At 71.2% G+C, this 55,374-nt stretch carries 63 protein-coding genes (1 of these 63 only partly in view); 41 read left to right on the forward strand and 22 right to left on the reverse strand.

The annotated features are described in order from the left end of the window. Window positions 1–522 precede the first annotated feature (522 nt). From ABTZ03_RS30745 to ABTZ03_RS30755, 3 genes are all read right to left on the reverse strand, one after another. Window positions 523–1,197, reverse strand: a complete 675-nt coding sequence (locus ABTZ03_RS30745; RefSeq protein ID WP_350516387.1) for a hypothetical protein — start codon at window positions 1,195–1,197, stop codon at window positions 523–525. Between the two features lie 75 nt (window positions 1,198–1,272). Continuing rightward, a complete protein-coding gene (locus tag ABTZ03_RS30750) occupies window positions 1,273–1,812 on the reverse strand; it encodes a hypothetical protein (protein ID WP_350516388.1) in 540 nt (179 codons plus the stop codon). A 104-nt stretch (window positions 1,813–1,916) separates the two neighbouring features. Beyond that, window positions 1,917–2,345, reverse strand: a complete 429-nt coding sequence (locus ABTZ03_RS30755) for a hypothetical protein (RefSeq protein WP_350516389.1) — start codon at window positions 2,343–2,345, stop codon at window positions 1,917–1,919. A gap of 314 nt (window positions 2,346–2,659) precedes the next feature. Between ABTZ03_RS30755 and ABTZ03_RS30760 the strand changes: the two genes are divergently transcribed. Next, window positions 2,660–3,322 carry a hypothetical protein gene (locus ABTZ03_RS30760; RefSeq protein ID WP_350516390.1) on the forward strand — a complete coding sequence of 221 codons (663 nt, stop codon included), beginning with the start codon at window positions 2,660–2,662 and terminating at the stop codon, window positions 3,320–3,322. Between the two features lie 399 nt (window positions 3,323–3,721). Next, the gene (locus ABTZ03_RS30765) at window positions 3,722–4,264 is read left to right on the forward strand and encodes a hypothetical protein (RefSeq protein WP_350516391.1); all 543 of its coding nucleotides are present in this window, start codon (window positions 3,722–3,724) and stop codon (window positions 4,262–4,264) included. A 249-nt stretch (window positions 4,265–4,513) separates the two neighbouring features. Here the strand turns inward: ABTZ03_RS30765 and ABTZ03_RS30770 are convergent, their stop codons facing one another. Continuing rightward, on the reverse strand, window positions 4,514–4,672 hold the full coding sequence (locus ABTZ03_RS30770) for a hypothetical protein (protein ID WP_350516392.1): 159 nt from the start codon (window positions 4,670–4,672) through the stop codon (window positions 4,514–4,516). Window positions 4,673–4,713: 41 nt separating this feature from the next. Between ABTZ03_RS30770 and ABTZ03_RS30775 the strand changes: the two genes are divergently transcribed. Together ABTZ03_RS30775 and ABTZ03_RS30780 are read left to right on the forward strand one after the other, a co-directional pair. Further along, window positions 4,714–5,340, forward strand: coding sequence for an HAD family hydrolase (locus ABTZ03_RS30775; protein WP_350516393.1), 627 nt, complete (start codon window positions 4,714–4,716; stop codon window positions 5,338–5,340). A gap of 389 nt (window positions 5,341–5,729) precedes the next feature. Next, complete coding sequence (locus ABTZ03_RS30780) at window positions 5,730–8,162, forward strand: UvrD-helicase domain-containing protein (protein WP_350516394.1); 2,433 nt, start codon at window positions 5,730–5,732, stop codon at window positions 8,160–8,162. A gap of 342 nt (window positions 8,163–8,504) precedes the next feature. Here the strand turns inward: ABTZ03_RS30780 and ABTZ03_RS30785 are convergent, their stop codons facing one another. From ABTZ03_RS30785 to ABTZ03_RS30845, 13 genes are all read right to left on the reverse strand, one after another. Further along, window positions 8,505–8,909 carry a hypothetical protein gene (locus ABTZ03_RS30785; RefSeq protein WP_350516395.1) on the reverse strand — a complete coding sequence of 135 codons (405 nt, stop codon included), beginning with the start codon at window positions 8,907–8,909 and terminating at the stop codon, window positions 8,505–8,507. Between the two features lie 316 nt (window positions 8,910–9,225). Beyond that, a complete protein-coding gene (locus ABTZ03_RS30790; protein WP_350516396.1) occupies window positions 9,226–9,471 on the reverse strand; it encodes a hypothetical protein in 246 nt (81 codons plus the stop codon). Between the two features lie 32 nt (window positions 9,472–9,503). Next, window positions 9,504–10,694, reverse strand: a complete 1,191-nt coding sequence (locus tag ABTZ03_RS30795; protein ID WP_350516397.1) for a DUF6083 domain-containing protein — start codon at window positions 10,692–10,694, stop codon at window positions 9,504–9,506. A gap of 407 nt (window positions 10,695–11,101) precedes the next feature. Then, on the reverse strand, window positions 11,102–12,418 hold the full coding sequence (gene dnaB, locus ABTZ03_RS30800) for a replicative DNA helicase (RefSeq protein ID WP_350516398.1): 1,317 nt from the start codon (window positions 12,416–12,418) through the stop codon (window positions 11,102–11,104). 103 nt (window positions 12,419–12,521) lie between these two features. After that, entirely contained in the window at window positions 12,522–13,412 is an 891-nt protein-coding gene (locus tag ABTZ03_RS30805; protein ID WP_350516399.1) for a DciA family protein, read from the reverse strand. A 135-nt stretch (window positions 13,413–13,547) separates the two neighbouring features. Continuing rightward, window positions 13,548–14,102 (reverse strand): hypothetical protein, encoded by a 555-nt coding sequence (locus tag ABTZ03_RS30810; RefSeq protein WP_350516400.1) that lies wholly within the window; start codon window positions 14,100–14,102, stop codon window positions 13,548–13,550. Window positions 14,103–14,536: 434 nt separating this feature from the next. After that, a complete protein-coding gene (locus tag ABTZ03_RS30815) occupies window positions 14,537–14,785 on the reverse strand; it encodes a hypothetical protein (RefSeq protein ID WP_350516401.1) in 249 nt (82 codons plus the stop codon). Between the two features lie 113 nt (window positions 14,786–14,898). Next, entirely contained in the window at window positions 14,899–15,762 is an 864-nt protein-coding gene (locus ABTZ03_RS30820) for a DciA family protein (protein WP_350516402.1), read from the reverse strand. Between the two features lie 35 nt (window positions 15,763–15,797). Next, on the reverse strand, window positions 15,798–17,066 hold the full coding sequence (locus ABTZ03_RS30825) for a hypothetical protein (protein WP_350516403.1): 1,269 nt from the start codon (window positions 17,064–17,066) through the stop codon (window positions 15,798–15,800). Between the two features lie 936 nt (window positions 17,067–18,002). Continuing rightward, entirely contained in the window at window positions 18,003–18,851 is an 849-nt protein-coding gene (locus ABTZ03_RS30830; RefSeq protein ID WP_350516404.1) for a DUF1932 domain-containing protein, read from the reverse strand. Continuing rightward, window positions 18,848–20,065 carry an HAD-IA family hydrolase gene (locus tag ABTZ03_RS30835; protein ID WP_350516405.1) on the reverse strand — a complete coding sequence of 406 codons (1,218 nt, stop codon included), beginning with the start codon at window positions 20,063–20,065 and terminating at the stop codon, window positions 18,848–18,850. Before ABTZ03_RS30835 ends, ABTZ03_RS30830 begins: the two co-directional genes overlap by 4 nt. Continuing rightward, a complete protein-coding gene (locus ABTZ03_RS30840; protein ID WP_350516406.1) occupies window positions 20,062–21,075 on the reverse strand; it encodes a P-loop nucleotide/nucleoside kinase family protein in 1,014 nt (337 codons plus the stop codon). The genes ABTZ03_RS30835 and ABTZ03_RS30840 overlap by 4 nt, the downstream gene beginning before the upstream one ends. Window positions 21,076–21,282: 207 nt before the next feature. Next, the gene (locus ABTZ03_RS30845; RefSeq protein ID WP_350516407.1) at window positions 21,283–22,029 is read right to left on the reverse strand and encodes a GntR family transcriptional regulator; all 747 of its coding nucleotides are present in this window, start codon (window positions 22,027–22,029) and stop codon (window positions 21,283–21,285) included. Between the two features lie 406 nt (window positions 22,030–22,435). Between ABTZ03_RS30845 and ABTZ03_RS30850 the strand changes: the two genes are divergently transcribed. From ABTZ03_RS30850 to ABTZ03_RS30970, 25 genes are all read left to right on the forward strand, one after another. Then, on the forward strand, window positions 22,436–22,798 hold the full coding sequence (locus tag ABTZ03_RS30850; protein WP_350516408.1) for a hypothetical protein: 363 nt from the start codon (window positions 22,436–22,438) through the stop codon (window positions 22,796–22,798). Beyond that, window positions 22,795–23,226 (forward strand): hypothetical protein, encoded by a 432-nt coding sequence (locus ABTZ03_RS30855; protein WP_350516409.1) that lies wholly within the window; start codon window positions 22,795–22,797, stop codon window positions 23,224–23,226. Before ABTZ03_RS30850 ends, ABTZ03_RS30855 begins: the two co-directional genes overlap by 4 nt. A gap of 138 nt (window positions 23,227–23,364) precedes the next feature. Beyond that, entirely contained in the window at window positions 23,365–23,790 is a 426-nt protein-coding gene (locus ABTZ03_RS30860) for a hypothetical protein (RefSeq protein WP_350516410.1), read from the forward strand. A gap of 351 nt (window positions 23,791–24,141) precedes the next feature. Then, window positions 24,142–24,654 carry an ATP-binding protein gene (locus ABTZ03_RS30865; RefSeq protein ID WP_350516411.1) on the forward strand — a complete coding sequence of 171 codons (513 nt, stop codon included), beginning with the start codon at window positions 24,142–24,144 and terminating at the stop codon, window positions 24,652–24,654. Window positions 24,655–24,761: 107 nt separating this feature from the next. Then, complete coding sequence (locus ABTZ03_RS30870; protein WP_350516412.1) at window positions 24,762–25,199, forward strand: hypothetical protein; 438 nt, start codon at window positions 24,762–24,764, stop codon at window positions 25,197–25,199. Between the two features lie 29 nt (window positions 25,200–25,228). Further along, window positions 25,229–25,537, forward strand: coding sequence for a WhiB family transcriptional regulator (locus ABTZ03_RS30875; protein WP_350516458.1), 309 nt, complete (start codon window positions 25,229–25,231; stop codon window positions 25,535–25,537). A 1-nt stretch (window position 25,538) separates the two neighbouring features. Next, window positions 25,539–25,793, forward strand: coding sequence for a hypothetical protein (locus ABTZ03_RS30880; protein ID WP_350516413.1), 255 nt, complete (start codon window positions 25,539–25,541; stop codon window positions 25,791–25,793). A 374-nt stretch (window positions 25,794–26,167) separates the two neighbouring features. Next, window positions 26,168–26,341 carry a hypothetical protein gene (locus tag ABTZ03_RS30885; protein ID WP_350516414.1) on the forward strand — a complete coding sequence of 58 codons (174 nt, stop codon included), beginning with the start codon at window positions 26,168–26,170 and terminating at the stop codon, window positions 26,339–26,341. A gap of 197 nt (window positions 26,342–26,538) precedes the next feature. Further along, window positions 26,539–26,676 carry a hypothetical protein gene (locus ABTZ03_RS30890; RefSeq protein ID WP_350516415.1) on the forward strand — a complete coding sequence of 46 codons (138 nt, stop codon included), beginning with the start codon at window positions 26,539–26,541 and terminating at the stop codon, window positions 26,674–26,676. Between the two features lie 33 nt (window positions 26,677–26,709). Beyond that, window positions 26,710–27,261, forward strand: a complete 552-nt coding sequence (locus ABTZ03_RS30895; RefSeq protein ID WP_350516416.1) for a hypothetical protein — start codon at window positions 26,710–26,712, stop codon at window positions 27,259–27,261. Further along, window positions 27,258–27,413: a hypothetical protein gene (locus ABTZ03_RS30900; RefSeq protein WP_350516417.1), complete on the forward strand. Its 156-nt coding sequence runs from the start codon at window positions 27,258–27,260 to the stop codon at window positions 27,411–27,413. The genes ABTZ03_RS30895 and ABTZ03_RS30900 overlap by 4 nt, the downstream gene beginning before the upstream one ends. Beyond that, window positions 27,410–27,934, forward strand: coding sequence for a hypothetical protein (locus ABTZ03_RS30905; protein WP_350516418.1), 525 nt, complete (start codon window positions 27,410–27,412; stop codon window positions 27,932–27,934). The genes ABTZ03_RS30900 and ABTZ03_RS30905 overlap by 4 nt, the downstream gene beginning before the upstream one ends. A gap of 116 nt (window positions 27,935–28,050) precedes the next feature. Beyond that, window positions 28,051–30,303, forward strand: a complete 2,253-nt coding sequence (locus tag ABTZ03_RS30910; protein ID WP_350516419.1) for a P-loop NTPase family protein — start codon at window positions 28,051–28,053, stop codon at window positions 30,301–30,303. 298 nt (window positions 30,304–30,601) lie between these two features. Continuing rightward, window positions 30,602–33,256 carry a hypothetical protein gene (locus tag ABTZ03_RS30915; protein ID WP_350516420.1) on the forward strand — a complete coding sequence of 885 codons (2,655 nt, stop codon included), beginning with the start codon at window positions 30,602–30,604 and terminating at the stop codon, window positions 33,254–33,256. Between the two features lie 199 nt (window positions 33,257–33,455). Then, window positions 33,456–33,692 carry a hypothetical protein gene (locus ABTZ03_RS30920; protein WP_350516421.1) on the forward strand — a complete coding sequence of 79 codons (237 nt, stop codon included), beginning with the start codon at window positions 33,456–33,458 and terminating at the stop codon, window positions 33,690–33,692. A 164-nt stretch (window positions 33,693–33,856) separates the two neighbouring features. Continuing rightward, window positions 33,857–34,237 (forward strand): hypothetical protein, encoded by a 381-nt coding sequence (locus ABTZ03_RS30925; protein WP_350516422.1) that lies wholly within the window; start codon window positions 33,857–33,859, stop codon window positions 34,235–34,237. A 190-nt stretch (window positions 34,238–34,427) separates the two neighbouring features. Beyond that, entirely contained in the window at window positions 34,428–34,826 is a 399-nt protein-coding gene (locus ABTZ03_RS30930; RefSeq protein WP_350516423.1) for a hypothetical protein, read from the forward strand. 165 nt (window positions 34,827–34,991) lie between these two features. Continuing rightward, window positions 34,992–35,396 carry a hypothetical protein gene (locus tag ABTZ03_RS30935; protein WP_350516424.1) on the forward strand — a complete coding sequence of 135 codons (405 nt, stop codon included), beginning with the start codon at window positions 34,992–34,994 and terminating at the stop codon, window positions 35,394–35,396. Window positions 35,397–35,458: 62 nt separating this feature from the next. Further along, window positions 35,459–36,067, forward strand: coding sequence for a hypothetical protein (locus ABTZ03_RS30940; protein WP_350516425.1), 609 nt, complete (start codon window positions 35,459–35,461; stop codon window positions 36,065–36,067). Window positions 36,068–36,081: 14 nt separating this feature from the next. Continuing rightward, window positions 36,082–36,669, forward strand: coding sequence for a hypothetical protein (locus ABTZ03_RS30945; RefSeq protein ID WP_350516426.1), 588 nt, complete (start codon window positions 36,082–36,084; stop codon window positions 36,667–36,669). 83 nt (window positions 36,670–36,752) lie between these two features. Beyond that, a complete protein-coding gene (locus ABTZ03_RS30950; protein WP_350516427.1) occupies window positions 36,753–37,034 on the forward strand; it encodes a hypothetical protein in 282 nt (93 codons plus the stop codon). Further along, complete coding sequence (locus ABTZ03_RS30955; RefSeq protein ID WP_350516428.1) at window positions 37,031–37,486, forward strand: hypothetical protein; 456 nt, start codon at window positions 37,031–37,033, stop codon at window positions 37,484–37,486. The genes ABTZ03_RS30950 and ABTZ03_RS30955 overlap by 4 nt, the downstream gene beginning before the upstream one ends. Before the next feature lie 94 nt (window positions 37,487–37,580). Beyond that, window positions 37,581–38,450: an ASCH domain-containing protein gene (locus ABTZ03_RS30960; RefSeq protein WP_350516429.1), complete on the forward strand. Its 870-nt coding sequence runs from the start codon at window positions 37,581–37,583 to the stop codon at window positions 38,448–38,450. Between the two features lie 91 nt (window positions 38,451–38,541). Continuing rightward, complete coding sequence (locus ABTZ03_RS30965) at window positions 38,542–39,405, forward strand: endonuclease/exonuclease/phosphatase family protein (RefSeq protein WP_350516430.1); 864 nt, start codon at window positions 38,542–38,544, stop codon at window positions 39,403–39,405. 221 nt (window positions 39,406–39,626) lie between these two features. Then, window positions 39,627–40,004 (forward strand): hypothetical protein, encoded by a 378-nt coding sequence (locus ABTZ03_RS30970; RefSeq protein WP_350516431.1) that lies wholly within the window; start codon window positions 39,627–39,629, stop codon window positions 40,002–40,004. A gap of 293 nt (window positions 40,005–40,297) precedes the next feature. On the opposite strand, the gene ABTZ03_RS30975 is transcribed toward ABTZ03_RS30970, so the two are convergent. After that, a complete protein-coding gene (locus tag ABTZ03_RS30975; RefSeq protein ID WP_350516432.1) occupies window positions 40,298–40,810 on the reverse strand; it encodes an SMI1/KNR4 family protein in 513 nt (170 codons plus the stop codon). Window positions 40,811–41,021: 211 nt separating this feature from the next. Between ABTZ03_RS30975 and ABTZ03_RS30980 the strand changes: the two genes are divergently transcribed. The 9 genes from ABTZ03_RS30980 (at window position 41,022) to ABTZ03_RS31020 (ending at window position 46,427) form a co-directional block, all read left to right on the forward strand. Further along, window positions 41,022–41,162: a hypothetical protein gene (locus ABTZ03_RS30980; RefSeq protein ID WP_350516433.1), complete on the forward strand. Its 141-nt coding sequence runs from the start codon at window positions 41,022–41,024 to the stop codon at window positions 41,160–41,162. A 134-nt stretch (window positions 41,163–41,296) separates the two neighbouring features. Further along, on the forward strand, window positions 41,297–41,752 hold the full coding sequence (locus ABTZ03_RS30985) for a Pycsar system effector family protein (RefSeq protein ID WP_350516434.1): 456 nt from the start codon (window positions 41,297–41,299) through the stop codon (window positions 41,750–41,752). 33 nt (window positions 41,753–41,785) lie between these two features. Further along, window positions 41,786–42,331 (forward strand): AAA family ATPase, encoded by a 546-nt coding sequence (locus ABTZ03_RS30990; RefSeq protein WP_350516435.1) that lies wholly within the window; start codon window positions 41,786–41,788, stop codon window positions 42,329–42,331. Window positions 42,332–42,449: 118 nt separating this feature from the next. Continuing rightward, entirely contained in the window at window positions 42,450–42,788 is a 339-nt protein-coding gene (locus tag ABTZ03_RS30995; RefSeq protein ID WP_350516436.1) for a hypothetical protein, read from the forward strand. 40 nt (window positions 42,789–42,828) lie between these two features. Further along, complete coding sequence (locus ABTZ03_RS31000; protein ID WP_350516437.1) at window positions 42,829–43,614, forward strand: hypothetical protein; 786 nt, start codon at window positions 42,829–42,831, stop codon at window positions 43,612–43,614. Between the two features lie 70 nt (window positions 43,615–43,684). Next, the gene (locus tag ABTZ03_RS31005; RefSeq protein ID WP_350516438.1) at window positions 43,685–43,813 is read left to right on the forward strand and encodes a hypothetical protein; all 129 of its coding nucleotides are present in this window, start codon (window positions 43,685–43,687) and stop codon (window positions 43,811–43,813) included. A gap of 548 nt (window positions 43,814–44,361) precedes the next feature. Then, window positions 44,362–45,624, forward strand: a complete 1,263-nt coding sequence (locus ABTZ03_RS31010) for a hypothetical protein (protein WP_350516439.1) — start codon at window positions 44,362–44,364, stop codon at window positions 45,622–45,624. A 78-nt stretch (window positions 45,625–45,702) separates the two neighbouring features. Then, on the forward strand, window positions 45,703–46,113 hold the full coding sequence (locus ABTZ03_RS31015; protein ID WP_350516440.1) for an MVB12 family protein: 411 nt from the start codon (window positions 45,703–45,705) through the stop codon (window positions 46,111–46,113). A gap of 59 nt (window positions 46,114–46,172) precedes the next feature. Further along, a complete protein-coding gene (locus tag ABTZ03_RS31020; RefSeq protein WP_350516441.1) occupies window positions 46,173–46,427 on the forward strand; it encodes a hypothetical protein in 255 nt (84 codons plus the stop codon). Between the two features lie 223 nt (window positions 46,428–46,650). Here the strand turns inward: ABTZ03_RS31020 and ABTZ03_RS31025 are convergent, their stop codons facing one another. From ABTZ03_RS31025 to ABTZ03_RS31040, 4 genes are read right to left on the reverse strand one after another with little or no spacing between them, the layout of a single operon-like run. Beyond that, entirely contained in the window at window positions 46,651–47,028 is a 378-nt protein-coding gene (locus ABTZ03_RS31025) for a hypothetical protein (protein WP_350516442.1), read from the reverse strand. Window positions 47,029–47,066: 38 nt separating this feature from the next. Next, window positions 47,067–49,226: an integrase gene (locus ABTZ03_RS31030; RefSeq protein ID WP_350516443.1), complete on the reverse strand. Its 2,160-nt coding sequence runs from the start codon at window positions 49,224–49,226 to the stop codon at window positions 47,067–47,069. Between the two features lie 59 nt (window positions 49,227–49,285). Beyond that, window positions 49,286–51,043 carry a hypothetical protein gene (locus ABTZ03_RS31035; protein ID WP_350516444.1) on the reverse strand — a complete coding sequence of 586 codons (1,758 nt, stop codon included), beginning with the start codon at window positions 51,041–51,043 and terminating at the stop codon, window positions 49,286–49,288. Then, window positions 51,040–52,755, reverse strand: coding sequence for a site-specific integrase (locus tag ABTZ03_RS31040; protein WP_350516445.1), 1,716 nt, complete (start codon window positions 52,753–52,755; stop codon window positions 51,040–51,042). Before ABTZ03_RS31040 ends, ABTZ03_RS31035 begins: the two co-directional genes overlap by 4 nt. Between ABTZ03_RS31040 and ABTZ03_RS31045 the strand changes: the two genes are divergently transcribed. From ABTZ03_RS31045 to ABTZ03_RS31055, 3 genes are all read left to right on the forward strand, one after another. Beyond that, entirely contained in the window at window positions 52,742–53,014 is a 273-nt protein-coding gene (locus tag ABTZ03_RS31045; protein WP_350516446.1) for a hypothetical protein, read from the forward strand. The two genes, ABTZ03_RS31040 and ABTZ03_RS31045, sit on opposite strands and share 14 nt — an antisense overlap. 186 nt (window positions 53,015–53,200) lie before the next feature. After that, the gene (locus ABTZ03_RS31050) at window positions 53,201–54,400 is read left to right on the forward strand and encodes a ParA family protein (protein WP_350516447.1); all 1,200 of its coding nucleotides are present in this window, start codon (window positions 53,201–53,203) and stop codon (window positions 54,398–54,400) included. Next, on the forward strand, window positions 54,397–55,374 hold the 5' portion of the coding sequence (locus ABTZ03_RS31055) for a ParB/RepB/Spo0J family partition protein (RefSeq protein ID WP_350516448.1). The gene runs 273 nt beyond the window's last position; 978 of the gene's 1,251 nt are visible here — the first part of the coding sequence; the start codon lies at window positions 54,397–54,399; the stop codon falls past the right edge of the window. Before ABTZ03_RS31050 ends, ABTZ03_RS31055 begins: the two co-directional genes overlap by 4 nt.

Genomic DNA, 55,374 nt, shown 5'->3' on the forward strand with positions numbered 1-55,374 from the left:
ATAGTTGCGCTCGCGTCACGGAACACGGTCTACCGGATCAGGCCGCACCGCGGGGGCAACTTCCCAAAATGATCACAACCGAATACGCGCCCTAGGTGTGCATCTGCCGGAGCTCGGTTAGCTGAGGAGCAGGGCGCCGAGCGCGCCCGCGGTGACGCGCAGGGACAGGTGCGGGATCTTCACGCGCGTCATGGTCGCGGGTGGATCGTGCCGGCGGGCGTTTCGGGACGACGATCCACCCGAAAGCGGGGAGACATCGAGTACCCGGTTGACGCCGGATCCGGCCCCGCCGGGGCTCAGCCGACCCAGAGGCGGGGCATCGGCAGTAGCAATCGGCGCCCCAGTCCCCTGCGGTTCCACCTGCTGCACCAGCCGATTGAGGTCGGGCTTCTTGGGGCTGGGCCTGCCGTTGTGGCCCCGTGGGTGTTCTGGCAGGGGTCCCGAACGCAGCCCGCACACCTCAGCCGATGCCCCGCTTCGAGTTGAGTGGGCAGCAGCTGGCGGCCTGGCAGGCGGGGGCTCTCAGGCGCGGCTGGCGTAGGCGATCTCGTACGGCGTCTCGGTCGCCATCGCAAGGATGCCGTCGAGCAGCGCGTCCCATGGCGCGTCGCAGCCCTCGATCGCGGAGACGGACAGCTGGGCTCCTGCCGCTGTCGGGCGGTCGAGGCGTTCCTCGATCATGTCGTCGGTGAGGATCCCGTAGGCGATCTCGATGCCGTCGAGCAGCCGTTGGCGGCGCTCGTTCGCTCGGGCGAGTGCGTCGGCGTCGCGGGCGCTCAGCAGCCGGTCGACCGGGATCCTGAGCAGGGCCTCCAGTTCGGCCAGGGTCGGTTCCTCGCACAGCCGCTTGAGGCTCTCCTGGTCGAGCGGGGGTTTCCTGGTGACCACGCGGTCCAGCACGGTGATGCCCAAGGCTGCGCCTGCGCTGGCGTAGCGCCACAGCAGCGTCTCGACTCCCCGCCCGTACACGAACGCGTGGTGGCAGAGCCCGCTCAGTGCCTGTGCGTGGGCGTCGAACGACGCCCCGTCGAGCCGGCGCTCGGCGCTTTCGCCCAGCGAACGGGCCCGGCGCTCGACCACGATCGCCGAATGCCACTCGTGCGCGAGGTCGCCGATCGCCTCGTTCATCGTGGACAGGGCCTCCAGCCCCGGCTTGCTCAGCACATTCAGCTGGTCCCTGCCCGGGAACTCCGACACGGCCTTCTCCTTCTGTCACAACGATGGGGCGACCGGGGTGGTGGCCCCTCACCAGCGGGGCCACCACCGGGCGATTCAGTCCAGGCGCCAGCCGTCGCGGAAGCTCTCGACCTGCTCGGTGTTCCTGGGCAGTCGCGAGGCGACCAGTACCGCCAGCGCGGCCTGCTCGACGGCGGCGATCCACAGGTGCCCGGCGCGCGCACCCTCACCGAGCTGCTCGCCGACGAGCTTCGCGAGGGCCCCGCGCCGGTCGTCGGGCACCTCGTCGAAACCGGAGAGCAGCAGCCCGGCGAGGGCCGTCTCGGTGGTGTGCACGTAGGTGAGGCGCACGGCGTTCTGGAGGTTGCCCAGCAGGAAGTAGCCGTTGCCGGCCGTCGTCCCGAATGCCCGCCAGAATCCGGGGTCGTCCTTCGGCGTGGGCAGCGCGGCGAACAGGGCCAGCAGCCGCTGGTTGGCCGCGTGGACGGTGGGCTGGGCGGCGGTGACGGCGGCGAACTGGAGGGCGTGGTCGACCGTCAGCTCGGACAGTTCGAGGTCCTCGGGGCAGTTGAGCTGTTGCCGGACGTACTCCTGGCGCAGGTCGTGGCCGTCGTCGTACTGGTAGCGGGTGAGCATGGTGGTCCCCTCCTGCTTGACGATCCGCTTCGGGGCGGACCGTTCGTGGTGGTTCTTTGCTCCCGGCGGCTCGGGCGTGGGACCGTGCTGCCGGGCGGATCCCGTCAGCCGGCGGTCCGGGCGGCCTCCGCCGCCCTCGAGACAGCCCGGCTCTCACCGGGCATCCAGTGCCAGCCGGCCTCGGCGTAGACGCGGACGAACTCCTCCAGGCGCTCGCCCTCGTAGCCGACCTGGGCGTGGACCACGACAATCGCCCCAGGCCCGCGGTCGTCGCCGAGCGGGCGCGGGTAGTGCTCCACCACCCGGACGATGTGGAACGGGTAGCCGCCCTGCGGCGGCGCGATGTACGGCTTCTCGTTCATCGGGCCCACCAGCAGGCTGACCGCCGAGAGGGATTCCCCGACCGCGGGCACCGCCAACGCGGTGAACCCGTCCTCCTTCACCACCGAGCAGACGTAGCCCTTGGACTCCCCGTCCGGCCCGAGGGCCGGCTGCTCCCAGAAATCGACTCGGATACCGATCGTGACTGTCATGGCCGCCATCCTGCCGTTCCAGGGTCTTCCGCCGGGCCGAAACGGCCCAGCTTCACCTGGTCGCGAAGTCCGGGTGCGGGCTGGAACGGCCCTGTATCGGCGTTGGTCGTTTCCGCTGGTGCGGGCGGCCTGGCGGGCGACGCGCAGGGCGGTGCGGGCCAGGTCGGCACCGCTGGGGATGGGCTTGGTCATCGGGCGCCCACCGCCTCGCGGACCGGACAGATGGCCGACGTCGATGCGACGGGGGCGAATTACGGGCGTTGCCTCGCCGGTACGCTGCGCAGGTCATCGGACTCGACAGCGAGGCGGAGAGCGTGCCCATCGACGGATCCGCGAACCTGCCCATCGGCAGCCAACGTGTTGAGAACGTGCAGTTCACCTGGGGTTGGCACCACAACCCGGCCCGGCGTGGGCAGGTCGGCTGGGGCATCTCCATGGAACTGCCCGCGGTCATCGAGATGGTGCACCTGGTCGCCCAGCAGAGCGTCTCCGCAGAGGAACTCCACGGACAACTCCTTCGCCTCGCCGAAGAAATCCGCACCGCGTACGACGAGCCGATGCCCGGGATGGACGACGAGCCCGTCAGCAGCGCGCCCTGGGGCTCCGACTGCCCGGTGGGTTGCACGGTCTGCGCCGATGCCAAGCCCGCCTTCGCGGCGCTGCGGGCCGATGCAGTCGCTCAGCGGGAACGTCTCAAGGTTCCTGACGAGTACCCGTACGCCGCTGGACGGCGCTCCTTGCACCGTTCCGTCTGCCAGGAAGCACAACGTGCCGGCTCCTTGGCGGACCTCGGGGGCTGGGACCCGGTGGAACGTGACACACAGCTGCTCCGGGACTTCGCTCACCACGGCTACCAGGGCTCCAACATGCGGGTGCTGACCACCGAGGAAGCCGCCACGTGGATCCGGGAGCACACCGGACCTCGGGGCGGAGCACAGTACCGGCTCTGCAAGATGTGCACCCCCAAGGTCCCGTAGCAGCCGAGCACTACACCGGTCACACAACTTGGGCCAGAACCCAGACGAAACCGTTAACCCCATCGGTGTTCGCTCTACCTGCGCGGGGGGCAGTCGAGGGACGCGAATGTATATCACCGTCCGCGGTTCGGGTCTTCTGCCCGTACCTGCCCGGGGGCGTCAGTGCCCGGAACTGCCTGTGTGGGAGAGTACGACGCGATCATGAATCCTGGGGGTAGATCAGTGCGCACACTTCATCGCGCGGTGGTTGGGGTCGTTCTGGCGGTTCTCGGAGTGTCAGCCTGCTCTGCCGACCCGCAGGGCAGACCGGCGACCGGCGCGGCCTCCGACCGGACGCATCCTCAGGCTCCACTACGCGACGGCCTGCTGACCCTGGACCGGCTCCCCCGGGGGTTCCAGTTGGACACGGCGGACGTCAACTCGACGACGACCGGCGCTCCGCACACCCCATCCGCGGTTTCCATCGCGTCGATGCCGTGCTCCGAACTCGGCGTCGAGTCCTTCATGACGGCTCACGCCCACCCCGTGGAGGACGTGGCGGTGGGGGTTGAACGGACACCGGTTGGCGACGACGACATGGGCTGGTTCGGCCAGGAGTCACTCGACCGGTACGCACCCGGACAGGCCGCCGAGGTGATGGCCGCCATCCGTGGAGTCGCCGGGCGCTGCACTTCCTCCACCAACACGCTCGCCGACGGCACACCGCTGAGGGACACCGCGTCCGTCACGGCGGCCCTAGTCGCAGCCGATGACAGCCTGCTGCTCCACCTCACGTCGGCCTTTCCTGACGGCGGGCAGCAGTTCGTCAACGAAACCGCTTTCGTCCGCATGGGCGATGTGATCCTCATGGTGCAGCACGTTGTCGAGGACCATCCGTCGTCGGACACGGAAACCGTTCTCTCGGCGGCGATGACGGCGTACCGCTCGACCACCGGCGGCTGACTCCGCGCCCCTTAGTCCTCCTGCCGGGGGCACCTCAGAGCGGTCCCGCGCTCGCGGGGACGGCTCCGTGGTCAAGGGCACCGACGGCCATTGGTCCACGTTGGCCCCGCACGTGCAGGGGATAGCTCCTTGCCCGGGCAGCCGGCACTGGGGTGGCACCTGGGTCTCCTTCGCCGGGGGACCCACCGAGGGCCGGTTCTCTCGCCGAGGGGACCGGCCCTCGGTGGGTCCGGAGCGGGTGGTGCGGGGTCAGGCGGTGGCGGCCTTGAGGCCGGGTTCGCCGACGGCGAGGTAGTCGGCGGCGAGGTCGGCTAGGTCCTGGGCGAGGTCGTCCGCGACGGCCCGGCCGGCGTTCGAATCGGGGACGCCGGTGGCGTCGGCGGCTTGGAGGGGCAGCGGCTTGGGCATGCCGACATCGGACAGCAGCGGCCATGCGTAGTCTCGCCGTCATGCGATCCGTGGTGTTCGACATCGGCGAGACCCTGACCAGTGACACCCGCTACTGGGGCGACTGGGCGCGCTGGCTCGACGTGCCCACGCACACGATGTCTGCCCTGGTCGGGGCAGTACTTGCGCAGGGCCGTGACAATGCCGACGCCATTCGCATCGTAAGGCCCGGCGTGGACGTCGCCGCCGAGTGGCAGGCCCGGCAGGCGGCCGGCCGCGGCGATGCACTCGACGAGTCCGACCTGTACCCAGACGTTCGCCCCGCTCTGGCGCGGTTGCGGGCAGCGGGGCTGTGGGTGGGGATCGCGGGCAATCAGAATGCGGCGGTCTCGGGGCTGCTGCGTGAGCTCGGCCTGCCAGCCGACGCGATCGCCACGTCCGGCGAGTGGGGGGTGTCCAAGCCGAGCGAGGCCTTCTTCGAGCGCCTGAAGGAGTGGGCGCCCGGTGCGTCCCACGAGATCGTGTACGTCGGCGATCACCCCGCGAACGACGTCGCACCGGCCCAGGCCGCTGGGCTGCGTGCCGTGCACCTCCGCCGCGGCCCTATCGGCCTCACGACCAGCGCGCCGGATGCGGACTGGACCGTGGACTCGCTGACCGCGCTGGCTGATCTGCTGGTCGGCGAGTAGCAGGATCGCCCTAGCGGTGTGACCGTTGGGGCGAATCCATCCGGCGCCGCACGGGCGTCGGTACCGTTTCGAACTCGGAGCTGTCGCTCAGTGAGTGGGCCCGGCTCTCGGAGCATGAACGGTGGGTAGAGGCGCACCGCGTTGCCTCGGCACGGGTGGTCTGGCTGTCGTGGACTGGACGCTGGATCGGTTGATTCGGGTGGTGCGACAGTTGACGGAGCCAATAAGCCTTCCTTCTGCAGTTTTGGGACTGTTGGCGAGCTCAGGGCCCGGCGGAGTAGCTCTGCAGCAGTGTTCATCGACGCCGGGGCTGGAGAGAGGCGAGCGCTTGTCAAGATCCCACTCTTGACGGTGAGTTGGCGGTCGGTGATTCTCTGTGATCGCGGTACATGAAGCCGCACACCGAGGAGGACGGCATGGCCATGAAGCCGACACAAGAGCAGCAGGCTGCCAGGGAGGTGTTCGTGGCTGGCCGGGACCTGGCACTGGTGGCGGGGGCCGGGACGGGCAAGACCTCGACCCTGATGCTGATGGGGTCCGCCACGAAAAGGCGGGGCTTGTACATTTCGTTCAACCGGGCGATCGCGGACGATGCCCGGGGCCGGTTCGGCCGGAACGTGGAGTGCCGGACAGCGCACTCGCTCGCGTTCAAGGCTGTGGGAAGGAACTACGGGCCGCGGCTGGAGGCATCCGCGCGGATCCCCGCGAAGCAGACTGCGCGGCTGCTGGGCATCACGAGCGACCTGATGGTGAACGGCACCAAGATCACCATTGCTCACCAGGCACGCCTGGTCATGGGCATGGTGCGGCGCTTCTGCTACACGACCGACCGGCAGGTGATGGCCCGGCACATGGAGCGGCTGAACGGTCTCAACGTTGAAGGCCAGGACTTCGCTGCTCGCACGCTGCTGCCGTACGCGGTAAGGGCATGGGAAGACATCCAGGCCTATGAGGGCAGGCTCCGGTTCGAGCACGACTTCTACATGAAGATGTGGGCTATGGGCGCGCCGGTGCTGCCTGCGGACTTCGTCCTGCTGGACGAGGCCCAGGACACCAACCCGGTGCTGGAGGAGGTCTTCCTCAACCAGCCGGCGCAGCGCATCTGTGTCGGGGACCCGGCCCAGCAGATCTACGGTTGGCGTTCGGCGAAGGACGTGATGACGGGGTTCCCGGCCGAGCACCTCCATCTGACGCAGTCGTTTCGCTTCGGCCCCCGGATTTCCGAGGAGGCCAACCGGTGGCTTCAGCACGCTGAGTCGGACCTGCGTCTGACCGGATCCGGATCGGTCGGTTCGCGGATCGAGCCGCTGGGCGAGCCCGATGCGGTGCTGTGCCGGGGCAACGCCGACTCGATGCAGGAGGTCCTGGGCTTTCTGGAGCGCGGAGTACCGGTCGCGTTGGCCGGCGGCGGCGACGCGCTGGAGCGGATCGCGAACGCCGCCCTCGAACTCCAGGCAGGACGCCGCACCAGCCACCCCGAGCTGTTCCTGTTCAACTCCTGGGGCGAGGTGCAGGACTACGTGGAGCACGACAAAGCCGGGCAGGACCTGAAGGCGATCGTGAAGCTGGTCGACGACCACGGGCCTCAGCCGATCCTCAAGGCCGTGGCGCAGCTGAGCCCCGAGGGTGACGCCAGGGTCACGGTCTCCACCGTGCACAAGGCGAAAGGCCGCGAGTGGGACACCGTGCGCGTCGGCGAAGGGTTCTCACTGCCTCCAGTCACCGACGAAGGCCGACAGTTGCCCATGCGGCCGGACGAGGCGCGGCTCGTCTACGTCGCGGTCACCCGGGCCCGCCATCAGCTCGACGTACGCGGACTCTCATGGGTGGGCGGCTACGAGAAGGCCATGGCCATCGAGGAGCGGGACGGCACGATCGGCGGCGTGCCGATGATCCATCTGAGCCTGACCGGCCAGCTCCAGTACACGACCTCTCCGATGTCCCGGTTCATGGCCGAGTACCTGCCCGGAAGCGGCGCCGTGGTGTCCGACTACCAGCGGCGTATCTCCCGCCTGCCGCACCCGGTTCAGCCTGTCGACGTCCAGTACCCGGACTGGCCCGCGCTCGGACACGCCATCGACTACCGGCTGCGGTTGTCCCTGGGACAGCCGCTCGGCGAAGCTGTCGAGCTGGGCGTCCGCGGGACGGGCCTCGGGCAGCTGCTCGCGGGAGCACCTGGGGCCGACGGCCGTATGTCCCTGCACAGGGCCGGGCTGGAACTGCTGGCCGAGGTGGGCGGGTACCTCGCCGACCCCTCACAGGCGGACGACGAACGGCTGAGTCGGCTGTGCTTCGTTGCCGCACACTTCGAGGACGTGTTCCGCAGCGGGCGGTTCCGTCGGCAGAACCCGCTGGCCGGCGCGACCGGCACAACGACTCTCGACCTGTTGTGCGCGGACGTTCCTCCGTACGTCGTTGAGGATCTCCGACGGCAGATGAACCTCGCCGAGGAGCCGTTCAAGGCCTTCCGGTCACTGCCGCCGGAGGACCGGATCTGCGGCCCGGTCTTCGCGGGCAGTGCCGACATCGGAGGTGCCGACGCCGACTTCATCGTTGACGGCCTGCTCCTGGACTGCAAGGCCAGCACCCGCCCGCAGAGGCTCGGCCGGGACGAGATCTACCAGCTCGCCGGCTACCTCCTGCTCGACTACGACGACGACTACGGCATCGACCGGGTCGGTCTCTATCTCTCGCGCCAGGGCCACCTGGTGGTCTGGGGTGTGGACGAATTCCTTGCCCGGCTCGGCGCCCGGACCAGCCTGACCGGGCTGCGTGGCCGTCTTCGCACACACTTGCGGGCGGCGGCCAGGACAGTCGGCTGACAAGCGGGTCGGCCAGAACATCGCCACACCGGCTTGGTGCGGGCAGCACCCCGGCACTGCCCGCACCAAGCCGCGGCGGACGTCTGGGTAAGGTCTACTGACCTTCCCTCGCTTTCAGGTGACGAGAACGGTGACTCACCCGGGGCCTCGTCCTGGAGGCTGTCCCAGCGCAGTCGCTCCGAATCGGTGCGCTCGCGTGGGAGAACACGGCGGCCGGCCCTGGGATCCATTGATCGTGGTCCTCGATCTCTGCCGCCGGGACGTTCCTCCGGGCTGAGTGTGGCCTCGGCAGACAGGCGGGGAACGAAGTCGTTGTCGGCCGGGTCGGCGCCGGAGTTCGCCTTACACTTCCAGCGTCGTCTGCCGGGCAACGGAATCCCGCTTCCTGCTCTTTCGCTTCGCCCGACTCCTTGCGATCTCCAGAGATCGGTGGTGCTGGGCCCTGAGCACCGTGATCTGCTCTTCCGTGAGACTGAGCTCGGGTCCCGCCACGAATACGATCGGTCCCCGGCTGGGCCGCTGGGTACCGGAGCTCTTGTTGTTGAGCCAGTAGCGCATGCTTCCACCGACCGGGTTCAGGTCACGGCAGTCGGGCCCGTAGAAGTAGGCAGGCTCGAAGTGCAGGGCTCTCACCGGGTGGAGGGTCGCCAGAGGGACACCCACAAGGTCACCTTGCTGTCCGTCGCCCATCGCGTGACGGACATCGGCGAATGGTGCCGTGAAGACCGCGAACTGCCCTTCGGGCATCACCCGAACGTACCTGACGGGTACACCGGCCATGTTGTTCCCTAGCTCCCTGCTGATTACGGCTGGTGTGCCCACCGGCGCAGCCGGAGTCTGCGGGGGTCGGTGAAGGGGCTCGGTCCCGTGGATAGGGGGCTGGGTCATGGCGATGCTCCTCTCCTGTCGTGAGGCTACTCGGCCTGGGTCCTCGCAACCGGTAGCGTCGCGCGCCGACCAGTTCGCTTACTACCGCGACCGTCGGCTGGGCTTCTGTGTCTTCACGGCTGCCCGACACACTGCCGTCGTGCGCATCGACGGGATCGGGCGTGGCCGCCGTCGGTCAGGTTGGGTTGTCGTACCGGTTGGCCCGAAGGTGCCGCCATGCGCGAGCCTCGTCGCTGTCCCGGCTGATTCGTCCCTCTCTCCAGGCTGCTTCGTAGGCCTCTTCCAGGACATCACCGACAGGGTCGTCGACCGGGTCGTCGACGGGGTCATCCACGGGATCGTCGGAAGGCCACGGGATCGGGTCGGGCGGCGGCGCGTATCGGAATCCCTCCCCGTAGTCCGGCTCGAAAGGACTTGCCATGCGTCTCCTTTGCAGGCAGATCGTGTGACGTGTCAGAACGGCGAGCTGTCGTCCCAGCCCGTGAAGTCCTCGCTGACCAGGGACTCGGACTGACTCGCATCGTGCAGAAACAATGCCGTGGCGTCTCCGGCTTCCTCGGAATTCTGCTGTTCGGGGATCAGAACGGTCGGAAGCTCGCGGGAGGGCTGCGGGTTCTGCTGCCATTTCCGCCGGACGGTCTCCCGCGTCCGCGCCCTCTTCGCACACTGCCAGCACAGCCAACCGTCGTTGACGGGGACGAGGGTTCCGTTCCAGCAGCCGTCCGAGGCGCAGCGGGTCCGGCCGGCCTCCGAGGGCTGCGTGGCGCTGCCGCTGGCGGCAGTGGTGGTCTGGGCCGCTTCGTACCCGGGTGGGCGTTCGGTGAGGATGAACGGCGCGTGCCGGGCGGTCGAGAAGTCGATCAGCTCACGATCATGGGCCTCGGGCGCGTTGTGATGCATGGGGCATTTCTGCCAGAACCAGCGCAGTGCGTCTTTGTAGTCAAGCGGCTGGATCTCCCATGCCCACATTCGGCCGCGGTAGGTCAGAAGGATCGCCTTGCCGCTGCGGCCGGCAGCGGGAGGGATGTCGACCTGGGTCCATCCTCCTTCGGAGATGTCGAACACCGGGTTCTCGCAGCGTCGCCTGGTGCTCTCGGCGTCGGCGACGCATTGCAGGTCTTCGATCCGGCCGGGGCAGATCTTGAGCACAGAGCCGTGATAAAGGATGTGCCGGGCGCTTCCGTCCGGTGCCGCGTTCTCGGGCTCCGGCTGAGCGATCTCGTCCTCGTCGTCCGGCGCAGCGGCGGGCGGGGTGAACTTGCCCGTGTCGATCAGCTTGCGGGTGTTCACGCCGAGGACCTGGGTCATCCGCGCCAGCTCGGGGTCCTGGCCGACATGCTCGAGTGCCGGGCAGATCGCGGGGTGCGGGATTCGGCACTCGTCACCCGTCGCGCCGAGGTGGGCCATCCCGCGGTCGACGCTCCACTGGTGGCGCCGCGGCACCCGGACGCTCGGGAACAGCATCGGTGTCAGCGGGATTCGACCGCCGTCGAAGCGGTCGAACCAGTCCACGACGTTGCCGCACCAGCCGCAGGTACCTCGGGCCCGGGAACGGAGGACCTTCGACGGGTTGCTGGCGTGCAGGCGCAGCCTGCGGCCGGCGGTGCCCTCGAAACCGAGGCTGAACGGCTCCTCTGGGCTCATCTCAGCTCCAATTTGTGCAGCCCGTTCGCCGGCGCCCGGCGACGGAGTGCCAGAGCGAGGCAAGATGATCAACAAGACCGTGGATTACGATACTTGACGAGCCATCATGCCTGAAACTGGTCCTGACCGTGGAGCAGTTCCTCGGACGCTGACCGCCGCACGGGTCTTCACGGTCGAGGCCGCGGGTTGGGCACCGGCGACGTCGAGGAAGGCGGGTGGGACGGGATCGGAACGTTCGTCCAGGCCGTGGCCCTGCCGGATGGGGGTCGAGGCCGACGCGGAGGTCGATAGCGGGGCCGGGCGAGGGCGATGGTGGATGCGGAGCCGGGTGACCCTGGATGTGGGGTCGGCGACCACACACAACCACGGGGTGGTCGGTCCAGGACTCCGCGATTCCGTGTGGCGGGTCAGTCCCGGGTCATGTCGACGAAGCGGGAGTAGTGGCCCTGGAAGGCGACGGTGATGGTGGCCGTCGGGCCGTTGCGGTGTTTGGCGACGATCAGGTCGGCCTCACCCGCGCGGGGCGACTCCTTCTCGTAGGCGTCCTTGCGGTGAAGGAAGAGGAGGATGTCGGCGTCGTCCTCGAGGGTGCCGGAGTCGCGCAGGTCGTAGGCCTGCGGCCTCTTGTCGGTGCGCTGTTCGGGCCCGCGGTTGAGCTGTGAGATCGCGACAACGGGGATGCCCAGCTCCTTGGCCATCAGCTTCAGGTGGCGGGAGATCTCGTTGATCTCCTCGTAGCGGCTCGCGAACTGACGCAGGCCGAAGTCGAGGAGCTGGACGTAGTCGACGACCACGAGCCGGATGCCGCGCTTCTGCTTCATGTTGCGGCACTTCGACCGGATCTCGGTGAGGGTGCGCGCGGAGTCGTCGACGTAGAGCGGGGCGCCCTCTACGGCTGGCAGGCGCCTGGCGAGGCGGGTCCAGTCGTCCTCGGTCATGTTGCCGGAGCGCATGTGGTGCAGCGCGATCCTCGCCTCCGCGCTGAGCAGCCGCATCATGACCTCGTTGCGGCCCATCTCGAGCGTGAACAGGGCCGCCGGCATCTCGCCGCGGATCGTGCAGGAACGCAGGAGGTCGAGCCCCAGGGTGCTCTTGCCCATCGCCGGCCGGGCGCCGATGACGATCAGCTGGCCGGGGTGGAGTCCGTTGGTGAGGGCGTCGAGGTCGGCGAAGCCGGTGGGAACGCCAGACACCCCGCTGGTCTGGGAGTCAATCGCCTCGATCTCGTCGAGGGTACCCTCCACGAGGTCGCGGAACGGTGGCAGCTCCGGAATCCGGTCGGTGCCGGTGGCCGAGAGCACCGTGTTCTCGGCGAGGTCGATCACGTCGTCGATCGGCGCGCCGGAGGCGACAGCGTGGTCGATGACCGCGGACGCCTCCGCCAGCCGCCTGCGCACCGCCGCTTGGCGGATCCGGTGGGCGCGCTTGACCGCGCGGCCCGCCCGCGAGTCGGCCGACATGATCTTGTCGAACGCGGCATCGCCGCCGATGGCCTCCAGGTCACCCCTGCCGGCCAGCGCGACCGCGACGGCGGCGGGATCGAGCGGCCCGTCCCCCGCGTACGCCTCCAGCACCGCGAGGAAGACCAGGGCGTGGGCCGGGCTGCGGAAATCACCAGGGCCGACCACGTCCAGGACGTCCGCGACCACCGTCCGCGACCTCGTCATCGCGCTGAGAAGATCGCGCTCGTCCTGGAGCTCCGCCTCCTCCTTCCGCGACTCCACCGCCCCGCCAGGCCCGAGCCCACTCGCTTCGCCGCCCACCAACGCCCCCTCGCACCGTGATCCGCTCCTCCGGAGGCCTGCGCCCGCCGGAGGTCCCAAAACCCTACTCAGCTCCGCCGACTGTACGGTCGGCAGCCGCACGCAGGCGGGCCGAGGCCAGCACCGCACACGCCCACCGGGCCCGGCCCGGTTCCGGCGGCGGCCCAGGATTCAGACCTGCCGGACCGTCCAGCCACCCGCTCGGCAACCGCAGCACGTCCTCCCGTCCGCGCCGCCGCCGGTCCTCCTCCGCCCGCTGATGCGCCAGCTGCTCCCGCAGCCGCCCGTGCACGAGCTCTCCCTGATCAACCGGACCCGAATCGGTCACCTCCTCCGCGAGCGCCGCATCGGGGAAAGCCGATTCGGGGAACACCTCGGCGAACTCTTCTTCGGAAATCTCCGGAAACTCCCCCTCCTCGTCCGCAGACGGCCGTCCACCTGCCACGGACACCGGAGCCCTCGCAGTCGGCTCCTCGAACCGGGGGCCCACCGCGGAAAGCCGGCCACCGGACGGGCCCTGCACCGTGATCCTCAACGCTCTGGGGGCAGCGTCCCCGAGCTCGTGACGCAGCCTCTGCAGCATCAGCCGCTCCAGGAACTGCACCTGGGACGCCCACGCCTTCGAGGACGCGGCGAGGTGGAGAACGCCTGAGCGCTCGTCGAGCCTTTCCGGAACAAGGTGCGCCCCGATGTCCGGCCCCATGATCTCGGTCCAGCGGGCCCGCACCATCGCCTGACCCGGAATCCTCCAGCCCATGCCAGCCATGCACTCGCGGGCCAGCTCCGCGAGCAGCAGCGGCTCGCTGCCGTAAGGCCGGCGCAACGGCCCCGGCCGCGCCGACCCGGTCCGGACGACCGGGCTTCGCCGGGCCCGCGCCTGCATCGTCCGCAACAAGTCCCTGGCGAGATCGCCCTGGCCCTCCCCGTCAACCCGCATGACGACATCCTGGTACACCTGCCAGCACGCGAACAGGCCTTCGCCGAGGAACGACCCAGAGGAGAGGTGCGGGGCCCTGGCGGGCGAGTCTGACCGGTGTCCGGGGCGGCATCATGGGCTACGCCGCCCCGGGGCCAGTGGCAGGGCCCCTTGCTACAGCTGGACGCCGGCGGCCGCCGCGAGCTGGCGGACGTTCATCACCGGCTGGAGCGGGCCGGGCTTCCAGCCGATGGCGTCCTGGATAAAGCTGTGGCCGGCGTCCTGCCCGCCGGTCTGCCAGCGCCGGTCGACGACCGGAAGGCGCAGCCAGTTGACGCGTTCTCCGGTGACGCTGTGGACCGGGTGGGTGTAGTGGGTCAGGAAGTCTTCGGGGTGGGGGAGGGTCTTCTGGAAGGGGCTGGGTTCGTAGTGCGGGGCGTACTCGGCGATGCCGAGTGCGGTCGGGGTGCTGATGGTCCAGGTGATGTGGACGTCGCCCGGCCTGTACCGGACGGGGTCGTCCGTGTGGAGGTCGTCGGCCACGTGGTGCGCCCATTGGTGCCATAGCGTCAGCGCGTCGATGTCCGTGGGCGCGTTGTCGCGGAACTGTCGTTCCCCGTGGGCCTCCCATCGCAGGACGAGCTCGAAGGCGTTGGGGTAGTTATTCCTCACGGCGTTGAACAGCCAGGTGGTGCCTGCCGGGTACGGGTGGGGTTGTGCCTGCTGCACGGGCTCTCCGTTCGGGTACTCAGGGATCGTGTCGTGTGCTGCGCTTCGGGCAGGATCGAGCGGAATCCACCCCGCTGTCCGGCGAATCGCCAGATCTCCCTCTGCTGGGCGATCACGACCATGCCCGACCCATGGTCGTCGGCGGGGCCACTATGGGCCCAAGGTCTGACGCCAGGTTGGAGCTGGGATTCCAGCCGGGGTGTCGGCAGGCCGTGGGGCGACGTCGAGGATCTCCACCATGCGGTCCGCGAGGACGTCGTCGATCGGAGCTTCCCAGTGCGCGGCCTGGTCCACCCGCAGGGCGGCCTCGATGAGGCGGTGCAGTTCCTGATCGGTGGTGTTGCCGGCGAGCGGGTTCCGGGCCGCGGACTTTGCTGACGGTGTAGACGCCGTCCCAATGTCCGTCATTGCCGGCGTAGTGAGGGGCGTACGGTTCACGCCGGCGTGATGATCTCGCCCGTGCTGGCGTCGCGAATAGTCCAGGTGTCCGGGTTGAGCCGGATCTCCTTGCGATTACGCGAGTTGAGGAGCGTCAGGACCGGCGGTGGTCCGCCTTGTACGTCGATGACCGCACCCCGGTAGGCGACGCGGCGGTCGCGGTAGTCGCCCATTTCCCAGGGCGTCTGCTCGTCGTCGTCCAGAGTGATCTCACGGCCGACCAGGTCTCGCAGGCGCAGTTCCACGTGTCCGTTCCTCTCGGGTCGTAGAGCGGGCTCTGCCGGAGCGGGTTCCCATACCAGGAGCTCACTGTAGTGGCCTGACCACTTTCCGGTTAACGAGCGAGGGCAACTGCTGCTCACGCTGCTCCAGCCCGCCTCGTGGCCGGGCAGGCGGTGCGCAGGAGGAGCGCCCCGGCTCGGATGACGCGGGCGGCTGCGAGGGCGGCGTGGTGGCGGGCGAGCTGCTCACGCGCGTGGAGGCGGTCAGCGGCTTCTTGGTGTCGGATGTCTTCGGTGGCGGGCAGGGTTCCCTCTGGCTCGCGCAGCCAGCCTCGGTGCCCGTGGAACCACTTGTCGCGGTCTGCGGCACGGTCGGCGGTGGCCTCGTCGAGCGCGACCCGGCGGGCGACGGCCTGGTCACGCATCTGTCGGCGGAGCTGCTGGTAGGTCGGATTGTCGGCGGCGGCCGGACCGTTGGGTGCCCAGGCCCGGGGGGCCTGTGGCTGGCCGGCTCCGGAGGTCTCGGCGGCCCTACCGGTTTCGGCGGGGGTGTTGGCTCCGACGCGGATGTCGATGGCGCGGACGGTGTCTGGCCGGGCGTGGTTGAGCTTGGCGAGGAGCTGGCGTTGCTCGAGGCGGAGTTTGGTGGCCCAGGTCGGGGAGTCGCAGGTGATGCGCAGGGTGCGGGTGTCGGCATTGAAGCCGGACGGGGCCCAGTGTGTGGCTTCCTCGGCGCCGACGAGCTGGGCCCAGTTGCCGCGCATGGCGCCCTGGGCGGTGCCGAGGGCCCAGCCCTGCGAGGCCGCCATCGCAGGCAGGACGGCGGCCAGGGTGGAAGGTTCGCGGGCGTCCCGGCCGGCGCGCGCGATCTGCTGGCGGGACGGCGTCGTCTTCTTCGCCGGGGCGTTTCCGGCTTCGCGTGCGGTACGGCGTGCGACGCGCAGTGCGGTGCGGGCGAGATCGGCGCCGCCGAGCTCCTGGCCGGTGGTGGTGTTGGCCATGGTCAACCTCCGTTCGGGACGGTGGGGTGGGGTGGTCAGCGGGTGACGCCGAGCTGGATGTTCGGGTTGGCGTCGAGGGCGGCGTACTGGGCGACGATGTCGGCGCCGAACTCGTCGATCGCCAGATCACCGGCGGCTTCCATCCGGGCGGCGGCCGCGGCGGGCAGGTAGTGCGCCGCCTGCAGGTCCTGCTCGGTCACCGGCGCGACGGTGGCAGTGGCAGCCTTGCCGAACAGGTCGGCCAGGAACTCCAGCTCACCGGTCCGCTCACGCACCGCGGCTACGGTGGTGTCCTTGACCCGGGCAGCGGCATCGGCCACCACCTGCTGGTCGTGCCGGTCCTGTTCGACATCCTGGCGCAGGGCGTGGGCGATCAGCGCATGTGGGCGCTCCGGGCGCCACAGCACCCCGGCACACCCGTACTGACCTGCGATCTCGCCCAGCCAGGACATGACCCGGTCGTCGGTCCACTCCCGGTCGGCCAGGTCGTTGAGGACCCACCGCAGCTGGTCGTGGCTGGCCTGGCGCACCCAGGGCACCCGGCGGTACGCGACCCGGGCGAGCCGGTCCCCGGCCGTCATCATCGCCGCCGTGACGACCTGGCTGAGCACGGTTCGACGACGCTCTCCAGTTGGTTTCGCCGTCCGCTTCTTCCTGGTGGCTGACTTCTCGACACGGGCCTCGCCCGTAGTTTTTCCACCACCCATGAAGGAAGAGCTCACGCAGTCGGTGGTACCGCCCTCCATTGGGGTGCAACGCGAGGTGTTGAGGGACTGTCGGGTACGGCTGTGACGGATGGCCCGACGGGTCCGGCGCGGGCGCTTCGTAGCCTTCTTCCCGAGCTCCGCGATCAGGCCGCGGCCCTCCTCCGAGATGCCGGTCATCCGCCGCTCCACGCCCTCGCCCGCGGTGCGGATCCCGAGCGCCTCGTCGTACGAGGCGGGGATGAGCCGCTCGTACTCCGATGCCCGGCTCACCACCCGAACCTGGCCCTCCGTCATCGGCAGCCGGGTACCGACCGACCGCCAGGCCAGCAGGCCCGTCGCCCGCAGGATCTCCAGGTGGTACTGCACCGTCCGCCGGCTCGCCTGCAGCACGCGCATCAGGTACGCGATCGTTGGCCGGCACGGCGTCAGCTCCGACAGCACCCCGACCAGTCGCAGCGTCGTCTCCCCGAACCGCGGGCCGTGCGTCGGGACGTGGAGGCCGGCGCCGTGCACCCAGTGCGCGGCCTGCCGCCAGCTGTAGCCGTCCGGCGCGATCCGGCCCGCCGTCCCCGACAGCAGCTGGCGCTGCTGCGGCACCCACGCGGCCTTCTTCGCTGGGACCACGGATTCGGCGGCGGCCGGATTCTGTCGCTGGCCGGGAACGAGCGGGGCGGCCTGAATTACACCCGGCAGGGTGGTCAACGGGGTACCGCCGCGCTCACCCGGACGAGTGATATGCGTCACGTCGACCCGGTGGCGGGACGGGGAGCTGATGAACCCTCCGACGCAGATCGCGTCTCGACAGGCCAGGCAGGAAGCGGGATCCGACTCGGTCGGACGACCAAGAACAGTGCCAGCGTCGTCGAAACCCGCGGCGCCGGTCACGGCACCACGAGCACGACGACACTGGCAGCCCGGACGGGGCTGCTGCATGATGGCAGGGCCTCCTAGAGATAGGTGGGCACGCAAAAGGCGCCCTCGGCGTCGGTTGTGGTTCTGCTGAGAACCTGAATTCGCCTGGTCGCCCGGTTGGTAGCCGGAGATCGGGCCCTCGCTCCTCGAGTTGGCGCTCGACGGGCGGTGTACGTGGCCGTGGGCCTGGTGATTGGCGTCACCGGCAGAACGGCCCGGGCGGTGGAGACCCGGTGGTACGGGTCGGCAGCCGCCCTCGACGACTACGTCATCTCAACCCCCTTCGGGGGCGAGGTGTATCCGCATACAGACACGACGGCGCCCCGCCGGAGCGACCCACTGGTCGCGTCCACGGCGGGGCGCCGCGTGTGTGCTCGGGAGCGCGTACGGGTACGCTGCAACATGTCGTGACCTTCCTAGGGTTTAGGTCTGACCGCGGAGAGGGCCCCTGCCAGGGGGCGCTGATCCACTGCGCCGCCCCGGCTTGTCCAAGGCCTGGGCGGCGAAATTTTTTTGTGCCAAGCACGGCCACCCTACCCCCTTCAGCACGCCCAGCACGCAGCCGACAGCACACCGTGTCGACCTGACGAACCACCGGCCCGACGGCCCGACAGTTCCTGCTCACCTTGGCTCCTGCAGCATGCTGAGGGCGCCCTCGACTGAGAGCTCGCCATCTTTCGCATCCGTCCACCGGCCGAGCGTCTCGGCCACGGCGCGCAGTACCTCGTCGGGCAGGCCTGCCGCGTCGAGAGTGTCGGCGGCTTCCTCCATCTCCGGTGCCCACCTCCACGCCCGTGATGCCGTCTTGGCGATGTAGTCGGTCTCGGTCAGGTAGCTGCCAGACCGCTTGCCGGCGACCTCCAGCAGCGCCTGGTCGACGCCGTGGTGCTGGGCCAGGCCGTACGAGAGCGCGGCGAGCACCCTGCTGGCCTTCTGATAGGCGGTGTAGGAGACCTTCAGCGCGGAGGCTTGGCCGATTTCCTCGCCGAGCAGCGGCGTCGACACGGCAGTACCGGCGAACAGGCCTGCCACCAGGGCGGTGGCGTCGGCCGGCCCGGAGAGGAAGAGCTGGGTGCGCTTGCCGTTGACGGGTGGGGATCCGATCACCGATCCGTCGACCACCGCCCGGGCGCTGCGGCTGAGCAGGTCTGTGATCCTCTGTACCCGAGCCGGGCTGATCGCGTTGCCCTCGACGTAGACCCCGGTGAGCCCGCCCTCAGCGACCTCGCGGGCGACGTCCTCGGCCGCAGCCGGCGGGCACAGACTCAGCACGACCTCAGCCCGTTGGAGAAGCTCCCCCAGCTCGGCCACCGGCTCCAGCCCGGCCTGCTCGGCACGCCGCACCGTCGCGGCGCTGCGCCCAGCCGGGCACCACAGCACCCGGGCCCCGGCCGACACGGCGCAGGCCGCGACGGCTGCGCCCATGCTTCCTGGGTGCAGCACGCCGACGATTGGCCGATCCGACGTCACCGGGCACCGCCCTGGATGAGAGCGAGCGCCTCTGCGGCGGTCCGCGCGACGTGGTCCGGCCTGGTGCTGCCAGGCCACGGGCGGCCGTGCGAGATCCATACGGTGCGCAGTCCGGCATCCCGGCCGCCGGCGATGTCGAGGTCGGCGTTGTCGCCGATCATCCACCCGCCTGAGGAGAGGTCCCTGCCGATGCTGGCGGCTGCGGCCTCGAAGATCTGGCGGGCCGGTTTCCGGACGCCGACCTCTCCGGAGATGCACACGGTGTCGACGACGTCGGCGATGCCGGACGCGGCGAGTTTGGCGCGCTGGATCTGGCCGCCGCCGTTGGTGACGACGACGACCTGGTGGCCGCCTTCCCGCAGATCAGTGAGGGCCTCGATCACGCCGGGGAACGGTCGTACGGCAGCGGCGAGCTCCGGCTCGTACCGGGCCCAGAACGCGTCAGGCGAGTCAGGGAGACCGAGCTCTGCGCACAGGGTCTCGACGACGTCCCGGTCGGCGCGGATTCGCATCGCTTCGAGCATCCGCTGCTCGACGGCCGGTCCAAGACTGTGACCTGTGCAGTACGTCGCTACCCAGGCCGTCACCGCGGCGAAACGGTCGATCAGGGTGTCGTCGAAGTCGACCAGCACCAGCTCACCCGGAGCGGAGTCCTGGCGCTCGGTGAGCGCCTGCCGGATCTGCTGGGCAGCTGCCTCGGGCGCGATCTCGTCCGTACGGATGGTGAGGTCGAACTCGACGTTGGGGTTGGCGGCGAGGTCGGCCTCCGTGGCGTCCCAAGCGGCGAGGCGAGCGGAGGTGTCGGCGTCCCCCCGGTCGGCCGACCGAGCGGCCGTCACCTCCCGCGGGCACCACAGCAGGACAGTCAGCCACCGAGCCGGATAGCCGTCGAGCACCGCTCGAACGCCGTCGACCTGGCCCAGGTGCATCACCGGCACCCCAGCCGCGAAGGCCTGGTCGAGGCCCGGCCGGTCCGTCACGTAGGTGCTGTCGTAGCGCGAGTTCTCGTAGACCACGGCCCCGGACTCGCGCAGCGCGGCGAGTTCCTCCGGAGTACTCATCCGGTAGCCGGCCGACCGGCCCCGGCCGACCTTCACCCGCGAGAACAAGGCGAAGACCGGATCAGCGGAGGTCAGGGCGCGCGTGACCGTGTCCTTGCCAGCCGCCGGCGGCCCGTACAGGATCACGCCACGCACGGCGGGCGCCTCGTTCATGCGTAGACCTCCCGGATCGCCTGCCGAGCCTGGTCAGCGAGGCTGATCGCGGCACCGAGCCGGTTGTCGACGACCAGGTGCGGTACTGCCGGACGCAGGTCGACGTCGATGGTCTGCAGGTACTCGTCCCAGCGCTGCAACTTCCAGGCGTCGCGGGCCGCGGAGCGGAAGGTGACGTACTCGCGCATCGACTCCGGGTCGCACTGAACCCAGATCGGCGCGACATCGACGCCGAGTGCGGCGCAGCGGTTCGTGAGCCGCTGCATCCAGTCCGCGTTGGTCAGCTCGGCGATGAACGGCGCGGTGAGCACCGTGGAGATCTTGCAGTTGATGTTGGCCCAGGCCGCCTGCATCAGGCAGTCGTACTCCAGGTTGCGTACCTGGTCGCGGTACAGGTCGGTGTGCCGGTCGTTCGGGTCACCGCCCAGCGAGACCAGCAGCCGCTCCGCCAGCGGTCGGGTGAGCGGGTCTTTGTCCAGCAGCGGCCACCCAGTCAGCTGAGTGAGGAAGCGGGCGAACTCGGTCTTCCCGCTGCCCGCGAACCCGCCGACGAGAACAACAACCGGGCGGTGCGGATCCCCGCCGGTGTGCCTCCGCTTCCAGGCGTCCAGGATCCGCTGCTGCACGCCCAGGTGGTCGGCCTCACCACCGCCCGGCGCGATCCGGTGGATCGCCCGCTCGACGGCCAGCACGTGCCCGCCGTTGCGCTCGGCGCTCGCCGGCGTCAGCCGGAAGGATGTCTCCTCACCCGGCAGAGCGGCACGGAACCCGAGCTCTGGGTCGGTCGCCCGGTAGAGCAGGCAGTACGCCCGGCGGTAGTGAGGACCGGGGTAGACCTCGCCTTGCTCGTGCTGCCACAAGGTCTGCGGGTTCGCTGCTGGGATGCCCTTGAGCTTCGCCGACTCAGCGACCTGACGCAGTCGCTCCCCTGCCTTCTCTAGCGTCAGCCCGTGTGCTTCCCGCTGCGCGCGCAGCAGGTCGGGCCGCCACCCCACACGTCCCTTGGCCATGCCCCCACCCTCCAGTGTCACCATGCCCGGCAGCCTAGGGCTGACCAGCCAAAACCCATGTGTATGCAGATGTGAATAGGTGTGTAAGACGTGCTGATGGAGCTGATGACACCCATGTGATTTTTCGTCGGCCGCTTGGCCGCTGTGATGTATCCCATGAGAGACGAGACCTTGAAGTCGTCGCCGCAGAGATGTGGCTACCTGTGGTCAGCCAGCCATGCTCAGCGTCAGCAGATGATGCAGGGGCGTGGTGCTGACCGTCACAAAGACCGTGGACTCCTGTGGATCGCGAGCAATGCTCAGGATCCGAAAGCCCGGGGTGCCCTCTGCCACGCCGAGCGCCGCAGCTGCGGCCTGATCCATGGGCTCGGCAGAAATCACGGTGTCGGTGCGCAGCACGTTCCAGCCGAGCCAGTCGGCGAAACGGACTCCGGCCGGGGGGGACATGCGAGTAGCGCCGACAGGGGCCAGCAGGGGCGGGATTCCTTCGTGACCCTCAGGCCGACGAGAAGCCAGCTCGTAAGGAACGATGGTCAACTTGTGCTGGACCGGAACATCGTCGACCGAGCGGACCCGTGTGCGCTCCACGACATCGGTGTCAGCGATCCCCCAAGCGGCCATATGCGCGGGTGCGGGCAGTTGACGGACAAGGGTGGTGGCCTCGTGGGCTTCACCGCCAGATGCCGGCTTCCAGATCGGCACGCTCAAGTCAGGGGGGCCGAACGTGCCGAGGTGGGCTTCGGCGGTCCGGCCTGCAGTGACGACAGTGCCACTACCAGGCTCAGTCCGAACCATGCCGAGGGCCGCCAGTTGGGCGTAGGCCGCGGCGACGGTCTGCTGGCTCACGTTGCGCTCTTCGGCCAACTTGCGCACAGCGGGGAGGCGCGTCCCGTGGCGGTAGCGCCCGGTCGAGATCCCTTCCCGGATCTCGGCCGCGATGGTGTTGGCGTTCAAGGCTCATCTCCTGTCAAGCGGCTGCTGGCGACAGGCTATCGCGTCAAGCAATAGTCGTCACTATCTTGACACCCGTCACGACATGAACAAACCATCTTGACGCATGACGGATGGGCCCCTATCTTCGATTGCAGCGGACCAGTTACGGTCCGTGATCGCCTGGGTTGGGCTGTGATTCCGCCCGAGCATCGATGTGCTGCCGGTAGCCCCTGAGCAGCACGAAACCGCAGGTAGTCGCCGCCCGCAGTGCGGGTGCCGGGTAGCTCCACCAAACCCATGCGACCGCCACGCAGCGCTGATGCGCTGTCCGCTCGCCAGGGCGCCGGGATCTTCCGTGCGGCCTGGCGGGCGGAGAGAGCACCGCGACGCGGCCCTCATCTCCCTCCGCACAGACGAGGAGCACTCGATGACCACCTCGACCGCGATTCCCACCGCCCGGGAGCGCAAGACCCGGACCCGCACGACGAACGTCTCCTCCCAGCCGCCGCTCCTGGTGTCGCAGCTGCCGCCCGCCATGGTCCAGCTCACCCACCGCGCCGAGGTCCTGGCCTGTCCGGCCTGCGACACCTGGTGCCCGCTGACCCTGGACAAGGGCACCAAACGCTGGAAGATCTCCCCGCACCACACCGAGCGCGCCGGCACCCCGGTGCCCGCCGCTGCAGCAACTCCAACCGCCTGGTCGTCATCGACGTCCAGCTCGTCCGGTGGCAGGAGCAGCGGGTCGAGGCCAGCGCCGACGTCGCCGCCCGCCGGCCGACCAAGGTGTTGAAGAAGGTCAAGGCCCCGCTGCCCAAGGCGCTCCACCAGCTCACCCCGGCCGCTCCCACCGCCGACACCGCCCACGCCGCCTACATCGGTCACCGCAGCCGTTGCAGGGCCTGCACCGACCCGACGAAGCGCTGCGCCGACGGCCTGCGCCTGGGCGCCGGGTACCTCGAGCTGCTGCGGCAGGAGCCGGACCGCCGTGCGGCCCAGGCCCTTGCCGAGCAGGAGCAGCGCCGCGCCGAGCGCCGTCAGGCCCGGCAGCAGCCGAAGCGCCGGGCTGCCGAGTGGGCCGACGTCGACAAGGCTGTCAAGGCCGCCGACACCCAGCGGATCGAGTCCGTCCGGGGTGCGCGTGGCCCGATCTTCGGATTGACGCTGCTGGAGGACACGCCCGCCGAGCTGCTCAAGCTCCCCTCGGGCCGCGTCGTCTGACCAGCATCGCCCGGCCCGGCCCGGCCCGGCCCGGCCCGGTCCGGTCCAGAACTGAATCGTCGTCACCGCCCGCGGCGGCCCGGATTCCTCCGGGCCGCCGCTTCGCATACCCGTAGAGCCGATACCGAGGAGACCGCGATGCCCGACACCACCGCCGCCACGCTGCTCACCGACGCCTTCACCTGGTACTCGACCGGCCTGCGCGATCTCGTGCGGGAGCTGCTGGACGAGGCCGACCTGGACACCGGCGAGGACACCGTCGACGACCTGTGCGGGGATCTGTGGCTCCACGCGGCCGAGTTCACCTCGAACAACCGCCTCGACTTCACCGGGCTCCTGGACCTCCTGGACGAGACCGCCGACATCTTCGTCGAGCGTCTCCGCCACCAGCCGGACGCGGTCCCCGGCGGCCGGCTCAACACGGCTGCTGACCCGGTTGATGTCGCCAGGCTCGCCATTGCCGCCGTGGACGCCGCCCGCCACCGGCCGGTCCCCCGCCCCCACCGCCCCGCCAGCTCGAGCCACGCCTTCGAGCACATGGCCGCGCTGCGCCCGGCTGCCTGATCAGCGTGCTCTTTCTCCTGCGACGCTGCCCGTCGTTCCCGCCCCGGCCTTGCTGGTGCGGGGGCGGCGGGGGGGACGGCAGGAGGCCGCCCTCACAAAACAGCGACGGCCCCGGGATTGCCCTCCCGAGGCCGTCCACGTCGCCTGATACGGAGGCAACGATCGTGCTGCACAACATCATCGCACGCCCCTGGCCCGACTACACCCCGGTCCCCGGGGACAGCGACCCCGACCCCGACGAGCTGCTGCGCCGGGCCAACGAGCACCGGGGAGGCCGTCGGTGATGGCCGGCCGTAGCTTCGCCGGCGGGACGCCGGTCGCCAAGCCCAGCAAGCCGAAGGGTGGGACGCGATGACCACGCCCACGCCCGCTCCCACGGTCTCCGGCACCGGCACCGCGCCCGGCCTGGCCGCGCACGACCCGGCCCTGCCCCCGCCCCGCCCCGGCCTGTACCTGAGGCAGCGGCCCGGCGGGATCACCGCCCACCTGACCGCGAGCCAGGACACCCTCCACACCGTGCGGTCCCTGGCCCTGACCGCCCTGCTCGCCCACGGCGTCGACCCGGAGACCGCCGAGGCCGCCCGGCTGGTCCTGTCCGAACTGATCGGCAACGCGATCCGGGCCTGCGGCCCGCACGTACCGCTGGTCGTGGAGGTCCACCGCTCCCGGGGAACCGACGCGGTCGTCGCCGTCCACGACCCGCTCCCGGACGTCATCCCGCGCCGCACCGGCATCCCCGCGGACAGCGCGGAGGCGGAGTCCGGCCGCGGCCTGACCCTCATCGACATCCTCGCCCCCGGCTGGACCATCGTGCCCTCGCCGATCGGCAAGCGGATCTGCTGCCGCGTCCGCGCGGCCGGCTGACCGACCCCACCCCCGCCACTCCCCCGCGCCGCCGCACCCCTTGAACCGGCCCCGGGCCCAGGGGGCGCGGCGGCGCCCCCACGCATCGTTCCGGCCGGAGGCCACCCATGAGGCACCACGCCCGCACCTCCTCCCCCGCCCGCCGCGCCCACTACGACGCCGTCCACTACCGGCGCTGGGTCGCCCGCCTGATCGGCCCCCAGCGGGTCGGCGGCTTCTACCGCTCCGGCTACTGGGGCGACGTCTACGAGGTCCTGGCGATCGACCCCGGCCCGTACAAGGGCTGGCCGGCCTGGGAGATCAGCGTGCGAACCCTCGGCGAGACCCAGATCCGCCGGCACAGCACCGCCTGGGACCACAACCGCGACCAGGTCGTCGCCCAGCCCGGCGACCAGGCCCTCCGGTTCTGGGCCGAGCACACGCTCGCCCAGCCCGCCGCCGGCGGCGGCGCGCTCCTCGAGCAGCGCCACCACCTCGACGAGGCCGCCCACCCCGACACCGTCGCCGCGCTCCACCACCTCGCCCACACCGCCCGGATCAGCTGACCGAGAGGAGCCGCACCATGAACAAGATCATGCTCACGACCGCCGCCGAGACCGACTGGCGGACGCGCGCCGTCTGCGCCGAGGAGGACCCGGAGCTGTTCTTCCCGATCGGGAACACCGGGCCGGCGCTGCTGCAGATCGAGGAGGCCCGATCCGTCTGTCGTCGATGCCCGGTGCTGGAGGACTGCCTCACCTGGGCGCTGACGAACGGTGAGGACGCCGGCGTGTGGGGCGGCATGTCGGAGGGCGAGCGGCGGGCGATGAAGCGCCGCGCCGCCCGCAACCGCGCCCGCACCCAGGACGAGGGCCAGCAGGCCGGTCTGGCGGGGGGTGCCTGATATGGGGATCCGCTCCTTCCTGGGCCTCGGACCCAGCAACTCCAGCTCCAGCGCTGGCTCGTCCCGGACGTCGGTGTCCGCGAGCGGGATGTCCACGACCGGCTGGCACCCGCCCTACGACGAGGCGACCGCCTGGCGCCACCACCGCGAGGCGCAGGTCTCGCTCGACGCGGCGAAGTACGACGCGGACGGCACCCGTAGGGTCAGCCCGCCCTCCGACCCGCAGCACGTCAACCGCTCGTTCTGGAGGAGCTGACCAGGCCCGCCGGGACGCCGCGAAGACCGCCGGTTCCGGTTCCGGCCAGTAGCCGCTCCCCTCTCTCCTCATCTCTGCAGCACGGTCTCCCGCTGCCTGCCTCTCGGAACGGTTCTGGCATGCCCATGTCCAGACGGGGCCGGGAGTGGTGTGGCGGGCCCCTCCGGCCGCTACGGCGACGGCACCTACCCGAGCGACCCGCACTAACCCCCGCCGCACAACCGGCTCCACCCGCCGCCCGGACCCGGGCCCCGTACCGCCGCCGCCCGGCTTCCCGCCGGCGGCGTGAACCGAAGCACCGGCGCGGCCGCCATGGCCGCGCCGTCCGGGAGCCGTCCGGCCCCGGACCACCACGACCCGTCAGGAGACCGTCCATGGGCACGAACCACACCGGCACCGGCCACGGCCCCGTCGTCAACCGCATCGAGAACACGGTCCTCGTCACCGGCCTGCTCATCCAGTGCGGCGACCTGAACACCGTGACCGGCGACGAGGACACCGACGACGACGTCGCCCTCGTCGGAGGCCAGGACCCGCAGACCCGCTGAACCACCGCGCCCCGGACCGGCCGCCGGCACCGCCGCACTGCGGCGCCGGCGGCCGGTCTGGAACCTCGCCCGCTCCCGTGGCTCCCCTGGACCGCCGACACCGCGGCCCGGCCCTTCGCCGAGCCGCCGGCTGTCCAGGGGAGCCACGGGCCCGCCCCGAACTCCCCTACTTGTCGCCGTCCGAAAGGACCGAGCACATGACCCCGCTCGACCAGGTCTTCTTCGCCTTCTTCGCCACCTGCACCGCCACGGCCCTGGGCCTGCTGGTGGCGCTGTACGCGGAAGCCCACCTGATCCCGCCCTACCTCGACCGACAGGAGGCCACCGATGCGTAACCCCGCCCCGGACGGCGGACCGGAGGTGACCAGGTGACCGTCACCCCCGAGGTCCCGCCCCGCCCCGCCTACGACCCCGCCGTCCCGGAGCACACCGACCCCGTCCGCGCGGACCAGCAGCATCCCGGCTACGACGGGGACGGCCTGGCCGAGCTGACGCACGAACTGCGCCAGTCCCGCCTGGACGCCGCCATCCCGCTCAAGCCCGATGACGACGGCCACCTGATCGACTGGGCCCGCGTCAAACGCGCCGCCGCCGCCCTCAAGCGGGCGGCGCAGGCCTGGCCGAACCTGGCGGCCGCCGCCGTCGCGGCCGCCGGGCCGGCCTGGCTGTGGAACGGCCAGGTGGAGGCCTGCTCGCACGCCTTCCGCCCCGCCGCCGACGTCGCCGACCCGGGCCTGTGCCTGGGCCTCATCACCCTCACCGCCGTCCTCGCCGTCCGCTCCCGCCTGCGCGGCACCGTGCCGCGCACCGTGCTGCGGGTGGCGGCCTGGTCGGTCGTCGTCGGCACCCTCGCCTACGAGCCGGCCCGCGACTGGGCCGGTGCGCTGGTGGCCTCCGTGTTCACCGGGGCCCTGCGGTGAACGGTCGCTACCCGGTCGGCAGGGAGAGCCCGCTGGCCGGGCTCTCCCTGCCGGTGAGCGAGCTCGGCTTCACCGGCGCCGCCGTACTCGCCGCCTGCTGCCTTGCGGCCGTGTCCACCTTCGTCACCTACACCTGGGAGGCCGTCCCGTGAGCATGACCAGCATCGAGATCACCCACAGCGTCACCCGCGCCGGGTCGGCGCTCGGCTTCACCCTGTTCATCGGCACCTGGGCCTTCCTCTTCTTCAAGCACAAGCGGAAGTTCACCGCGCTCAAGAAGAAGAAGTACCTGGTGCCCTACCTGTTCGGCCTGGGCGTGATGGTCCTGGCCTCGGCCTGCACGGGCGGCCTGCTCGGCCTGGTGTCCGGTTTCACCACCGGCTCCGGCAACCAGGCCGGAACCCTGGTCAGCCAGGGCATGGTCGGCGGCGAGGGCACCGTCGCGGTGGCCCAGCACGGCACGCTCACCTACTCCGGCTCCTGGATCGCGCTGATCATCTTCGGTCTGGCCTGCGCGTTCTGCTGGTTCGCCAAGCACATGGGCGAGCGCGTGCTGATGCTCTCCGGCGCGGTCACCGGCGCCACCTGGGGCCTGTCGATCTCCCTCGGCGGCCTCGCCGCCTTCACCGGCGTCCCGCTGGCGAACTGGATCGGCGGCCTGATCATCGGCTGACTCCGGCCCGTGATGGGCGCCCCGGACCCGACCGCCCCCTGGGCGGCGGCGCCGGGACGTCCACCCCGGACCGGACCACCCGTCCCCCCTTTCATCCGTGGAGCCTGGAGGCCCCGTTGAGCACCGACACCCACCCCGGCCCGGCGCCCGCCGCGGCCGGCCCCGCGGCCGCCGCCGCGCCCGTCCGCCTGACCAAAACCCCCGAGCCCGCCGCCGACCCCGACCCGCAGACCACCGCAACCGCCGGCAAGAACGACGCCGACAGCGGGGAAACCGAGGCCAAGCCGAACCCGATCGCCGCCTTCGCGTCCGGCACCGCCAAGCGCACCGGCGAAGGCGCCCGGCTGATCGGGCAGTGGCTGGGGCACTGGGCCTCCACCGCCGACCAGTCCGGCGACGAGATCCGCCGCCGCATCGTGGCCGCCCAGCTGGAGGCCTACACCGAGCGCCGCACCGAGGTCGAGGACGCCCTCGGCAAGGAGACCAAGCGCATCGTGCGCCTGGAGGAGGAAGCCGCCGACGGCGGCCTCACCCAGGCCCAGCGCAGCCAGCTCACCCTCGGCCGCGAGGCCGCGCGCCGCCTGGAGAAGACCCTCAAGGACATGCGCAAGGCCGACTTCCGCCCCGTGCAGCCGACCGAGCGCCAGATCGCCCGCGCCCGCTCCTTCGGCCGGCTGCGCCGGGGCGGGGCGCTGCTCGGCGCGGCCGGCGGCGCCGCGGCCGGCGTCGTGAACGCCCCGCCGGCCGGGATCGTCGGCCTGCTCGCCGCGATGGGCCTGTCCTGGTGGACCGCCGCTCACCCGCCCCGGCTGACCCACCGCCCCGTCCCCGCGGAGCTGCTGCTGCCCGAACTCGACCCGCCCGCCAAGTCGCAGGCCGTCGAGGTCCGGGCCGACGCCCCCGGCGAGGAGTCCGAGGCCCTGTTCCCGGGCGACACCGGCAAGCCGTTCCCGATCCGGGACGCGGACGACGACCCGCGCCTGGCCGCCGCGTCGATCCTGCGGGCCCTGCTCGACGAGGGCCTGGCCGTCGGCTCCGTCACCGACGTCACCCGGGAGAAGTGGGGCTGGAAGGCGACCGCGCACCTCACCAAGGGCAAGCCGTCCGCCCTGGTCCTGCGCCTGCCCGAACTCGACGTCGCCCTCGGCGTGCGCACCGGCGGTGTGATGGCCCAGCCCCAGTCCGCCGCCGCCGGCTCCGTCGTGCTGCGGGTCCTGCTCGGCGACCCGTTCGACCCGATGCCGGCGCACCCGGTCCACCAGCCCCGCTCGAACAGCATCCTCAAGCCCGCCCCGCTCGGGCCCTCCATGGACGCCAGCTCCACCGAGGTCGTCCTCGCCGGGCAGAACATCATGGTCATCGCGGTCTCCGGTGGCGGGAAGTCCCAGATCGTCCGCAACCTCGTCGACTACATCACCAGCTGCACCGACGCCATCGCCCTGGACATCGATCCCACCGGGCGGGGTTTCGGCCCGCTGCGGCGTCTGGCCGCGATGCGCGCCTACGACGAGGAGCGTATCGACGAGGTCCTGGACTGGGCGATCCGCGAGGCGGAGATCCGCACCGAGCGGATGGGCGACGACGTCGACAACTGGCAGATCAGCGACGAGGACCCGGCGGTGTTCGCGGTCGTCGACGAGCATCCGCAGCTGACGAAGGAGCAGAAGCAGAAGGTGATCAAGCTGAGCCGGATCGGCCGCAAGGCGCGCGTCACGGTGGTCCTGCTGTCGCAGGACGCCACCAGCGACGTCGTCGGCGACGCCATCGCCGACACGTTCGGCATCCGGATCATGCTGCCCTCCCGCAAGGCCGACGTCCCACTCGTCGTCGGCTCCGACACCGCCATCTCCGAGGGCTGGATGCCGCACCGGCTCGTCCCCAGCCCCGGCGACTGGGACCCCGCGGACGCCGGCTGCTTCTACCTCCTCGCCCCCGGCCTGCGCGACCCGATCCTGCGCAAGGCCACCCACCTCGACGCCGCGACCGCCACTCTCCGTACACAGGAGCGGCTCGCCGCCGGGGACGTCACCATCACCCCCGAGCCCGCCGATAGCGGCGACAACGAGGATCTGCCGCCGGTCCTGCTGGCTGTCCGGGCCGCGTTCGAGAAGCACGGCGACCCGGACTTCCTGACCACCGACCAGATCCTGGGGCACGTCGCCACCACCGGAGACGAGTGGCGCCAGTGGGACGACAGCGAGCCGGAGTACCGGCGCCGCGAGTTCAAGAAGAAGGTCTCCCGGGACTTCAAGAAGGCCGGCCTTCCTCTGCTCAAGACCGTCCGCCGGTTCGACCTCGACAGCAAGAACCCTCCGTCCGGCTACTCGCTCAGCAGCGTCGAAGAAGCGTTCACCACCCTGCCCGACTAGTACGCAGCGTAGCCGCGCAGCAGCTCCGTTGATCTGTGCCGTGATCCGTGGCCGATCCGTGCTGATCCGTGGCCATTACAGATCAGCCACGGATCAGCACGGATCGGCCACGGATCACCAAACAGATCGTGACCTGCGAAAACGGATCACACGGATCAGATTCGCGCACCCCCCGGAAACGGCCCCGACACCCCGGATCAGGGCCGTTACCGCGCCCCCGCCGCCACCGGGCGAAGCGACCCCGTCCGGGCCGCCCGGCCGCCACGCAACGTCACCACGAGAGACAGGAGTCTCCTGCATGACCCCGGCCCGCACCACCAGCCGACGCACCCGAACCCCCGCCAAGAAGACCGCCGCCAAGGCCCCGGCGAACGTGCCGGCCACCCGCCCGGGCACTGCCGCGGACACCCCGCCGCAGGCCCCGGCCGAGACCCCCGAGACCTTCACCGCCCGGCCGGCTGCCGACCCGGTCCTGGCCGACGCCGCCGACCGCGCCGCCGACGTCCTGGCCCTCGCCGAGGACCAGGCGCTCGCTGCCCTGGAGCGCGCCGCCGCCACCGCCGGCCGCGACCTGGCGACCGCCGAGCAGTGGGCGGCGGAGGCCGAGCAGCTGCGCGCGGACGCCACCGCCGAAGCCGAGACGGTCACGCAGCGTGCCGAGCAGGCGGTCGGGCGGATCCTCGACATGGCCCACGACCAGGCCGGCCTGATCCTCCAGTACGCCCGGGAACAGAGTGAGGAGGCCGACGCCGACGCCCGCCGACAGGCCGAGCACAACGCCGCCGCCATCACCCAGGCCGCCACCGACACAGCGACCCGGATCACCACCGAGGCCGCGCAGAAGGCCACCGCGCTGACCGACGAGGCCGAGCAGCGCGCCCAGGCGATCCTCACCGACGCGCAGGCGCAGACCACCACCCTGCTCGCCGACACCGAACAGACCGCGGCCGCCTTCACCCAGGCCGCCGAGGAACAGGCCGAGGCGGTGCGCGGCGAGGCGGCCGAGCAGGCCCGCGAGCGCGGCGTCCAGGCCGAGCAGCTGCTCGCGGAAGCCGAGGAGAAGGCCAGCGCCCTCACCCGCGCCGTCGAAGAGCAGGCCGGGCGGATCCGTGCCCAGGCGCACCGCGACGCCACCGAGCTGCGTGCCCGGGCCGAGCGGCACGCGGCCGAGGTCCGTGAGGACGCCACCTCACAGGCCGACACCGTCCTCGCCGACGCCCGCACCCGGGCCGAGGGCCTGCTCGCCGAGGCCCGCGAGCAGGCCGAGGAGCTGCGCCGCGGCGCGCAGGCCGACGCCGACCGGGTGCGCGGCGAGGTGCGCCAGCTGCGGGAGGACGCGGACCGGGAGGTCGACCAGGCCACCGACGCCGCGCGGGAGGTCCGGGCCCAGGCGACGGCCGACGCCGACCGGCTGCGCACCCAGGCCGGAACGGAGGCGCAGCAGCAGCGCGCCCAGGCCGCCGCCGAGGCGGCGCGGCTGAGTGCCGAGGCAGAACAGGAGGCCGGCCGGATCCGCCGGGAGGCGGAGAAGCAGGCGGCCGCGGACAAGGCCGAGGCCGCCAAGGCACTGGAGAAGGCGCAGAAACTGCAGACCGAGGCGGAGGAGAGCAAGGTCCTCGCGCTCCAGGAACTCGGCGAGGCCCGCGAAACGCTGCGCCGGGCCACCGGCCGCACTGCCCGCAAGCTGGAGCGCCGCCGTCTCAAGCGCGAGGCGCGGGAAGCCGAGCGCGCTGGCAGGCCCACGCTCGGCGGCCGGTTCAAGGCGCTGGTGAAGGCCAACGCCCGGCGGCTGCTGGCGATCGTGCCGATCACCGCGCCGATGGCCGTCGCCTGGACCGGCCAGGCCGGCTTCGCCCACGACGTCCTGGGCTGGATCTTCCCCGCGACGATCCTGTTCGCCGCCGCGTGGGAGCTGTCCACGGCGTTCGTCGCGTGGATGTACAACGAGGCCCGCCAGAGCGGCGACAGCGGCACCCTGTACCGGGTCGGGACCTGGGTGTTCGCGATCGGCGCGGCCGTCATGAACTACTGGCACGCCTCGGCCACCGTCACCGGCCGCGCGTGGGACCCGGTCGCCGTGAAGATGGTCGACCAGGTCGGTTACTGGGAGCCCACGCCGAAGGCGGTGGCGTTCTCGGCGATGAGCATCACCGGCATGGTGCTGTGGGAGCTCTACGCCCGCCTGATTCACCGCCAGAAGCTCCGTACGGACGGCAAGGTCGCCAAGTCGAGGCCGACCATCGGGGCGATCCGCTGGCTGCGCTACCCCGCGCACTCCTTCGCCGCGTGGTCGGCGGCGATCACGGACGAGTCGCTGTCCACGGTCGAGCTCGCCTGGACGGCCGCAGCGAACCACCGCGAACTGGTTCGCCGAACCGGCCTCGGCACGGTTCGCCGGTTCGTCGCTGCCGCGATCGGCGTCGGCGACTGGGTGCCGGTTCGCGCACTGCCGCGTGTCCCGAACGCCAGCCTCGCCGTCGCCCTCGGAGGTTCGGCGAACCCGGCCGCGATCCCTCAGTTCGCGGTTCGCCTCACCCGCGTCGGTTCGCCGAACCACCATCCGAACCGCGTCGGCATTTCGGCGAACCACGCCCTGCCCGCCGCACGCACCGGCGAACCGGCCACGCGCCGCGAACTGGAAGCCGCGAACCACCCCGTGCCGTCCGGCGAACCGGCCCCCGCGGACCCCGAGCCGCGAACCGCCGCCGACCAGCCGCAACGCCCCGCCGCCGGGCCCGGTTCGAACCGGCGCAGCACCGCGCAGCTCCTCGCCGAACAGCAGGTTCAGCAGGTCCTCGAACTGATCGAGACCTACGGCTACGACACGGTCGACCTCGACTTCGTCATGACGAACCTCGGCATGAAGAAGACCACCGCGCACCACCGCCTCGCGGACGCCCGCAAGGAGTTCACGAACCCGGTTCGGCGAACCGCGAGCGGCGTCGGTGTCTGACCGCGAACCGCGAACCGGAGTCGGCGAACCGCGAACCGGTTCGCCGCCCGAACCGCGAACCAACGGCACGGCCCCGGGATGAACGAACCACCCCGGGGCCGCAGCGGGCACCACGTGCCCGGCGGGCCGGTCTCGCCACCGGCCCACCCCCATCCTCCCGCACCGCGAACCACCCCCGTTCCCGAAAGGACCAGCCGCTTTGATCGCCATAGAGCGCGACGCCCGGATCGCCGCCCTGCGCCAGACCCACCACGAACGCAGCCAGACCCTGGCCAACGTCCCCGCCGGCACCCGCTCCCACCGCCGTCTCCTCGCCGAGTGCGAGGACATCAGCGACGAGATCGACCGCCTCAAGCGCTGCATCAACATCCCCCGCTCCGTCGCCATGACCGTGCCGGTGCTGCTCGCCGTCCTGCTCCTCGCTCTCGTCAGCTGACCACGGGCCGAGTCGGCCTCCCCCGGCTTCCCCCGGCCTCGCCGGCGGGGTCGGGTCAGCACCGGGGCCGTCCGTCACCCGGACCGGTCGAAACCCACCAACTCCACGACCGGGCGCCGTACCGCTCCCGAGAGTCACCCGCACCACTTACCGAAGGGACCCCGATGCACCATTTCGTCACCCTGTCCGGAGTCGCCGCCGTCGTCCTGGCCCTGTGGGCCTTCCAGCTGACCGTGCTGGCCCTCCACGCCCGCTACACCGTCCACCACGGCGCGCGCCTCGGCTTTCTCGAAGACGCCGAGTTCGCGCTGCTGGCCGTCTGCGTCATCGTCACGCTCGGCAGTGCCATCGGTGGCGGCAGCGGCATCGGCGCCAGTCTCAAGGCCGCTCAGTGGGGCTGGGCCCACGGGATCCTCGCCGTCGGCACCACAGCGTCCTACCTGCTCCTGACCTACGCCACCGACTGGGACGCGAAGGCCTGGTGGGACAAGCGGACGACAGGCGAGGCCGGCCCCGACGCCGAGGCCGTCGAGACCACGGCCTGACGGATCGTCACCGGACAGCCGGGCCCCCTTCTCCACCTCGGAGCAAGGGGCCCGGTCGCTGCCCGCGCCGAGCGGACCGCCGACGCCGGCCCCGGACCCGGCCGCACCCAGTGGCCGGCGTCGCCGGGACCGGCGCGGCTGCCCGGTCACCCCGACCCCGCAGACCCGACCGAACGGGAGAACCACCCCCATGACCGACAACCTGCCCCGCCTCACCGCCTCCCCCGACCTCGCCCTCGTCACCGTCGACGGCGTCATCACCGAGACGAACGGCCGCTACCCCCGCCAGCTCGTCCTCACCGACGACACCGGCAGCATCGACATCACCGTCCCCGGCCCCTGCGTCGGCGGAACCGCCGTCAACAACGCCGAGGGACTGGTCGGCACCTACGCCGTCGTCGCCGGCCGCCGCGAGGACACCGGCCACGTCCTGGCCGCCGTCGTCCACCTCGCCGAGCGCACCGCCACCCGCGACCTGCTCATCCCCGCCACGCTCTCCGGCCTGTCCGACAACGTCGTCCAGCTCCTCGCCACCACCGTGACCACCGCGCCCCGCGCCCTGCCGCCCGGCCCCCGCACCGCCAACTGACCGAGCCCACTGAGCCCTGCGGCATCCGACCCGGGTACCGCACGACCGGCCTCGCCCCCGGCCCGCACCGCCCGCCCGGCACCCAGCCCGGCGGGCGACGTGCATCCGGGGACAGGGGCCAGCCGTCCGGCCGACACCTGTCCCTCCCCGTTGAGGAGAACCCGTATGACCCAGGCCGATCTCGTCTACGCCGCCACCTTGAACCTGCTCGGCTCCGACCCCACCCTGCCGCCCGACCTCGAAGCCTCCGTCACGCTCCTGCGCGACCTCGCCGCCACCTCCCACACACCGCCCACCCCGGCCCGCCGCTCCCCCGCCCGGCGGCTACGCGCTCTCCTGGCCACGCTGCCCCGCCGCCTGCGGATCGGCCGCTGGGAGGTCATGGCCGGCCCGTACGACCTGTTCATCGAGCACCACCCCAAGCCCGGCTGCACCGACTGCCAGGACCACCGCGGCTGGCACCGCGAAGACGGCTGGGAGTTCTGCGACTGCATGACCGCCTTCTCCACCTGGCGCCTGCCCTGGCGCCCCACCCCGGCCCGCTTCCACAGCGACGAGCCGCCCTTCTGACCACCCCCGCCCTTCTGACCACCCCCGCCCGACACCACCACCTCAGGAAGGACACCACCGCCATGCACCTCCTCCGCCGCTCCCCCGCCCCGCCGGCGCCCGCGCTGCCCGCCGAACCCGACCCGGACCACTGGACCCCCGCCGGGGTGACCGTCCGGATCCGCTACGCCAACCTCGCCGGCGCCCGCGTGCTGCTCTACACCCGGGACCTGGCCGACAGGCAGGACTCCAGCACCCACGGCGTCCACTGCCTCGGCTGCACCGGCACCTGGACCATGACGGACAGCAAGCCCTCCCGATCCACCCCGTACCCCCTCGACTACTGGGACGGCCAGGAGAAGGCCAACGAGCACGCCGGCCGGTGCCGCGCGCTGCCCGGCCCGATCCCCGGCCGCCCCGGCGACGAGACCGCCGCCGGCATCCTCACCACCCGCATCGCCCGCGCCCAGCACGGCCAGGGATTCAACCTGCACATCGGGGACTTCACCGGCGACCGCGTGCTCCTCCAGCGCACCGACGCCTGGATCTACCGGCAGCTCGCCACCATCGCCGACCGCCGCCCCGACCTGCTGGCCGTCATCACCGACACCACCTCCACCGGCACCACCCACGTTTACCACCGGGTCCAGCCGCACCCCAGCACCCGCACCCAGACCACCACGACCCGCTGAACGGAAAGACACCTGTGATCAACGACACCCGCCTCCTGGCCACCGCCGACACCCTGGCGAAGATGCTCACCGACCTCACCCCCGACCCCTTCGACAACCTGCTGCGCCGCGACGACGCCTACACGGTCGTGCTGGCCGCGCTCGGCCAGCTGGAGGCCCGCGGCCGGCGCCGCACCAGCGTCGGCGAGCTGTACGCGATGACGCGACTGGTCCCCAGCGGCCAGGTCCTCGGCAGCCACGACCGCCTGCTGACGCTCCTGGAGCAGGCCGCCGACCACGGCCGCATCCGCCTCGACCACGGCCAGGTCCACGTCGGCGACGCCCCGACCGGCGGCGGCCCCGGCCACATCTGGATGCGCCAACTCAACCGGGGCGGTGCCCAGGTCGAGCTGATCGGCGAGCAGCCCTGGCCCGCCGGCATCGACTGCCACGACGAGACCAAGGCCTGGTGGCACTGCACCGGCTGCCGCCACGGCCTCGGGCAGGCCGCCGCGATGTACGTCTACGCGGTCCGCCAGCAGGTCAGCGACCACGCCGACCAGTGCCCGTTCCTGCCGCCGCTGCCCGAGGCCTTCCCGCCTGCAGTGCGCTCCCTCGACTGACCCCGGCACGGTCCCGGGCACCGACCGGTCCGGAGCCCGGGACCGCACCACCCGACCACCACCAATTCGGGGAGTTCACCGCCTTGAACGAAGCCGACCGCCACGGACTCCAGGCCCGCGACCCGGACCCGGAGATCGACCGCGACTTCCAGGCCCACGCCCTGGACGCCTCCCAGCTCGCCGAAGCCGCCCGCCACTACGCCGCCCGCCTCATCTACGGCGTACGGCCCGAGGACGCCGACCACCTGGCCGCGCTCGCCGCCCGGCTCTCCCGCCAGGCCCACCGCATCGACGGCATGCGCGCCATCGCCCGCCGCACCCCGCCCACCCGCGAAACCACCCCGGAGAACTGGAGGACCACATGACCACCGCCCAGCCCATCCACGCGACCCCGACCCCGGCGCCGTCCCGCACGACCACCGCCGACCTGCCCGCCTCGGGCCGGACGGGCACCGTGTCGTACGAGATCCGCTGCACCGAGGGCCGGCGCACCGTCCAGGCCGAACAGCTGGACAGCGCGCCCGGCCTCTACCTCTACGAATCCCCCGCCGACATCGACCGCGACGGCCCGTGCCGCTGGCGCATCGGCCACCACGCCGGCCTCCTGATCGCCGCGTTCCGCACCCCCGACGCCGCCCGCGGCTTCGCCGACGCCGCCGGCACCTGGGCCGACTGGACCCTCGACGCCGACACCCTGCGCCGGCACCACCTCGGCGACGGCCGCGACCAAGCCGCCCTCGACCACCTCCTCGCCACCGTCGACCGCGCCGGCGGACACATGGAGAACTGCGCCGCCTACGGCCCCTACGGCTGCTGACACCCCCTCGGCCCGGCCGCCCCGCACCGCGGCGCGGCGCGGCCGGACCCCCGCACCCAACACCCACCGGACCAACCCACCCAGAGGAGCACCCGTGACCGTCGTCCTACTCGACCCGAACTCCCCCGCCAGCCACGCCATCGGCGTCGACTTCGACCAGACCGTCGTCCGCCACGACAAGGGCTGGCGAAACGGCCGCATCTACGGCCAGCCCCTGCCCGGCGCCATCGAAGCGCTGCACACCCTCATGAAGCTGCGGGCGGTCTTCATCGTCACCGCCCGCCACCGCCGCTACCACCCCGCCATCGCACGCTGGCTGGAGCAGCACGTCAGCCGCCCGGCGACCGTGGACAACGACCCCGACCGCGCCTACTGGCTCCAGCACGGCACCCTGCTCGTCACCAACAAGAAGCTCGGCGCCGGCATCTACATCGACGACCGCGGCCTGTGCTTCGAAGGCGACTGGGACACCGCCCTGCCCGAAGCGCTGCGCCGCATCGGCGAACTGCCCGGACCGGTGACGCAGCCCGCTGCCGACGTCCCCGCGCTGACGATCCGCCAGCCCTGGCTGGCCGCGATCCTCGCCGGGGACAAAGCGATCGAGAACCGGTCCTGGCCGACCCGGCACCGCGGCCCGGTCGTCCTGCACACCGCCCGCGCTCTTGCCCGCGACGGCCAGGCCGACCCGCTCGTCCGCGCCGTCCTCGCCCGCCCCGGAGCCCCCGCGCTGACGACCGGCGCCCTGGTCGCCACCGCCCGCATCACCGACTGCCACCGCGACACCGGCTGCTGCCAACCCTGGGGCCTGCCCGGCCTGTGGCACTGGACCCTCGCCGACGTCCAGGCCCTCGCCGCCCCGATCCCCGCCGCCGGCCGCCTCGGCCTCTGGCGACTCGACCCCGGCCAGCACGCCATGCTCCACCGCCACCAGGCCGCCGTCCTACCCGCCCTGGCGCACCGCTGATCCGCCCGGTCCTGGCCCGCACCCGCCCGGTCGACGCCGGGCGGGTGCCCTCTACCCGGCACCACCGCACTGCACGACGAAAGGGAGAACCGTGATCCTGACCATCGCCGTCCAGAACCTCCAGCGAGGTGGCCTGTTCGACGCGGACGGCGGCCGCGAAGACCGATGGCCGCTGCTTGCCAAGCGCATCATCACCGTTGACCCGGACCTGGTCCTGCTCCAGGAAGCCGAGGGGTGGGCTGATGCCGGCCACCGCCAACTCGTCCGCGCCGAGCACGACCTCGGCATGGACGGACTCCTCGCCCCCTCCCGTTCCGGCCGCGGAACCGCCCTGCTCTACCGGCGCGAAACCCTCGGCCGGCGCATCGCCTGGAACACCGACTACACCGACACAGAGATGCACCACGGCTTCGGCGTCGCCGGCTTCACCATCCCCGGCCTGCCCGCACCGCTCGCCGTCGCCAGCGTGCACCTCACCCCGTACAGCGCGGACAAGGCCATCGCCGAAGCCGACTTCGCCGCCACCCGCGCCTACCGGCACGGCCCCTACTGCATCCTCGCCGGCGACATCAACTACGCACCCGCCGCCGGACCCGACCCGGCCTGGGACCGCATGCGCCCGTACAACCGTGGTGCCCGCGCCGCTCTCACCGACCCGGCAGTTCACCAGCGGACCGCCCCAGTGCCGGACCGACGGGTCGCCTGGAAGCTGGCCGCCAACGGCCTCATCGACACCGCCTGGCACCTGTACCAGCAGACAGGCGACGACACCCTGCTCCGCCGCACCGGTACCGACGACCGCGTCGACCAACTGTGGGTCTCCACGCCGCTCGCCCCGGCCGTCGCCTCCTACACCCTGCTCGACACCCCGTCCGAAGCCAGCGACCACCACGGCCTGGCCGTCGCCTTCGACACTGACCTGATCGACACCACCCAGGCCTGGACCTACCGCTGACCAGCCGGCTGTGCCAGCCGCTTACTCCGGCCCCGGATGACGAAGGCCCACACCCCCTGGCAGGGGGTGTGGGCCTCCTCTATTTCCCGGTAATAGAGACCAGTCGTCCGACCATGTGGTTCGCCAGCATCAGGGCAGAGCTGCGGACAGCTATTACCCGGTAATAGCGGCCTCGGCGCCCGGTGTTCCGTCCGGATACGGCTGGCTTCATTCGGCTCGAGGTGCTGTTCGCCGAGGCCCTCGTCGAGGTGCCCGTCCGGTACTGGATCGCAGGCCTCGGCCGGGCCGGGACCACCACGCCTGGCGCCACCACCGCCCGCAAGCGAGCCGACAGGGGGTGGAAGGCCGCCTTCGACCAGTTGGCCGCCGTCAGTCTGGCCGGGCCCGACCGCGACGACCTCATCGCCCTGGCCGCCGTCGATCTCGCCGTCGCCGAACACGGCTTTCATGCCACCGCCGACGACGCCATGACTGCCGCCCGCACCCACCTCGGCACCAACCTGCGGCCGAGTGACCGGCTCGCGGCCGCGCTGGCCACCCGTACCTCCGGAACCTCCACCACCGACTTCCTCACCACCGCACGCCGCCCCACGCCCTGACCGCTCGCCGCCAACCGAAGAGGAAAGCCCGATGACCGAAACCCTGCGCACCCGTGCGATCCGCGCCGCCCTCGACACCGCCGACAACATCGCCATCGCGGACCTCCGCCGACAACTCGCCGCAGCCAAGAAATCGAGGGACCGCCGCTGGAGCTGTGCTGGCCCCCGACGACCCCCGCTGCCAGCGACCAGGCGCGACGACGTCTTCGGCGGTCAGACCTCCACGTCCACTTACCCCGCGTGCTCGGGTCGGCCAGCTCGTGATCACTTCATCGGCTCCGAAGGCACTGCCATTACCCAGCCGAACTGTCCTCATAGGAGCTGCTGGAAGTGAGGCCTTCGACGAACGAGCAGAAGTCGTCAGCCAGGACAAGCTCTGCATTGAGGTCAGTCTCGAACCAGGTGACCGACGGCTCGCCGTCCCGTCCGCACATGCGGTAGTCGAGCCCAATCCAGCAATGCCCGTCGCCAGAGAGCAGCACGAGCGGCGTCGGCAGGCCCCACTCCTCAACCAGGTACGGAGTGTCGAGCAACGAGGTAGCCCCCTCGTCGCGCCCGATGCCCATCAGGTGGTCGAAGGGCACGTGGTCTTCGCTCCACGAGGTCGGCTGATTGGCGGGAAACGCGTCGTGATCATCCGCCACAACGCCGCCGTTCTGAACCCGAAGGAGGTCAAGCAGCGCCAGCGGCAGTGTCACACCGAGCTCACGCTCGGCCTCCTGCACCATCTCGTCCGTCAGAGGCTCTTGGACGCCGAAGTCGCCGCCGTTCCAGAACATCGCCACGACCTCATCGAACCGGTTCACGAAGCGCAGCCTACGGGTCGGCCGCACGGACCTCAGCTACAAGATCACTTCTTAGTCCGGAAAAGCAGCGTGGCCGTAGGCCGCGAGACCGGCCGACTCCTCCAGGACCTCGGCGCGAGCGTCACCCTGACCTACCGGCACGTCGGCCGCGACGTCGTCGAACCCCCTCCCCGGCACCGTCGACCTCACCGACCCGGAGGAGATGGCCCACATGCTCAACGAACTGCGCTACCGGATCAACCGGTCCGGCTCGCTGATGAGCACCGGCTACGTCGCCGGAGCCATCGGCCACACCCGCCTGTGCTGGCACGACCCCCGCACCCGCCCCTCCCCCGGCGAGCAGGACGACTGACCTCCCGGCCGCCCGGACGTTGACGCTGCCCACCGCCGCGCCCGCCGCCCCGCGCCAGCCAGGCCGGGACGACGGGCGTAGCGGTGAGCGGCGCGGCCGCCCGGCCGACACCGACCAAGGAGGGAACACCCGAGATGGACACCACCACTACCACCGCGACCGACCAGGCCCTCGACCGCGAACTCGCCGCAGTCGCCAACGAGATCTCGCGCACGGACAGCAAGGCCTCGCTGGTCCTGGGCCTCGACGGCGTACTCGTTGCCGCCGTCGCCTCGCTCGGCAAGGCCCCCGGCTACGCGCTCGCCCTGGTCGCCGTCGGCGCTGTCGCGATGGTCGCGGCCGCCGTCCTGGCCGTCCTCGTCGTCAAGCCGCGCCTGGACCCCGCCAAGTCCAACGGCTTCTCCCGCTGGGCCGCCTGCGACCCGGCCGAGCTGCTCCAGGCCCTCGCCGTGGACGTCCGCCCCCGCCGCCTGCACGAGCTGTCCGTGCTGTGCGAGCGCAAGATGCGCCTGCTGATCTGGGCGGCCCGGCTCAGCGTCGTCGCCGTCCTCACCATCTCCGCCGCAGCGGTGCTGTCCGCCGCGGCCTGAACCACCCACCACCCCGAACCGGAAGGAACCGGCATGGCCGACTGGCGAGACCGCATGCCCCCCCGCGACCACGCGATGATCGCTGCCCACGCCCCGATCGCCCGGGGGACCTTGGTGGCGCTGATCGGGCCGGCGGGCGCGGGGAAGACGACCTACACCCGGGCCGTTCCCTCCAGGCAGGTCGTCTCGCTCGACGACCTGCGGGCCCTGGTGACCGGAGGCGACAGCGGAGACCAGGGCGCCACGGCCGAGGCGGTCCAGATCCACGACCTGGTCCTCGAAGGCCGACTGCTCCGAGGCCGCACGGTGGTCTGCGACTCCACCAACGTGGAACAGGCCGTGAGGGCGCGGCTGATCGAGCGGGCCCGCCGCCACGACCGGCCACTCCTGGCGATCGTGATGACCACGCCACTCGACGTCTGCCTGCGCCGCAACTCGCAAAGGCCGGCGAACCGGCGGGTGCCGGACGACGTGCTGCGCTGGCAGCACCAGCTCGCCGTCGAAGCCCTCCCCGGCCTGGCCAGCGAAGGCTTCGACGAGGTGCGTCTCTGCCCGGCGGTCAGCTGCTCCGGACGCTGACGCTGCACACCGGCCCCGCGCCCCGACCTCGGCACCCCCGCCGGTGGCCGGGGCACTCCGGTGCGCGGCGCGGCCGCCCGGCCGGCACCGCCCACCGCGAGCAACGGAGCCACCCGCGATGACCTCCCACCCCGACCTGACCGCCCTGCGTGCCGCCGCCCAACGGGAGATCGAGCGGTACGCCGATCGGCCGCTGCCCAGAACCTGGCGCCTGGCCCAGCTCGACGGCCTGCCCACCATCGCGCCGACCTGCGACCAGGACCACCGCGGCCGCACCCCGATCCACCCCGGCACCGACGGCCTCCACGGCTGCTGCCCCCAGCCGTGGATCCGCGTCGGCATCCTCTCCGTCGCCGACCTGCTCCTCGCCCTCCTCAACCACCAGCCCACCACCCCCGCCCCGGAGCTGCCCGTCGCCGAGGCGTTCAGCGACGACCCCACCGGCGCCTGGAACTGACCACCCGCCACCCCGTGCCATCAACCGGAAGGACACCCCGATGACCGAGACCGCCCGCACCCGCACCCTGCGCGCCGCCCTCGACGCCGCCGACAACATCGTCACCGTCACCGCCGCCGCAACCGCCGGCCTCACCACCTACCGCGCCCTCACCGGCCGCCCCACCGAGACCCGCCTCACCCTCGCCGCGGCCGCCGCAGGCCTCGCCGCCTGCCTCACCGACCAGGCCACCCTCCAGCTCCGCACCCCGCTGCGCCGCTGCCTCGGCATTCAGCCCACCTACAGCCCCGCCGCCGACGCCGGACCGGCCCCGACCCGGGAGCAGCTCGCCGTCGAGGTCGCCGCCGACGCCGCCGAGCGTGCCGCCGCCGGCGCCCACGCCCTCGACCGCTCCTCCGGCAGTCTCACCGAGGCCGCCAACTGGGTCGGCGCGTCCGACGGCACCGCGACGTGCGAGCTGCCCGGCGGCGCGCACCTGCTGTGCGTCCCCTCTCCCGCCGACCACGGGTACACCAACCGCTCCTACCTGTTCGTCCAGGGCGAGGAGCGACCGCTCGAGGTCCGCAGCATCGGCGACCTCGTCGCGCTCCTGGACGGCCCGGCCGCCGCCACGGGGCAGCTCGCCGACGAGACCGAGGACGGCGACCCGTGGACCGCCCTCGGCCAGAACCTCGCCATCGCCGAGCTGTGCACCACCCCGGCCTCCGACGAGGGCCGGGCCGACGAGGACAACGCCGACCAGAAGGCCGAAGCCCACGCCGCCGCCCTGCTGCAGCCGACCGCTCCCACGACGGCCCGGACCCCCGCACCGGCCTCCCGCGCCTGACCAACCGCCAACCCACCGGCCCGGCCCGCACCCCGCGAGCCGGGCCGACCCGTCGAAGGAGACACCGCAGATGACCACCATCCCTGCCCAGGCCGGCCGCCGCGGCCTCTTCACTGCCGACCCCGACCAGCGGCTGCGCCCAGGCACTCCCCCAGGACGACGCCCCGAGCCTGACGAGAACCAGCTCACCTTCCTGTAGACCCAGCCCCACGCCCGACGGAGGACCGCATGAACCGCACCGTCATCGCCCCTCGCCCGGACAGCCCCGCCTCGCAGGCCGTCGGCTTCGACCTGGACGGAACACTCGCCTTCCCTGTCAAGTTAGCGTGTTGAGGTAGTTGGGCCGTGAGACCGATCACCGCCACGTGGACCATGGCTTCAGAGCGGTGGGGGCGTAGCTGAGGGCCAGGCGGCGGTGTCTCATGAGCCAGCCCGACCAGTGGAGGGCGATCTCGACACGGTGCCTGAGGTGGCGCTGAGCTCGCCGGCGGCGTTCTGCGGCATCTGTCGGTTCGGCACTTGCGGATGCTAGCGGTGCTCGGTGGTGACCTCTGGTATAAACCTGCCGATTGTCCAGCCCTCGTGAGAAGGCAGGTCCATGTGGCCTGGGGCCTGGTTGCAGTTCGGCCAGGCGCTCGCCTGCCCGAGCGAATCGATGCCGCGAACGGATAGCAAAGGTTTTTCCTTGGGGAGTGTGAAGCGGTAACTGGTGCGTATGCGCACTCTGTCTGCTGAGGAGTTGGCGGAATGGTCGTGTCCGATGCGCGGGACGTTCCGGTGTCAGGAGTGGCCCTGTTTGAGGGGGGTGGCACTCTCGATGCCTGGGGCGAGGACGCGAACGGTCTGGCGTCGGTGCCCGATCGGCTGAAGGGGGTGAAGGTGACTGCTATCGCCGTTGCCCAGAGCCACAATCTGGTGATCAAGCAGGACGGAACCCTCGATGCCTGGGGCAGTAACACCAACGGCGAGGGGTCGGTGCCGGATCGGTTGAAGGGTGTGAAGGTCGCCGCTATCGCCGCAGGGAATTCCTACAATGTGGTGCTCAAGCAGGACGGGACTCTCGACGCCTGGGGTTCCGACAAGGACGGTCGGGGGTCGGTGCCCGATCGACTGAAGGGTGTGAAGGTCACCGCTATCGCCGCAGAGAATTCCCACAATGTGGTGATCAAGCAGGACGGGACTCTCGACGCCTGGGGCAGTAACAATTACGGCGAGGGTTTTGTGCCGCAGCGACTCAAAGAGGTGAAGGTCACCGCCGTCGCTCCAGCGGGTTACTGCAATCTGGTGATCAAACAGGACGGCACTCTCGACCTCTGGGGCTATGGCGACCGGGTGGGTGAGGATGGGCTGAAGGTGCCGGAACGGCTGAAGGGCGTGAAGGTCACCGCCATTGCCATAGTGGGTTCGCATTGTCTGGTGATCAAGCAGGACGGGACTCTCGACGCGTGGGGTGAGAACACGGACGGCGAGGGGGCGGTGCCCGATCGGCTGAAGGGCGTGAAGGTCACCGCCATCGCCGCGGGGGGTTACCAGAATCTGGTGATCAAGCAGGACGGGACTCTCGACGCCTGGGGTAAGAACACCGACGGCGAGGGGGCGGTGCCCGATCGGCTGAAGGGCGTGAAGGTCACCGCCATCGCCGCGGAGTTTGAACACAATCTTGTGGTCCTGCAGGCGCCACCGCAGCCGTCGCAGTCCGTCGAGTTGGTGGACAAGAAGGCCGAAGGGCAGGAGGCCTCGCAGGACACCGATTTCGCCCGCAAGCTCGATGTCGTCGTCACCGACCATGGGCGGCCTGTCACCGATCTGCCGATCACTTTCACCATCACCGGTTCTACCGGATCACGGTTCCATGCCGGGGGAACCGTCGACGAGTCCCGTACCGACGACCAGGGTGTGGCGAGCGCGTCCGTGGTGACCGCCGGTGGCACCAAGGGCAAGTTCACCGTCTCCGTCACCTCCCACTCGCGCCCCGACCTGAACCTCGCCGTCCACCTTGCCGTCACCTGACGGCCTACCGCGACCGGGGCAGCCCGCCCAGGGCATGTGCCGGTGACCCATCTGACCCCAGACCCAAGGAGCACACCCATGGCCATCGAAGGAATCACCGCGCTCGCGACCTTCTCCGACAAGGACGAGGTCCCCGGCACCTACAAGTTGATCGACAGGAACATCAACAGCAAGGGCAAGGCCCTGTACCTGGCCTATGAGCACGGGCTCGGCTCCGCCCTGACCAACCTGGTCTTCCACCTGGCGTGGGCGCAGAAGTCCACGTACTACACCGTGCTCAAGAAGAACCTCAACGACGGCGTCCATGACGCCATCCCCTTCTACCTCGCTTACACGAAGGAGACCGAGGAGGGTTCCAAGGCGATCACCGACATCGACGTGATCAAGGTGGGAGATCCGCTGCCCCAGGGCTTCCACAAGGTCGACCTCAACCTCAACATCTCCGTCCCCGGCGGGGAAGCACTCAACCTCATCTTCAAGACCGCCTGACCAGTTCCCGAGCCGCGTGTCGGCACGGTCGGCCTGGAACATGTGGGTGCCCCGGACCAGTGGACGGGGCACCCACGGCTGTCGTTCTGCTGCTGTGGCCGCAGGGCTGCTTGTGCGCCGACTACGTGCTCACGATGGGCTGCGGCGGTGCCTACCCCTACCTCCCCGGCAAGAAGTACCTGGACCGGAAGCTGGAGAACCCGGCCAGCCAGGGCATCGAGGCCGCCCGCTCGATCCGCGACGGGATCAAGGCACTGATCGAGCGCCCGGTCCTGATGATCGGCACCGAGGCCGGCCTGGGCCGGAAGAGCTGACCCGGCGTGCTGGCTTCGTGCAAGTTCGCTGTGCAGGGCGTCGGCTGGGAAGCCGACGTGCCGACCCTCCGCGTGTCCTTGCCGACCTGCGTGCCGCCCCGCGGTGGGCGATCGTTGCCAGCGCGATGCCTTCCCGGATGCCGTCGCCGACCTGAGTAGCCGCATCAGCCTGTAGAAGGAGCCGCCGTGCGGGTCGGCCTGCGCAGACCGGCGAACCACCCCGTCAGGTGAGGCTTCTTCCTGGGCGAAGGGGTAGCGCTGTGACCGTGCCCGCGGGCCGGGCGAGGGCTTCTCGCAGTCGCAGGTTCTCCAGGGTCAGCTGGTTGACGACCTGGACGAGAGCCTGGACGTCTGCCCGCAGGTGAGCGAGCTCCTCGGTGTCCTTGGCGCGTAGCTCCTTGAGCTTGGCGAGTCGGCGCTTCAGCCGGGCTTCGCTGTCGGGTACGTGGCCGTGCTGGCGGACCTTGGCGTAGAAGGCGTCCTTCAGGTCGAGGTGGCGCTGGGTCAGGGCGTTGCGGGGCACTCCGGCTTCCTGGGCGAGCGCGACGATCGTCAGCGCGCCGTTCGAGTGCTCTGGGATACCGGTGAGGATGCGGTCCATCGCGGCGAGGATGCGCGTGCGTTCGTCACGGGCGGGGGTCATCGAGGCGTCGTCTCCGGCTCGGTGGTGATGCGGGCGCGGTCGTGGTCGTCGGCCAGGGTCCGGAGCCGGCTGGCGTTGGCCCGCAGGCGTTCGGCGACGGGGGCGGGGGTGTGCGGGGCCTGCCGGTCGAGCCGGTCGGCGCGGTCGCGTAGCCGCTCGGCGTGGTGGTCGGTGCGCACGGTGTTGCCGCAGCCGGGAACGCACCGGTCGAGGGCGGGCACGTTCCGCACGCCGTCGCGGGCACACAGGGCGTTGTCGTGCCGGTAGAGGCACAGCAGCAGGGCGTGCGGGTTGTCGTAGAGGACGGCGCCGTCGCGGGCCAGGAAGGTGCGGGCGAAGCGGGCGGTGATCCGCCGCCCTTCGAAGCGGGGCGCGGTCGCGGCCTGGAGGAGCGCACGGCGGGCGGCCGGTCCGGAGACGCCGCCGCCGGCGCTGAAGTGCTCGTGGAGGTCGGCGGCGGTCTCGGCCACGCTCAGGGCCGTTTCGACGTCGATGAGACCGTGGATGCCACCGCGGGCGCGGTTGCCGTAGCGGCCGGAGGTCTCGGTGTCGAGGGCGGTACGCAGATGGCCGTACTGAATGGCGAGGGCGACCAGGCCGCCGGGGCGGCGGGCGATGTGCCAGGCGAGGGTGCGGCGGAAACGGGCGAGACCGACCTTGCCCGCCGGGTCGGGGGCGATGGCCTGCTCGGGGAGGCCGTGGCGAGCGGCCTCGGTGTTGCACCAGGTGATGAACTGCTCGATCCGGGTGCGCATGCTGTGGTGCTTGAGGGCCCCGGTGCCGGCGCGCCGGCACGCGAAGTCGTGGACGTTGCGGTCGAAGAGCAGTTCGCCGTCGGGCGTGATCTGCTCCAGGACGCGGACGGCGTTCACGACGGGCGCGATCGCCACCCAGGGCACGGTGCGGATCCGGCCTGCGGGGGCGTGGTTGCCGTCGTCGTCGGTGGCGGACTTGAAGTGCACGCCCCTGATCAGGTGTGCGCCCTCCCCGGCCTCGTCCTCGCTGTCGCGGTTGTCGGGGTCGTCGTCCGTATCGGGGTCGTCCTCGACGTGGAGCAGGTGCGGGCCGGCGGCGCCGTCCGGGCGGTCGGCGGGGTCGGGGCAGCAGCCGGAGCGCAGGGCCAGGACTTCCTGGGGGCGCATGCCGGTCAGGTAGGCGCAGACGATGAACGCGGCGGTGCCCAGGTGGCGCATCAGGGTGATGGTCTCGGTGTGGTCCATGTGCTCGCGCCAGGGCCGTCCGGCGATGCGGCCGGTCACCGGGGTGTCCAGGGGACACGGACCGGGGTTGCGGGAGGCGACGCCGGTGAGGTCGTGGGTCTTGTTCATGGCGTTGAGCTGCTTCACGCCGGCACCGGTGCGGGCGAGGACGTAGTCGCGGGCCAGACGCACCGCCCCGTTCTCCTCGTTGGCGGGCAGTGGCAGGCCTGCGGCCAGCAGCGGCTCGAAGAAGGCGCGCAGGGCCGCCTGGCCGGCCTCGGTGGCCACGTTCGTGCGGGCGGTGCGCCGCAGGCGCTCGCTCTCCTGCCAGGCGGCCAGGATGTCGCCGGCGAGGTCCTCGACCAGGCGGATGGCCCAGACGAGCAGAGGGCCCATGGTCTGCGCGGAGAGCGGCTCGCGGGAGTTCTCCCCGCCCAGGGCGGTGGCGGGCGGCAGGTAGTCGTCGACGCCGAACTCGTCCCACGGCGGGCGGGCGACGCCGGCCGGGCGCGCGCCCAGTCCGTCGAACGCCCACAACCGGATCAGCGCGGTGAGCGGCCGGTGCGCGCCCTTGCGCGACGGCGCGGTATCACGCAGGTGGAGGCCGTAGTCGTGGAGGACATGCTGGTCACAGGCGGCCAGCGAGCGGATGCCGCGGCCGTCGAGCCAGGCCGCGAAGCGCTTCCAGTGGCCGAGGGTCTCACGCACGATCGGAGGCGAGAGGCGGGTGCGCATCTTGATTCCGCGCTGCTTCACGAAGGTCGGCCGCAACTCGCCGTTGATCAGCGTCCATGCCAGCAGCCGGAGCTCCTCGCGCAGGCCGGCGGGGAACTGGCTCCAGGTGACCGAGCGCAGGCTCTCGCCCGGGTTAGCGATCAGCGGTGCCAGCGACCACACCGGATCCCGGTAGGCGGCGTTGAGGTGCGCGTGCTCGGGCGCGAGAAGGTGACCGGGCACGACGGGCGTGAGGGGCCCCGGCAGAGGCAGGCGGAAGCGGTCGATGGCGGCGGCGGTGGTCACGGGTCGAGGTCTCCGGCGAGCAGGTGGTCGATGAGGGCGCGGTCGCCGTCGGTTGCGGCGGCCAGCGCGTGTTGCCAGGCCGGTTCGCCGACCTGGTGACGGAGGTCTTCCAGGCGCGTGTGGGCGTCGCCCCAACCCTCGGACCACACACCGGCGGGCAGAACCGTGCGGGCGTTGTCCAGGGCCTGGTACAGACGGGCCAGGCGCGGGTGGTGCCCGGGGTGGATGCGGGCGTTGCGGCATCCCAGGCACAGCAGGAACGACGCGCCGCAGCCGCCGTCCGCCCGCGGCGCAGGCCCTGTGGCCGCATCGTGGCAGTCCGCCGTCGCGGTCGGCCGGTCGCCGGGATCGGCTTCGCCGCGCAGTTCCGCGCCCAGCCCCACGGCCTCGCGGGCGTGAGCGAGCGCCTCGTGGGCGCCGGCCGCGATGACGGGCACCGCAGCCTCCTGTACCTGCGGGTCAGGCAGCACGTAGACGCGGTCGTGGGTGGCCTGGGAGTGCTGGGCCCGCTCGCGCCGCTCCACCGCCAGGACGGTGCGCCGCCCGCGCTGGAACGGCGACCCGCCGAGCCCCACGGCCTGGGCCCACTCGGTGGCGCTGCGGGTGTCGACGCCGAACCGGACGGGCCCCACGGCCTGGGGCCGGTCGCGGTCCGCGCTCACGGCCCGGGTGTGGTAGGCGCGCCAGGCCACCAGGTGGTCGGTGCCCGGCACGAGGCGCTCGGCCAGATCCCGGGCGAACCGCGAGGCCGCCAGCGCCTCGGTGATCAGCCGGCCCGGGGAGCCGGCACCGAGGTCGGTGACACTCTCCGTCTCGAACCAGCGCCCAGCTCCCCGCCGCCGCTTCTCCAACGTGATCAGGTAGGTCGCCCGGCCGTCCTGTTCGCCGGTGTCGGGTGCCGCCCGCGGGGCCGGCACGCGGTCGATCACCGACAGGTTCCACCCGAAGTCGGCCATCAGCAGCACCCCCAGCGCGGTCGCCTCGAACCGGGACAGGTACAAGCGCATCCACGTCCCCAGCGACGACGTGCCGCCCAGGGCGGTGCGGTACCGCTGAGGGAGGGTGAGCCTCCCGCCCGGGCACCTCGTCCTCGGGGTGAAGCCCGTGCGGGCGATCACCTCCAGGGCCTCCCCCAGCGTCCACTCCACGGTCCCCTCCGTGAAGGCCCCTTCGCGCCACCGCTCCAGGTTTCCTGCGTTCTCCTCGATCCGCAGCAGCGCGGCCCGGAACGTCCTGCGGGCCTCGGCCCTGACCTTCCGGAACTCCCCGGCGCTGTACGACGGCTGGCCGGTGCGCTTCTCGACCACCCGTCGGGCCAGCTCCTCGGCGACCGGCCCGGACTGCAGACGCTCATCGTGGCGCAGGACAGCCGACACCCCCTGCCACCGGTGCCGGCCCCCGGCTGTCGACTTCAGACCGTCCCACCACTGGCGCACCGCCCGCGCGTCGAGGTCGTCCAGGTCCTCGGGACGCCGGTCGAGTCCGGCCAGGTACTCGGCGAAGGCCACCAGATCCCGCCAGTGGGTGTCCGATGTCCGGTGGCTGGTCCACGAGCGGGCGCACGGGACGGCGAACAGCCGGGCGATCGAGCGCCGCATCGGTTCGGCGGCCGGAAGGAGCGAGAAGTCGTACTCCCGCACGAACCCCTGCGCGTTGCGGTGACGCACCACCAGGCCACCGTCGTCCAGTGTCGGCGGACAGGCCGGGCTCTCACCGGGGCCGGGCAGCGACGCCCGGCGGCCGCGCCCGCTCACGAGACCACCCCTACGGGCGACAGCCGGGCGTCGATGTCCACGATCCCCTCAGCCTCCCGGGCGACACGGGCGAACACCCCGTCCAGATCCGGCAACGGCCCCTCCAACGGTGCGGCCGCGACGGCGAGCAGCGACGACAGCTGCAGGTGCCGCACCGGCGCCAGGTAGATGTTCACCGTCGTCTCCCGCGAGGCATGGCCGAGCAGACCCTGCACCATGAACCACGGATCGCCGTACAGCAGCCGAAAATCCCGGCGCTCTTCGGCGGTGAGGCCGTAGCGGCGGTCCATCAGCTCGTTCAGCACCACCAGCATGTAGAGCGCGAAGGAATGCCTGGCGGCGTGCGGGCAGGCCGTCGGCCAGTACACCCGGTGCGGATCCGTACGTCGGTCCGGGGGCGGTGCGAGGGCCTCCTCACATCGCTGGTTGGCTGCGGTGAACACCCCGTTCCAGGAGTGCGGCCGCAGCGGAAGGCCCTCCTCGGTCAGCCAGAGCCACAGTGGTTCCGGGCCGTCCGGCCCCTCGGTGAACAACCGCATCCGCTCCTGCCAGGTGAACTTGCCCAGTTCCCGCTCCCCGCAGGCGCCGTCCCGTTCCGCCCAGCGCACCCTCGGCTTCAGCCCGGGCACGACCTCGGTAACCAGCCGCATCCCCACGAGCCGGTCGTACCGGCCGGCCCGCTGAGCGCCGGCGACGGCCCAGGCCCGCGAGGACTCCACGTACGTCTCCACGTCACCGACCGCGCCCGCGGCGACGTAGAACGTCCGCGTCGCCTTCGAGCGCGTCACCCCTGCGGCGACCCGGCCGTGCGCGTACCGCACCCCGGCGGGCGGCACCGCAGGGACCTCGAAGGTCAGCAGCGACCCGGCCTCCTGCTTTCGCAGTCCCGACGACGTCACCGTCCGAACAAACGCTGTGTTCCGGTCCTCCAGACGCCCTGCCCAGCCGTGCCTCTGCCGGCCGTTCCGGTCAAGCCCCCGCAGCCCGACATCCGTCCACAACCGCCAGGTCCGCGGAGTCAGCCACCGCACGTTCGACGACCGTGCGTCCTTCGCCCGCTGCTCCGGGACCTCCGAAACCACACCGTCCCGGCCCACGACCTCCCTCATCTCCACCGGGTTGGACGCGATCCACCCCGCCCGCTTCGCCCAGCGGAACAGCGCCGTGAACGCCGCCAGCTCTCGGTTCCACTTGGCCCCGCCGACCTGGCCGAGGTTCTCCGGAGCACACGTCCGCCAGAACTCGTAGTCGTTCAGATCCCGGCCCTCCGCCCGGAGCCACACCTTGCCCCGCCCCCACAGAAAGGTCAGCAGCAGTGCGATGTCTGTCGCATAGTTCCTCTTCGTCTCCGTCTCGTAGAACCGGAACGCCCTGGACTGCACGTAGAGGCTCAGCACCGGATCGACCTCGTAGTCCGGCGACAGGAAGATCGGATCCCCCGGACGGATCCCACTCGCAGCCTCCCGACTTCCCAGGTCGTCCCAGCCAGCCAGGAGCTTCGGCCGGACTCCAGTACAGTCGTGGGCCTCCGGAACCCAGAACACCTTCCAGCCGGTCAACGTGCACCCCTTCTGATCGCCTTCAACAGGCACATCCAATAGGGAAGTCCACGTGGACCAGGGGTGGCAGGGCGGCCGAATCGGCCTGCCCCAGCCCGGCGCCATCGAAGCGCTACGCGCTATCGCGGCGCACCGAGCGGTGTTCCTCTTCACCGCCCGACCGCGACTTTGGCTCCCCGAAATCGCCGATTGGGTCACCTGGTCCTCCGGCCTGGAAGCGTTCGTCGACCCCTCCGAGGACAGGGCCTACTGGACCACCCGCGGGCCGGTGCTGGTGACCAGCACCAAACTGGGTGCGGCCTGCTACATCGACGACCGCGCCGTTCACCACGCCGGTGACTGGGAGGAGACTCTCGCCTCGGTGGGGCGCGTGATCGGGCTGGGACTCTGTGAGGGAGCTGTGGCAATCTGACGCCTTGACGAAAATGGCCTCGTCCTCCAGTGCGACTGGAGGACGAGGCCATTTTTGCGTTTCGGGGGCACCCTCATTCCCGCGGTGCTCCACGAGGGCGGTGTGTAAACGCCGTTTACACGCGGAGCCTGGCGACACGCAGCTGTGGATGTGCCAGAAACCGCACGGCGCCACTATGGTGACGCCATGACCTCTCAGAACTCCGGAGGCGAGCGGGAAAAGGTTGCGTCGAAGCTTCCTGCCGCACTCCGCCAGGAACTCAAGACCCGGGCCGCGCAGCTCGGCATCGACATGCAGGACGCCGTCGCCCAGGCCGTCGAGCAGTGGCTGGCCAGGCCGGCGGACAGCAACCCGACCGTCGACACGTCCGGGGCCGAGAGCTGGAACACCTGGCTCCCCGTCGGCCTGTACGACACGTTCAAGAACGACTGCGCCGGCCGGGACATCTCGTTCGTGCAGGGCCTCACACAGGCGGTCCGCGTGTGGGTCGACTCCCACAACGTCTCCCTCACCGAGCTGACAATCCCCCGGTACACGCGACGGATCATCGTCTGCAACCAGAAGGGCGGCGTCGGCAAGACCACCATCGCAGCCGGGACCGGCCAGGCCATAGCGCTGGGCCTGCCCGCCAGCACGGGCGCGTCGAAGCTGCCCGCACTTCCGGGGCTGCGCACGCTGCTCGTCGACTACGACCCGCAGGGCCACCTCACGTCCCAACTCGGCGTCAAGCAGATCCCGCCGGGCGAGGAAAGCCTGGTGACGCACATGGTCGACCGTGACCGCGTCGCCGGATCGCTGATCGACCACGTGGTGGAGATCGAGCCGGAGCACTTCGAAGGCCGACTCAGCCTGCTGCCCTCGAGCTTCGACGCGTTCCTGCTCGACTCCCGGCTCGGCTCCGTCCGGGGCCCCCGCGAGACCAGCCTTCAGCGCGCCCTCGCACCGCTCGAAGAGCACTTCGACGTCATCGTGATCGACGCGCCCCCAAACCTCGGGCTCGCGATGGACGCCGGCCTCTACTACGGGCACCGCCGCAAGAACGAAGCACCAGGCACCTCCGGTGTCCTCATCCCGGTGGAAGCGGAAGACTCCTCCGCGGACGCCTACGCCATGCTCGACAGCCAGATCCGCACCGTCAGCCTCGACTACGAGGTCGACATCGACCGGCTCGGACTCGTCGTCAACAAGTTCGACAAGCGCAAGGGCTACGTCGCCACACACTCCCTGGAGAACTGGCAGTCCCTGGGAACACCACCCGTCGTCTCCATCGTCCCCGACCTCAAGGAGCAGCGGGAGGCGGTCCACGTCAAGCAGCCGCTGCTCATGTACGCACCCACATCCATCCAGGCGCAGCGCATGCGCGAGATCCGCCGGAGGCTCGCGTGAGCATCGCCAAGAAGCTGCAGCGCGGCGGAGGATCCTTCGGAGCACTGGCTCAGGGGGCGGGTCGCGAGGACGAGGTACGGGCGCGAAGCGAGGCACTCGACGCGACAGGCCGAGTGCGGCGCGCGTCGTCGGCACCGGTGTCCTCGATCGTCTTCAACCCGCTCAACCCCCGGAAGACCGTCGACAGCGAAGCGATCGACGAACTCGCCGAAAGCCTTGCCCGCCGACAGATCGTTCCCATCACTGTCGTCAGCCGCGGCGCGTTCCTGGACGCGCACCCCGAGCAGGCGGACGCGATCGGGGAAGCGGACTTCGTCGCACTCGACGGCAATCGGCGCCTCCGGGCGGCGCAGAACGCCGGGCTCGCGACCCTGCGGGTCGACCTCAACGACGACCTTGTCTCGCGAGCCTCCGACATGGTCGAGGCTGCCCTGGTAGCCAATGCCCACCGTGAGGACGTCTCGCCGTTCGAAGAGGCCCAGGCGATCCAGCAACTCCTCGACACGGTCTACGAAGGCAACCAGGCAGCGGTAGCACGCGCCCTCGGCAAGTCGCGTCCGTGGGTGGGCCAGCGTCTGGCCCTGCTGCACCTCTCCCCCGAACTGCAGGAGCAGACCGGAGCGGGGGAGCTGGCTATCGAGGACGCCCGCAGGATCGGTGCCGAGGCCCGAGCGGGGAAGATCAGCCCGGCAGAACAGCTCGAGCGAGCCTCGGCCGCACGGAAGGCGGAATCGGAGAGGCAGGCGGCGAAGGCCGCGCGGGCAACGAAGCATGCAAGTGCTCCAGGAGGGGGCGGCGCCTCAGCACCTGCCCACCGAGGCGGCGACAGCGGCGCCGGTGTAAACGGCGTTTACACCGAGGAAGTGACTCAGCAGTCGGAGAACGGCTCGCCAGACCAGCCTTCAGGTGTAAACGGCGTTTACGCCGGGGCTGTGACTCAGCCGTCGAAGGATGGCCCGCAAGACCAGCCCGGC

Origin of the sequence: Kitasatospora sp. NPDC096077 (assembly GCF_040303245.1) — a bacterium.
Lineage (GTDB): Bacteria > Actinomycetota > Actinomycetes > Streptomycetales > Streptomycetaceae > Kitasatospora.

Coding starts and splice junctions, on each gene's coding strand:
- ABTZ03_RS30750 (WP_350516388.1), bottom strand. CDS start 1,812: ATGCTCACCCGCTACCAGTACGACGACGGCCACGACCTGCGCCAGGAG.
- ABTZ03_RS30755 (WP_350516389.1), bottom strand. CDS start 2,345: ATGACAGTCACGATCGGTATCCGAGTCGATTTCTGGGAGCAGCCGGCC.
- ABTZ03_RS30770 (WP_350516392.1), bottom strand. CDS start 4,672: ATGCCCAAGCCGCTGCCCCTCCAAGCCGCCGACGCCACCGGCGTCCCC.
- ABTZ03_RS30775 (WP_350516393.1), top strand. CDS start 4,714: ATGCGATCCGTGGTGTTCGACATCGGCGAGACCCTGACCAGTGACACC.
- ABTZ03_RS30780 (WP_350516394.1), top strand. CDS start 5,730: ATGAAGCCGCACACCGAGGAGGACGGCATGGCCATGAAGCCGACACAA.
- ABTZ03_RS30785 (WP_350516395.1), bottom strand. CDS start 8,909: ATGCCCGAAGGGCAGTTCGCGGTCTTCACGGCACCATTCGCCGATGTC.
- ABTZ03_RS30790 (WP_350516396.1), bottom strand. CDS start 9,471: ATGGCAAGTCCTTTCGAGCCGGACTACGGGGAGGGATTCCGATACGCG.
- ABTZ03_RS30795 (WP_350516397.1), bottom strand. CDS start 10,694: ATGAGCCCAGAGGAGCCGTTCAGCCTCGGTTTCGAGGGCACCGCCGGC.
- ABTZ03_RS30820 (WP_350516402.1), bottom strand. CDS start 15,762: ATGGCCAACACCACCACCGGCCAGGAGCTCGGCGGCGCCGATCTCGCC.
- ABTZ03_RS30835 (WP_350516405.1), bottom strand. CDS start 20,065: ATGAACGAGGCGCCCGCCGTGCGTGGCGTGATCCTGTACGGGCCGCCG.
- ABTZ03_RS30840 (WP_350516406.1), bottom strand. CDS start 21,075: ATGGCCAAGGGACGTGTGGGGTGGCGGCCCGACCTGCTGCGCGCGCAG.
- ABTZ03_RS30850 (WP_350516408.1), top strand. CDS start 22,436: ATGACCACCTCGACCGCGATTCCCACCGCCCGGGAGCGCAAGACCCGG.
- ABTZ03_RS30860 (WP_350516410.1), top strand. CDS start 23,365: ATGCCCGACACCACCGCCGCCACGCTGCTCACCGACGCCTTCACCTGG.
- ABTZ03_RS30865 (WP_350516411.1), top strand. CDS start 24,142: ATGACCACGCCCACGCCCGCTCCCACGGTCTCCGGCACCGGCACCGCG.
- ABTZ03_RS30870 (WP_350516412.1), top strand. CDS start 24,762: ATGAGGCACCACGCCCGCACCTCCTCCCCCGCCCGCCGCGCCCACTAC.
- ABTZ03_RS30875 (WP_350516458.1), top strand. CDS start 25,229: ATGCTCACGACCGCCGCCGAGACCGACTGGCGGACGCGCGCCGTCTGC.
- ABTZ03_RS30880 (WP_350516413.1), top strand. CDS start 25,539: ATGGGGATCCGCTCCTTCCTGGGCCTCGGACCCAGCAACTCCAGCTCC.
- ABTZ03_RS30885 (WP_350516414.1), top strand. CDS start 26,168: ATGGGCACGAACCACACCGGCACCGGCCACGGCCCCGTCGTCAACCGC.
- ABTZ03_RS30890 (WP_350516415.1), top strand. CDS start 26,539: ATGACCCCGCTCGACCAGGTCTTCTTCGCCTTCTTCGCCACCTGCACC.
- ABTZ03_RS30915 (WP_350516420.1), top strand. CDS start 30,602: ATGACCCCGGCCCGCACCACCAGCCGACGCACCCGAACCCCCGCCAAG.
- ABTZ03_RS30925 (WP_350516422.1), top strand. CDS start 33,857: ATGCACCATTTCGTCACCCTGTCCGGAGTCGCCGCCGTCGTCCTGGCC.
- ABTZ03_RS30930 (WP_350516423.1), top strand. CDS start 34,428: ATGACCGACAACCTGCCCCGCCTCACCGCCTCCCCCGACCTCGCCCTC.
- ABTZ03_RS30935 (WP_350516424.1), top strand. CDS start 34,992: ATGACCCAGGCCGATCTCGTCTACGCCGCCACCTTGAACCTGCTCGGC.
- ABTZ03_RS30940 (WP_350516425.1), top strand. CDS start 35,459: ATGCACCTCCTCCGCCGCTCCCCCGCCCCGCCGGCGCCCGCGCTGCCC.
- ABTZ03_RS30955 (WP_350516428.1), top strand. CDS start 37,031: ATGACCACCGCCCAGCCCATCCACGCGACCCCGACCCCGGCGCCGTCC.
- ABTZ03_RS30980 (WP_350516433.1), top strand. CDS start 41,022: ATGCTCAACGAACTGCGCTACCGGATCAACCGGTCCGGCTCGCTGATG.
- ABTZ03_RS30985 (WP_350516434.1), top strand. CDS start 41,297: ATGGACACCACCACTACCACCGCGACCGACCAGGCCCTCGACCGCGAA.
- ABTZ03_RS30990 (WP_350516435.1), top strand. CDS start 41,786: ATGGCCGACTGGCGAGACCGCATGCCCCCCCGCGACCACGCGATGATC.
- ABTZ03_RS30995 (WP_350516436.1), top strand. CDS start 42,450: ATGACCTCCCACCCCGACCTGACCGCCCTGCGTGCCGCCGCCCAACGG.
- ABTZ03_RS31000 (WP_350516437.1), top strand. CDS start 42,829: ATGACCGAGACCGCCCGCACCCGCACCCTGCGCGCCGCCCTCGACGCC.
- ABTZ03_RS31005 (WP_350516438.1), top strand. CDS start 43,685: ATGACCACCATCCCTGCCCAGGCCGGCCGCCGCGGCCTCTTCACTGCC.
- ABTZ03_RS31010 (WP_350516439.1), top strand. CDS start 44,362: ATGGTCGTGTCCGATGCGCGGGACGTTCCGGTGTCAGGAGTGGCCCTG.
- ABTZ03_RS31015 (WP_350516440.1), top strand. CDS start 45,703: ATGGCCATCGAAGGAATCACCGCGCTCGCGACCTTCTCCGACAAGGAC.
- ABTZ03_RS31025 (WP_350516442.1), bottom strand. CDS start 47,028: ATGGACCGCATCCTCACCGGTATCCCAGAGCACTCGAACGGCGCGCTG.
- ABTZ03_RS31050 (WP_350516447.1), top strand. CDS start 53,201: ATGACCTCTCAGAACTCCGGAGGCGAGCGGGAAAAGGTTGCGTCGAAG.